Origin of the sequence: Neobacillus sp. NPDC058068 (assembly GCF_042885335.1) — a bacterium.
GTDB lineage: Bacteria > Bacillota > Bacilli > Bacillales > Cytobacillaceae > Neobacillus.
The window spans coordinates 286931-343148 of the sequence record NZ_JBHVSI010000002.1; the positions used below are offsets into that span (position 1 = coordinate 286931).

62 protein-coding genes and 1 riboswitch (2 of these 63 cut by a window edge) are annotated in these 56218 nt (G+C 40.1%); of the genes, 24 read left to right on the plus strand and 38 right to left on the minus strand.

Going from position 1 to position 56218, the window contains the following annotated elements:
* Positions 1-877, minus strand: the 5' portion of a protein-coding gene (gene fabF, locus ACFVSW_RS03685; RefSeq protein WP_387312310.1) for a beta-ketoacyl-ACP synthase II. Its footprint begins 362 nt before the window's first position; only the first 877 of its 1239 coding nucleotides appear in the window; its start codon is at positions 875-877; the stop codon falls past the left edge of the window.
* A gap of 51 nt (positions 878-928) precedes the next feature.
* On the minus strand, positions 929-1861 hold the full coding sequence (locus ACFVSW_RS03690) for a beta-ketoacyl-ACP synthase III (RefSeq protein WP_387312312.1): 933 nt from the start codon (positions 1859-1861) through the stop codon (positions 929-931).
* A gap of 192 nt (positions 1862-2053) precedes the next feature.
* Between ACFVSW_RS03690 and ACFVSW_RS03695 the strand changes: the two genes are divergently transcribed.
* On the plus strand, positions 2054-2350 hold the full coding sequence (locus tag ACFVSW_RS03695; RefSeq protein WP_387312314.1) for a hypothetical protein: 297 nt from the start codon (positions 2054-2056) through the stop codon (positions 2348-2350).
* Positions 2351-2444: 94 nt separating this feature from the next.
* Here ACFVSW_RS03695 and ACFVSW_RS03700 read toward each other — a convergent pair whose 3' ends face one another.
* On the minus strand, positions 2445-3290 hold the full coding sequence (locus tag ACFVSW_RS03700; RefSeq protein ID WP_387312316.1) for a hypothetical protein: 846 nt from the start codon (positions 3288-3290) through the stop codon (positions 2445-2447).
* Positions 3291-3372: 82 nt separating this feature from the next.
* The gene (locus ACFVSW_RS03705; RefSeq protein ID WP_387312318.1) at positions 3373-4095 is read right to left on the minus strand and encodes a hydrolase; all 723 of its coding nucleotides are present in this window, start codon (positions 4093-4095) and stop codon (positions 3373-3375) included.
* A gap of 196 nt (positions 4096-4291) precedes the next feature.
* On the opposite strand from ACFVSW_RS03705, the gene ACFVSW_RS03710 reads away from it, so the two are divergent.
* A complete protein-coding gene (locus ACFVSW_RS03710) occupies positions 4292-4477 on the plus strand; it encodes a DUF2929 family protein (RefSeq protein ID WP_387312320.1) in 186 nt (61 codons plus the stop codon).
* 63 nt (positions 4478-4540) lie between these two features.
* Here ACFVSW_RS03710 and clpB read toward each other — a convergent pair whose 3' ends face one another.
* Both clpB and ACFVSW_RS03720 read right to left on the minus strand, forming a co-directional pair.
* The gene (gene clpB, locus ACFVSW_RS03715) at positions 4541-7135 is read right to left on the minus strand and encodes an ATP-dependent chaperone ClpB (RefSeq protein ID WP_387312322.1); all 2595 of its coding nucleotides are present in this window, start codon (positions 7133-7135) and stop codon (positions 4541-4543) included.
* 125 nt (positions 7136-7260) lie between these two features.
* Positions 7261-7440: a YjzC family protein gene (locus ACFVSW_RS03720; protein ID WP_024028454.1), complete on the minus strand. Its 180-nt coding sequence runs from the start codon at positions 7438-7440 to the stop codon at positions 7261-7263.
* A 282-nt stretch (positions 7441-7722) separates the two neighbouring features.
* Here ACFVSW_RS03720 and ACFVSW_RS03725 point away from each other — a divergent pair, with 282 nt between their 5' ends.
* Positions 7723-8415: a Crp/Fnr family transcriptional regulator gene (locus tag ACFVSW_RS03725; protein WP_387312325.1), complete on the plus strand. Its 693-nt coding sequence runs from the start codon at positions 7723-7725 to the stop codon at positions 8413-8415.
* 38 nt (positions 8416-8453) lie between these two features.
* On the opposite strand, the gene ACFVSW_RS03730 is transcribed toward ACFVSW_RS03725, so the two are convergent.
* Complete coding sequence (locus ACFVSW_RS03730) at positions 8454-9182, minus strand: YwiC-like family protein (protein WP_387312328.1); 729 nt, start codon at positions 9180-9182, stop codon at positions 8454-8456.
* 193 nt (positions 9183-9375) lie between these two features.
* On the opposite strand from ACFVSW_RS03730, the gene ACFVSW_RS03735 reads away from it, so the two are divergent.
* From ACFVSW_RS03735 to ACFVSW_RS03750, 4 genes are read left to right on the plus strand one after another with little or no spacing between them, the layout of a single operon-like run.
* Positions 9376-10950 (plus strand): spore germination protein, encoded by a 1575-nt coding sequence (locus ACFVSW_RS03735; protein WP_387312331.1) that lies wholly within the window; start codon positions 9376-9378, stop codon positions 10948-10950.
* Between the two features lie 2 nt (positions 10951-10952).
* Positions 10953-12158 carry a Ger(x)C family spore germination protein gene (locus ACFVSW_RS03740; protein ID WP_387312334.1) on the plus strand — a complete coding sequence of 402 codons (1206 nt, stop codon included), beginning with the start codon at positions 10953-10955 and terminating at the stop codon, positions 12156-12158.
* Positions 12155-12385: a hypothetical protein gene (locus ACFVSW_RS03745; RefSeq protein WP_387312337.1), complete on the plus strand. Its 231-nt coding sequence runs from the start codon at positions 12155-12157 to the stop codon at positions 12383-12385. The genes ACFVSW_RS03740 and ACFVSW_RS03745 overlap by 4 nt, the downstream gene beginning before the upstream one ends.
* 24 nt (positions 12386-12409) lie before the next feature.
* Entirely contained in the window at positions 12410-13501 is a 1092-nt protein-coding gene (locus ACFVSW_RS03750) for a GerAB/ArcD/ProY family transporter (protein ID WP_387312340.1), read from the plus strand.
* Positions 13502-13632: 131 nt separating this feature from the next.
* Here ACFVSW_RS03750 and mobB read toward each other — a convergent pair whose 3' ends face one another.
* Together mobB and ACFVSW_RS03760 are read right to left on the minus strand one after the other, a co-directional pair.
* Positions 13633-14172: a molybdopterin-guanine dinucleotide biosynthesis protein B gene (mobB, locus tag ACFVSW_RS03755; protein WP_387312343.1), complete on the minus strand. Its 540-nt coding sequence runs from the start codon at positions 14170-14172 to the stop codon at positions 13633-13635.
* A complete protein-coding gene (locus ACFVSW_RS03760; protein WP_387312346.1) occupies positions 14160-15425 on the minus strand; it encodes a molybdopterin molybdotransferase MoeA in 1266 nt (421 codons plus the stop codon). Before ACFVSW_RS03760 ends, mobB begins: the two co-directional genes overlap by 13 nt.
* 247 nt (positions 15426-15672) lie before the next feature.
* On the opposite strand from ACFVSW_RS03760, the gene ric reads away from it, so the two are divergent.
* Positions 15673-16371 carry an iron-sulfur cluster repair di-iron protein gene (gene ric / locus ACFVSW_RS03765; protein ID WP_387312349.1) on the plus strand — a complete coding sequence of 233 codons (699 nt, stop codon included), beginning with the start codon at positions 15673-15675 and terminating at the stop codon, positions 16369-16371.
* A gap of 131 nt (positions 16372-16502) precedes the next feature.
* Here ric and moaA read toward each other — a convergent pair whose 3' ends face one another.
* Positions 16503-17519 carry a GTP 3',8-cyclase MoaA gene (gene moaA / locus ACFVSW_RS03770; RefSeq protein ID WP_387312352.1) on the minus strand — a complete coding sequence of 339 codons (1017 nt, stop codon included), beginning with the start codon at positions 17517-17519 and terminating at the stop codon, positions 16503-16505.
* Positions 17520-17880: 361 nt separating this feature from the next.
* Here moaA and ACFVSW_RS03775 point away from each other — a divergent pair, with 361 nt between their 5' ends.
* Complete coding sequence (locus ACFVSW_RS03775) at positions 17881-18579, plus strand: Crp/Fnr family transcriptional regulator (RefSeq protein WP_387312355.1); 699 nt, start codon at positions 17881-17883, stop codon at positions 18577-18579.
* A 53-nt stretch (positions 18580-18632) separates the two neighbouring features.
* Here ACFVSW_RS03775 and ACFVSW_RS03780 read toward each other — a convergent pair whose 3' ends face one another.
* The 3 genes from ACFVSW_RS03780 to ACFVSW_RS03790 all read right to left on the minus strand — a co-directional run bounded on the left by ACFVSW_RS03780 (position 18633) and on the right by ACFVSW_RS03790 (position 20584).
* A complete protein-coding gene (locus ACFVSW_RS03780) occupies positions 18633-19757 on the minus strand; it encodes a TIGR04053 family radical SAM/SPASM domain-containing protein (RefSeq protein ID WP_387312358.1) in 1125 nt (374 codons plus the stop codon).
* A gap of 163 nt (positions 19758-19920) precedes the next feature.
* Positions 19921-20259 carry a DsrE family protein gene (locus ACFVSW_RS03785; RefSeq protein WP_387312361.1) on the minus strand — a complete coding sequence of 113 codons (339 nt, stop codon included), beginning with the start codon at positions 20257-20259 and terminating at the stop codon, positions 19921-19923.
* Positions 20260-20275: 16 nt separating this feature from the next.
* Positions 20276-20584 carry a metal-sulfur cluster assembly factor gene (locus tag ACFVSW_RS03790; RefSeq protein WP_387312363.1) on the minus strand — a complete coding sequence of 103 codons (309 nt, stop codon included), beginning with the start codon at positions 20582-20584 and terminating at the stop codon, positions 20276-20278.
* Between the two features lie 224 nt (positions 20585-20808).
* On the opposite strand from ACFVSW_RS03790, the gene ACFVSW_RS03795 reads away from it, so the two are divergent.
* The 3 genes from ACFVSW_RS03795 (at position 20809) to ACFVSW_RS03805 (ending at position 22074) form a co-directional block, all read left to right on the plus strand.
* Positions 20809-21624: a Cof-type HAD-IIB family hydrolase gene (locus tag ACFVSW_RS03795; RefSeq protein WP_387312366.1), complete on the plus strand. Its 816-nt coding sequence runs from the start codon at positions 20809-20811 to the stop codon at positions 21622-21624.
* Between the two features lie 110 nt (positions 21625-21734).
* Positions 21735-21887 (plus strand): hypothetical protein, encoded by a 153-nt coding sequence (locus tag ACFVSW_RS03800; protein WP_387312369.1) that lies wholly within the window; start codon positions 21735-21737, stop codon positions 21885-21887.
* A 1-nt stretch (position 21888) separates the two neighbouring features.
* Entirely contained in the window at positions 21889-22074 is a 186-nt protein-coding gene (locus ACFVSW_RS03805) for a DUF3813 domain-containing protein (RefSeq protein ID WP_387312371.1), read from the plus strand.
* A gap of 171 nt (positions 22075-22245) precedes the next feature.
* Here ACFVSW_RS03805 and ACFVSW_RS03810 read toward each other — a convergent pair whose 3' ends face one another.
* Positions 22246-23088, minus strand: coding sequence for a YitT family protein (locus ACFVSW_RS03810; protein ID WP_387312373.1), 843 nt, complete (start codon positions 23086-23088; stop codon positions 22246-22248).
* Between the two features lie 102 nt (positions 23089-23190).
* Here ACFVSW_RS03810 and ACFVSW_RS03815 point away from each other — a divergent pair, with 102 nt between their 5' ends.
* Complete coding sequence (locus ACFVSW_RS03815; RefSeq protein ID WP_387312376.1) at positions 23191-24054, plus strand: DegV family protein; 864 nt, start codon at positions 23191-23193, stop codon at positions 24052-24054.
* Between the two features lie 328 nt (positions 24055-24382).
* Here ACFVSW_RS03815 and ACFVSW_RS03820 read toward each other — a convergent pair whose 3' ends face one another.
* Complete coding sequence (locus ACFVSW_RS03820; protein WP_024028473.1) at positions 24383-24514, minus strand: DUF3941 domain-containing protein; 132 nt, start codon at positions 24512-24514, stop codon at positions 24383-24385.
* A 71-nt stretch (positions 24515-24585) separates the two neighbouring features.
* The gene (locus tag ACFVSW_RS03825) at positions 24586-25449 is read right to left on the minus strand and encodes a CvfB family protein (RefSeq protein WP_387312379.1); all 864 of its coding nucleotides are present in this window, start codon (positions 25447-25449) and stop codon (positions 24586-24588) included.
* 137 nt (positions 25450-25586) lie between these two features.
* Here ACFVSW_RS03825 and ACFVSW_RS03830 point away from each other — a divergent pair, with 137 nt between their 5' ends.
* Positions 25587-26078, plus strand: coding sequence for a YajQ family cyclic di-GMP-binding protein (locus tag ACFVSW_RS03830; RefSeq protein WP_387312381.1), 492 nt, complete (start codon positions 25587-25589; stop codon positions 26076-26078).
* Between the two features lie 96 nt (positions 26079-26174).
* Positions 26175-27047, plus strand: coding sequence for an SDR family oxidoreductase (locus ACFVSW_RS03835; RefSeq protein ID WP_387312383.1), 873 nt, complete (start codon positions 26175-26177; stop codon positions 27045-27047).
* A 38-nt stretch (positions 27048-27085) separates the two neighbouring features.
* Here the strand turns inward: ACFVSW_RS03835 and ACFVSW_RS03840 are convergent, their stop codons facing one another.
* Complete coding sequence (locus tag ACFVSW_RS03840) at positions 27086-28609, minus strand: alpha-amylase family glycosyl hydrolase (RefSeq protein WP_387312385.1); 1524 nt, start codon at positions 28607-28609, stop codon at positions 27086-27088.
* Positions 28610-29110: 501 nt separating this feature from the next.
* On the opposite strand from ACFVSW_RS03840, the gene ACFVSW_RS03845 reads away from it, so the two are divergent.
* Complete coding sequence (locus ACFVSW_RS03845) at positions 29111-29674, plus strand: DUF2777 domain-containing protein (RefSeq protein WP_387312387.1); 564 nt, start codon at positions 29111-29113, stop codon at positions 29672-29674.
* Positions 29675-29724: 50 nt separating this feature from the next.
* Here ACFVSW_RS03845 and ACFVSW_RS03850 read toward each other — a convergent pair whose 3' ends face one another.
* Entirely contained in the window at positions 29725-30753 is a 1029-nt protein-coding gene (locus tag ACFVSW_RS03850) for a ThiF family adenylyltransferase (protein ID WP_387312390.1), read from the minus strand.
* 212 nt (positions 30754-30965) lie between these two features.
* On the opposite strand from ACFVSW_RS03850, the gene ACFVSW_RS03855 reads away from it, so the two are divergent.
* Positions 30966-32795: an aldehyde ferredoxin oxidoreductase family protein gene (locus ACFVSW_RS03855; protein ID WP_387312392.1), complete on the plus strand. Its 1830-nt coding sequence runs from the start codon at positions 30966-30968 to the stop codon at positions 32793-32795.
* Between the two features lie 45 nt (positions 32796-32840).
* Here ACFVSW_RS03855 and ACFVSW_RS03860 read toward each other — a convergent pair whose 3' ends face one another.
* From ACFVSW_RS03860 to ACFVSW_RS03925, 14 genes are all read right to left on the minus strand, one after another.
* Positions 32841-33113, minus strand: coding sequence for a MoaD-like domain-containing protein (locus ACFVSW_RS03860; protein WP_387312395.1), 273 nt, complete (start codon positions 33111-33113; stop codon positions 32841-32843).
* A gap of 1 nt (position 33114) precedes the next feature.
* Complete coding sequence (locus tag ACFVSW_RS03865; protein WP_387312398.1) at positions 33115-33387, minus strand: ubiquitin-like small modifier protein 1; 273 nt, start codon at positions 33385-33387, stop codon at positions 33115-33117.
* Positions 33388-33708: 321 nt separating this feature from the next.
* On the minus strand, positions 33709-34059 hold the full coding sequence (locus ACFVSW_RS03870; protein ID WP_387312401.1) for a YisL family protein: 351 nt from the start codon (positions 34057-34059) through the stop codon (positions 33709-33711).
* Positions 34060-34162: 103 nt separating this feature from the next.
* Complete coding sequence (locus tag ACFVSW_RS03875; RefSeq protein WP_387312404.1) at positions 34163-35089, minus strand: fumarylacetoacetate hydrolase family protein; 927 nt, start codon at positions 35087-35089, stop codon at positions 34163-34165.
* A gap of 116 nt (positions 35090-35205) precedes the next feature.
* Positions 35206-36123 (minus strand): type II secretion system F family protein, encoded by a 918-nt coding sequence (locus ACFVSW_RS03880; RefSeq protein ID WP_387312407.1) that lies wholly within the window; start codon positions 36121-36123, stop codon positions 35206-35208.
* A 6-nt stretch (positions 36124-36129) separates the two neighbouring features.
* Complete coding sequence (locus tag ACFVSW_RS03885; protein WP_387312409.1) at positions 36130-37095, minus strand: type II secretion system F family protein; 966 nt, start codon at positions 37093-37095, stop codon at positions 36130-36132.
* Positions 37092-38522 (minus strand): TadA family conjugal transfer-associated ATPase, encoded by a 1431-nt coding sequence (locus ACFVSW_RS03890; RefSeq protein WP_387312411.1) that lies wholly within the window; start codon positions 38520-38522, stop codon positions 37092-37094. The genes ACFVSW_RS03885 and ACFVSW_RS03890 overlap by 4 nt, the downstream gene beginning before the upstream one ends.
* Before the next feature lie 15 nt (positions 38523-38537).
* Entirely contained in the window at positions 38538-39383 is an 846-nt protein-coding gene (locus ACFVSW_RS03895; protein WP_387312415.1) for a CpaE/TadZ family protein, read from the minus strand.
* A 41-nt stretch (positions 39384-39424) separates the two neighbouring features.
* Positions 39425-40102 carry a Flp pilus assembly protein CpaB gene (gene cpaB, locus ACFVSW_RS03900; protein ID WP_387312417.1) on the minus strand — a complete coding sequence of 226 codons (678 nt, stop codon included), beginning with the start codon at positions 40100-40102 and terminating at the stop codon, positions 39425-39427.
* Positions 40103-40112: 10 nt separating this feature from the next.
* Positions 40113-41030 (minus strand): pilus assembly protein TadG-related protein, encoded by a 918-nt coding sequence (locus ACFVSW_RS03905; RefSeq protein WP_387312419.1) that lies wholly within the window; start codon positions 41028-41030, stop codon positions 40113-40115.
* 12 nt (positions 41031-41042) lie between these two features.
* On the minus strand, positions 41043-41426 hold the full coding sequence (locus ACFVSW_RS03910) for a TadE/TadG family type IV pilus assembly protein (protein WP_387312422.1): 384 nt from the start codon (positions 41424-41426) through the stop codon (positions 41043-41045).
* Positions 41423-41920 carry an A24 family peptidase gene (locus ACFVSW_RS03915; protein ID WP_387312425.1) on the minus strand — a complete coding sequence of 166 codons (498 nt, stop codon included), beginning with the start codon at positions 41918-41920 and terminating at the stop codon, positions 41423-41425. Before ACFVSW_RS03915 ends, ACFVSW_RS03910 begins: the two co-directional genes overlap by 4 nt.
* 89 nt (positions 41921-42009) lie before the next feature.
* The gene (locus ACFVSW_RS03920) at positions 42010-42198 is read right to left on the minus strand and encodes a Flp family type IVb pilin (protein ID WP_387312428.1); all 189 of its coding nucleotides are present in this window, start codon (positions 42196-42198) and stop codon (positions 42010-42012) included.
* 16 nt (positions 42199-42214) lie between these two features.
* Entirely contained in the window at positions 42215-42547 is a 333-nt protein-coding gene (locus tag ACFVSW_RS03925; protein WP_387312714.1) for a DUF192 domain-containing protein, read from the minus strand.
* Between the two features lie 143 nt (positions 42548-42690).
* A riboswitch (cyclic di-GMP riboswitch) is annotated at positions 42691-42777 on the minus strand.
* 283 nt (positions 42778-43060) lie between these two features.
* Between ACFVSW_RS03925 and ACFVSW_RS03930 the strand changes: the two genes are divergently transcribed.
* From ACFVSW_RS03930 to ACFVSW_RS03955, 6 genes are all read left to right on the plus strand, one after another.
* Positions 43061-43282 carry a spore germination protein gene (locus tag ACFVSW_RS03930; RefSeq protein ID WP_387312430.1) on the plus strand — a complete coding sequence of 74 codons (222 nt, stop codon included), beginning with the start codon at positions 43061-43063 and terminating at the stop codon, positions 43280-43282.
* A 17-nt stretch (positions 43283-43299) separates the two neighbouring features.
* Entirely contained in the window at positions 43300-43539 is a 240-nt protein-coding gene (locus tag ACFVSW_RS03935) for a spore germination protein GerPB (protein WP_387312433.1), read from the plus strand.
* A gap of 142 nt (positions 43540-43681) precedes the next feature.
* A complete protein-coding gene (gene gerPC / locus ACFVSW_RS03940; protein WP_387312435.1) occupies positions 43682-44299 on the plus strand; it encodes a spore germination protein GerPC in 618 nt (205 codons plus the stop codon).
* Positions 44296-44502 carry a spore gernimation protein GerPD gene (locus ACFVSW_RS03945; protein ID WP_387312438.1) on the plus strand — a complete coding sequence of 69 codons (207 nt, stop codon included), beginning with the start codon at positions 44296-44298 and terminating at the stop codon, positions 44500-44502. The genes gerPC and ACFVSW_RS03945 overlap by 4 nt, the downstream gene beginning before the upstream one ends.
* Positions 44483-44872, plus strand: a complete 390-nt coding sequence (locus tag ACFVSW_RS03950; protein WP_387312441.1) for a spore germination protein GerPE — start codon at positions 44483-44485, stop codon at positions 44870-44872. The genes ACFVSW_RS03945 and ACFVSW_RS03950 overlap by 20 nt, the downstream gene beginning before the upstream one ends.
* Positions 44873-44932: 60 nt before the next feature.
* The gene (locus ACFVSW_RS03955; RefSeq protein WP_387312442.1) at positions 44933-45151 is read left to right on the plus strand and encodes a spore germination protein; all 219 of its coding nucleotides are present in this window, start codon (positions 44933-44935) and stop codon (positions 45149-45151) included.
* Between the two features lie 63 nt (positions 45152-45214).
* Here the strand turns inward: ACFVSW_RS03955 and addA are convergent, their stop codons facing one another.
* The 5 genes from addA to ACFVSW_RS03980 form a co-directional block, all read right to left on the minus strand.
* Entirely contained in the window at positions 45215-48997 is a 3783-nt protein-coding gene (gene addA, locus ACFVSW_RS03960) for a helicase-exonuclease AddAB subunit AddA (RefSeq protein WP_387312445.1), read from the minus strand.
* Positions 48990-52463: a helicase-exonuclease AddAB subunit AddB gene (gene addB / locus ACFVSW_RS03965; protein WP_387312447.1), complete on the minus strand. Its 3474-nt coding sequence runs from the start codon at positions 52461-52463 to the stop codon at positions 48990-48992. Before addB ends, addA begins: the two co-directional genes overlap by 8 nt.
* A gap of 343 nt (positions 52464-52806) precedes the next feature.
* The gene (lepB, locus tag ACFVSW_RS03970; RefSeq protein ID WP_387312450.1) at positions 52807-53361 is read right to left on the minus strand and encodes a signal peptidase I; all 555 of its coding nucleotides are present in this window, start codon (positions 53359-53361) and stop codon (positions 52807-52809) included.
* Entirely contained in the window at positions 53351-54016 is a 666-nt protein-coding gene (locus tag ACFVSW_RS03975; protein WP_387312453.1) for a TVP38/TMEM64 family protein, read from the minus strand. The genes lepB and ACFVSW_RS03975 overlap by 11 nt, the downstream gene beginning before the upstream one ends.
* Before the next feature lie 40 nt (positions 54017-54056).
* On the minus strand, positions 54057-55001 hold the full coding sequence (locus ACFVSW_RS03980; RefSeq protein ID WP_387312455.1) for an LCP family protein: 945 nt from the start codon (positions 54999-55001) through the stop codon (positions 54057-54059).
* A gap of 269 nt (positions 55002-55270) precedes the next feature.
* Here ACFVSW_RS03980 and ACFVSW_RS03985 point away from each other — a divergent pair, with 269 nt between their 5' ends.
* Positions 55271-55636 carry a YhjD family protein gene (locus ACFVSW_RS03985; protein WP_387312458.1) on the plus strand — a complete coding sequence of 122 codons (366 nt, stop codon included), beginning with the start codon at positions 55271-55273 and terminating at the stop codon, positions 55634-55636.
* Between the two features lie 19 nt (positions 55637-55655).
* On the opposite strand, the gene ACFVSW_RS03990 is transcribed toward ACFVSW_RS03985, so the two are convergent.
* Positions 55656-56218 carry the 3' portion of a competence protein ComK gene (locus ACFVSW_RS03990; RefSeq protein WP_387312461.1) on the minus strand. 13 nt of this gene lie beyond the right edge of the window, so the window shows 563 of its 576 coding nt (coding positions 14-576); the start codon falls outside the window, past its right edge; it ends in the stop codon at positions 55656-55658.

Below are 56218 nucleotides of genomic sequence, written 5' to 3' on the forward strand. Positions count from 1 at the left end.
TTAATCCGCCATCATTAATCGCCATTTTCATCGCCCGCGCACCGCCTTCTCCACCTGGGGCCGGTGCAGTAATATGGTAGGCATCACCTGTTGCCCCATAGCCAACGATTTCCGCATAAATTTTTGCACCACGAGCTAAGGCATGCTCTAATTCTTCCAAAATAACAATCCCGGCACCTTCGCCAATAACAAAGCCATCGCGGTTTTTATCAAATGGTCTGCTAGCTGATTGCGGGTCTGGATTGGTAGAAAGAGCAGTATTGGCACAGAACCCGGCCACAGACATCTTTGTAATAGGTGCTTCAGCACCACCCGATACCATGACATCGGCATCACCGCGTTGAATTACTTTAAAGGCATCGCCAATAGAATTCGTTCCTGTTGCACAGGCTGTAACGGTACAAGAATTGAAGCCTCTTGCCCCAAGAGTAATTGAAACCTGGCCAGTTGCCATATCCGGAATTAACATTGGAACAAAGAATGGGCTGACACGTTTGTACCCTCTTTTTTGAAAAATTTCATATTGTTGTTCAAATGTTTCCATTCCGCCGATTCCGGAACCAATCCAGACACCGACACGATGAGAGTTTTCTTCATTGATCGTTAAATTGGCATCTTGAACTGCCATTATTGCGGATGCTACAGCAAACTGGGTAAATCGGTCCATTTTTCTGGCATCTTTTCTATCCATAAACGTTTCCGGATTAAAGTCTGTTACTTCTGCTGCAACCTTTGCCGGATACTCATCTGCATTGACCCTTGTCAGCGGCCCTACACCTGATTTTCCTTCAAGAATACCTTTCCAAGTTGTATCAGCATCGAGTCCCAGCGGAGTTACCGCACCGATACCTGTCACAACCACTCTACGCTTTTCCATTTTTACATCTCCTTTTCTCTATAACTTTCCCTATATTAATAATATCAGAAATTATTTTCCCCATCTTACCGCAATAGCGCCCCAGGTAAGACCGCCGCCAAAGCCAACCATGACGATAACGTCATCATCTTTTATTTTTCCAGCTTCTAATTCTTCGACAATCGAAATCGGTATGGAAGCCGAAGAGGTATTGCCATATTTCTGCACCGTTTTCGACATTTTCTCGGCAGGCAACTCTAATCTTTGCCTGGATGCTTCCATGATTCGTATATTGGCTTGATGCGGGATGAGGAAATCAACATCCTCTTTTGTTAAACCCGCCTTTTCTAACACATGGACACAGCTCTCGCCCATTTGACGGACTGCAAACTTGAATACTTCCCGGCCATTCATAATGATATACTCGTCTTGGTAAAGGTGTTTAGCTCCTGTTCCATCTGCACCAAGCTCAAAGGATAGAATCCCCCGATCTCCTGAAACAGGTCCGATAATAGCAGCTCCAGCTCCGTCCCCAAATAAAACGGCTGTATTGCGGTCATTCCAATCCGTGATTTTGGAGAGCTTTTCAACACCAACTACAAGTACATTTTTATAAACTTCGGACTCGATAAACTGTTTGGCTGTCACAATTCCATACATAAACCCTGCACAAGCCGCACTGACATCCATTGCCGCCGCTTTCACTGCCCCTAACCTTTCTTGAATTCTGCAGGCAACAGATGGAAATGGGGTATCTGGAGTAACCGTAGCAACCAAAATCAAATCAATCTCTTCTGCGGTAATTCCTGCATCTTCAATTGCCTTTTGAGCTGCAGCAAATGCCATATCCGATGTATCAACATCATCTGCTGCAATTCGTCTTTCCTCAATACCTGTTCTAGTACGAATCCATTCATCCGAGGTATCCATCATTTTTTCTAAATCATGATTGGTGACAATTTTTTCAGGTAAATACCTGCCAATTCCAACAATGCCAGCTCTCACAAGTTCCAGCTCCTTTATATTTGGCTCATCTAGATTTATATCAATTATTAAGACTTGGTACTAATTTTATCAAATGAACCTCATGTTAGGCAACTGTTTCTTCTTTTTTATACTCCGCTAACGTACATTCCTTTTATTCGTTTTATCATATTCTAATACAAAAGACATTTGTGGAAAGGGGAAGCTTTGAAAATGGAAGAGCAGGAAGGGGAAAGTCTAGAAAGAGAAGATGAACTAGAAATTGATGACCTGGAAGAACATAAATCAGAGGATAAAGTGGAATTAGATCCGTTCACCGCTTTAATGTTTGGACGCAGGAGAGGACATCCTCATCATGTACAAAATCAAGAGCAAGTTAACAACCAAACCAATATAAATTATGAGGAACTCATGATGCACATCGATACCCTTTGGGAATCTGTCCAAGAATTAAAGCCATTATTTCAACAGGTGTATCCATTTATTCAACAAATTTGGAAAAAAAAATAAGCTGCACACAAAGGCGGCAGCTTATTTTTGTTTCCTCCAACCTAAGTTTTGGAGATTATTAAAAGTGGTTACGATTAGCAAATTCCAGGTTATTTTACAAACCAGTTGGGAATAGTCGGTTTACATGTTCTATTTGTTTGGTGATTGAATCTTCAATGGAAGTTACGTTTACGGAAACTTCGACAATTTCATTATCCACTTTCAATGGTTCACAAGTGTTGGATTTTACCAAAGCTTCTTCTATATGAAGAAAAGCGGCACACCTGGTCCAATAACTCTTCTTCCCGCTTTTTAGCAGATAACTTTTTGGAAAGTCCCCGTAATTTCTTGTTTCCAGGATTTCAAAAATGGATGCTACAGCATCCTCCACATAAAGAACATCATTAGTCCATTCCCTGTTTGCCATCCTGAGTTCCTGCTTTTGGAATTTTGAAATAATCGCCTGCTGAAACAAAAATGCCTTTGGCTGCCAGGGTCCATAGATGGCTGGTAAATAAAACATTGGGCTATTCTTCACCCGGCTCCCCACTTTATTTAAGAAATCTGTTAATTCTATCTCCCTGTTCGTGCCAAGCATTTGAATTGGCAATAGAAGGATTAATTCAATATTGTTTTGATTACGTTCCAAAAAGTGAAATATCGATTCTATTACCTTTTCTTTTCGTAAAATTGCTTCCTTGTTGAGGACATATAAATCGTATACCGAAAGAATAAAAGCCGTTTTTACATCGGCTTCCTCACGGTAATTTTCCAACTCTGCTAATGTTTGTTCGCTATAGTTTGCATTCCGGCCTATCTCAAGTCTCTTTTCCTCAAGAAAAAAATTATTTTCTATATCATCTATATGAATGCCTACAACCTCTACACCCTTATTAAGCAGTGTTTTGCAAGCATGAAAACTGACAAATTCGTAAACACCAAATATAACAGCCTTGTCCATTGAATCTTCCTCCCCAAATCTAGCCCTTATAGAATCCTATGCGGTTCATGAAGGAAATATTTCTTATTGGAGAGGAAGATATCTACAGGACTGTTTCATTACTTTTAAAGAATTTAATAAAAATTTTGCCGAGCTGTGGTTTTTTTTCAGGAAGAATAAAGGTAGGATGGATTTCTGGAGTACGAATTATTTGTTGATATAGTTTTGATTGTGCATACGATTTTCCGCCAGACAGGACATGAATAATCTTAACTGGAAAGTCAAACTCAAGGCTAACGGTATCCTCCATGCTGGATATTTTGCCTTCTAGCGCTTTTTGGTCCATTTTATATGCTGCTGTAAGTTCCCTCATCAATTTTTTATAAAAAAATTTATGCTCTTTTTCCTGTTCAATATGATGTTTTAAGGAAAGAGTCGGATTAAGAAGGATCACCGACCTAATACACCCCTCCATCTTTTCCATTAATTGTACTGCAACTAGAGCCCCCATTCCTTCAGCCAATATATGAATTTGATTATTAAGGATTTCACTTCTAATGACATACTGGTATAACCTTTGCGCAAGCTCGACAGCACTTTCGCTCCCCCAGTTTCGCCCATAAAGATTTGAGGAAAAAATGGTGTACCCTTTTTCTTTTAGTTGGTCGAGAAAGGCTAGTTTGCCTTCATTTTGTGTCCAAAAGCATTTACTCTCATCGACAAAATGCCTTTCATCTCCAATGATTAAAACCCCAAATCCTGCGGGCTTTTCTGGGTAATGAATAATATTCCATTGGGTATCCATCTGAAAATTGCGATTTTCCATAGATAAATCTCCTTTTACATAGTTCCTCAGAATATTGTATGCCATTTCATAAAAGTTGAAAGGTAGTTTGCCTATTATTTATGTATATTTGAAAAGGTCCTGCCGTTTTTTTTGAATTGTCGATAAACCGTTTATTATTTCGAAAATATATGATAATATGAGTGAAGATGTAAAATAGGTTTTGAGGTGAAAAATAGTGCGATTCTTTTGGACATTTTTCTGGACTTTTCTTTTAGTACAAATGCTTTCCTACGTAGTTAGTTCGATGACTCCGGGTGCGAAATTTGATTTTCTCCCTGGTGCTTATGTGTCTGTAGCGGTAACCATTTTGATTTTCATTGCTGCTGCTGTGATTCCAAATAAGCCAGTTGAAAATCATTAATCGGTGAACAAAAAAGGTCTTCCATACTTATGGATGACCTTTTTTCTTTGGGATGATCTTGCTTTAATACACTACTAATGCCACTTCTCCATCTTCGATTGTGATTTCTACCTTTGACTGGTCCGTTACTCTCCCAGCAATAATTTCACGAGCTAGTTTGGTTTCAATATTTCTTTGAATATACCGTTTCAAAGGTCTTGCACCATAGATTGGGTTAAAGCCATTTACAGCAATAAATTCTTTTGCATCCTCACGTATGGAAATATCAATTCGCTGAATCCTCAACCTATTTTCAAGCTCCTTCATCAGCTTTACAACAATATTTTTAATTTCGCTTAAAGACAGCGGCTTAAATAGGATGGTCTCATCAATTCGATTTAAGAATTCGGGACGGAAATGGACCCTAAGCTGACTCATCACCTTATCTCTTGTCGCTTCAGATATTTCAATCTCATTTTCGCCTCGTTCTAATAAAAAATGCGATCCAATATTGGATGTCATAATAATAACAGTATTCTTAAAGTCGACAACCCGGCCTTGTGAATCCGTTATTCGCCCATCATCAAGTGCTTGCAGAAGAATATTAAACACTTCCGGATGAGCCTTTTCGATTTCGTCCATTAATATAACCGAATAAGGTCTTCTTCTTACCGCTTCAGTCAGCTGTCCGCCTTCTTCATAGCCGACATAGCCAGGTGGTGCACCAATTAATCGTGAAACAGCATGCTTCTCCATATATTCGGACATATCAATACGAATAATCTGTTCTTCGCTGTCAAATAGCGATTCTGCCAATGCTTTCGCTAACTCCGTTTTCCCAACGCCTGTCGGTCCTAGAAATAAAAATGAACCAATCGGCCGGTTAGGATCCTTAATTCCCGCCCGTGCACGGAGGACGGCATCAGTTACCAAGCGGACGGCTTCGTTTTGACCGATAACTCGCTCATGTAGAATGGAATCTAATTTTAACAGCTTTTCTCTTTCCCCTTCGACAAGCTTAGAGAGAGGAATTCCTGTCCATCTCGATACAATATTTGAGATTTCTTCCCCGGTAACCTCCTCGCGAAGTAACCGTTCCCCCATTTTTGCATCTGCTTCCAATTCCTTAAGTTCCTTTTCCGCTAATGGAATTTGCCCATGGCGAAGTTCCGCTGCCCGGTTTAAATCATATTTGTCCTCGGCCTGAATCAGCTCTCTGCGGAGTTTTTCAAGCTTCTCCCGTTTCTCCTGAAGTTTCTGAATGCTTTGTTTCTCATTCAGCCATTTTGCCTTCATTAAATCCAGCTGCTCTTTTAAATCAGCTAGTTCCTTTAACAGAACCTCAAGCCTCAGTTTACTTCCTTCATCGCTTTCTTTTCTTAACGCAGCTTCTTCAATTTCAAGCTGCATCACCCTGCGAGTCACTTCATCCAATTCAGTCGGCATGGAATCAATTTCGGTACGAATCAGAGCACAGGCTTCGTCAACAAGATCAATAGCTTTATCAGGTAAAAATCGATCAGTAATATAACGGTTTGAAAGTGTTGCTGCGGCAACCAAGGCATGATCATGAATTTTTACCCCATGATATACCTCATACCGTTCCTTTAGGCCGCGCAAAATGGAAATGGTGTCTTCAACATTCGGTTCTTGGACAAGTACCTGCTGAAACCTCCGCTCAAGTGCCGGGTCTTTTTCAATATATTTTCGATGCTCATCAAGTGTTGTTGCCCCGATACAATGAAGCTCCCCGCGGGCTAGCATTGGTTTTAACATATTGCCGGCATCCATGGCTCCTTCGGTCTTACCAGCCCCAACAATCGTATGAATTTCATCGATGAACAGCAATATTTGCCCTTCACTTTTTTTGATTTCATTTAGGACTGCTTTCAGTCTTTCTTCAAACTCTCCCCTAAATTTCGCGCCGGCAATAAGCGAGCTCATATCAAGTGAAAAAATCGTTTTATCCTTCAAACCTTCAGGAACATCCTTTCTGACAATCCGCTCAGCAAGACCTTCTACAATCGCTGTTTTCCCTACTCCAGGTTCACCAATTAGGACAGGGTTGTTCTTTGTCTTCCGCGATAAAATCCGAATAACATTGCGGATTTCTGTGTCCCTTCCAATGACCGGATCCATTTTTCCGGCCTTTACCTCGGCAACGAGGTCCCTGCCGTATTTTTTTAGAGCATCATATCCAGCTTCCGGATTTTGTGATGTCACTCGTTGATTCCCCCTTATTTCCTTTATCGCTTTTAATATTTCTTCCGCTGTTTTCCCAAAGAACTTAACAATCTTCCTCATCTCAGTATCGTTTGCAAACGAAGCAGCCAAGAGGAAATGCTCAACAGAGATAAACTCATCGGAAAACTTTGACGCAAATTCCTCAGCACTTACCAGCAATTTTTGCAGCTTAGCCGTGATATAAAGTTTCCCTTGCTGGGCTCCGCCTCCTGTAACTTGAGGTTTTTTAGTCAATGAAACCTGAAGGCTGTTTTTTATTTTTTCGGCAGGCAATCCAACCCTTTCAAGAATGGCAGCAATAAGGCTGTCCTCTTGCTCCATTAACGCCAAAAGTAAGTGAGGTTCATCAACCTCCTGATGACTATTTTTCACTGCTAATGACTGTGCGTCCATTAATCCTTTCTGTAATCGTTCAGTCATTCGATTTAAGTCCATTGTCTCCCACTCCTCATTTGACCATTTCTGACCTATTATATTTATTATAAAACAATCCAATATTGAAGTAAAATTTTGTAACAGAAAAAGCCACCCGCTTGGATGACTTTATCCGTTCATATATTTTAAGGCTTTCTTTGGTATGTCCAAACCCGGTTATGATTCGAGGTCTCAGGAAATGCATCTCCTGCTTTAAGCTTTATCTGTTTGGGATGGAGTACATTGCTTCCAGTTTCACCCTCTTCAATGTAAATTCCGTTATTCGGTGCTTTTTTCCCAGATTTAAACTGGCGGTTTTGGCCCATTTTTTTCCCTCCTTTTCATCTACTCTTTATTATCTCCTTTTCTAGTGTTGTCATTATAGGAATTTCTTTCAAATTTCAACAAACATCGACGTTATTTCCTGAGAAATATTTAAAATGTCGTTTTACTTTTGACGATTATATGAACTTATTCCACATTAATTGCTAAATATTCCTGGTTAACAATATAATAATAGTAATATCCTGTAAAATAAAATCATGACTGTCATTATTTTAAAAATCAAATTTGCGATTTATTTCGCACCTTTAAAGGTGGTTATGAGCATGCAGTCAGTTAAAGAATTACCCGTAACATTTTCCCATCTATTTGATACGGTGCACCATGTAAGAAAAATTAAAAAAGGCACGTTTCTTTTTCAGGAAGGTTCTATTGCCGATGAATTGTATATAGTCCAAAGCGGGATACTTCAAATCAGTAAAATTATTCCTGACGGAAGAGAGCTCACATTAAGAATGTGCTCTAGCGGTGAATTTGTCGGTGAATTAAATTTATTCTCCCCTGCTTCCAGATATTTATTAAGCGCACGGGTTGTTGAAAGTGGTGAAGTGGCCGTCATTATGAAGGACGTTCTGGAAGAAAAACTTTCGCAAGACCTTCAGCTTTCCTTTGAATTCATAAAATGGATGAGTTTGCAATACCGTAAAACACAAACCAAATTTCGTGACTTAGTTCTTCACGGCAAAAAAGGCGCTTTGTATTCAACGCTGATTCGGATCACCAATAGCTATGGTATTAAAACGAATAAAGGGATTTTGATTGGATTACCATTAACCAATCAAGAATTGGCTAATTTCTGCGGCACCTCCCGTGAGGTAGTCAATCGCTTACTAAGCGACTTAAGAAAAACAGGCGTTATTTCGATAGATAAGGGCACGATTACTATTCATGATCTAGGGTATTTAAAAAGGGAAATTGATTGCGAGGATTGTCCAACAGAAATATGTAAAGTTGATTAGCAGAAGAATAAAAAATCGGTCGAGTGACGACCGATTTTTTATTTTTGTAAAATTATTTGGATAGCAATGATGATGAAGAACAGACATGAGTTTATGATTTCGTATATGCCAATTTGCTTTGGAGATAGCTTCTTTCCGTAAAAAAGTATCGCCCTTAGTAGACTCGGAATATAGGCGAGTGCTACAATCCAAAAACCACCTATGATCAAGACAAGCACGAGCAGGAAATGATATGCCCATGAAACCCATTTGAACTTCGTATTCTTCTTTTCCCTGATCATTGATTTTACATAAAAGGTACAGCCAATAAAAAATAGCACAGATGTAATGAAGGTGAAAATAATCGCCGTCACGGTCACTTCGCCCTGGGATAAATAACTGCTTGCCAGTCCCGCAATCGAAAAAGCGAAGATAGCACTAATATCATTCATAAAGGCACGGTCTTGATTTTTTGAAGTATAGTAAGCATTTATCATAAAAAACGGCATCATTAAAAGTCCAAAATAAACAATACTTGGTCTTACAACTAATGGAATGGCTAAAAGCAATAATGCCGGTACCATATAAATAAGTGTCCACTTTGTATAAAACGAGATTTTTTTCTTTTTAAATAAGAGGAGCATCGGGTAGGTTGCTAAGTACAAAAAGAGCCAGCCGATAAAAAACGGGATATGCTGCCATAAAAAGCCCCCATTGATGACCCCAAGCCAAAAAGGGATGATCAGCATTGCCCACGCACCATGTTGTTTTGGTAAAAATAACTTCATCTTCGTCACTCCTTATTCCTAACTGCCTCTAATATAAGGCAGCGAAGCAGAAAAAAAAGTGAAACATATCACATAATGACACCTACAATTGTGAAGAAATTTCATCACTTTCTAGTAGACATCTAGAAAATTCTCATAATCCCCCTTTTATTTGGAAAGAATAACCTTGATTATTGAAAAGGGGATCCAAGTGATGAATTTTTTTAAGCATAAAAAAAATAGCGGATACCGTTTTCCAAGCCAGCAAATAACGGAAACACTATCTAAATTACCAAACATACCAATCAATCTGGATTTGAATGAAAATATTCGAATCTTAAAATCAGCCTATACCGATTGCTCCGATGTCATATTTCGTGATTTTACCATCGGTGCTCGGACAAACGCTGCTCTCATTTATATCGATGGTCTTTCAAATACTCAGGAAATTGATCAACATGTACTCATGCCGCTCATACAGTTGGAAAGCTTTGATTCAGAAACATCGATTGAAAATGTAAGTAAGAAATTAGCTGTTTCTGATGTAAAGGAAATCTACACCATTACAGATGTCTTTAAACAAATTTCAATTGGAAACCCAGTGATTCTGATTAACAAAAAAATAAACGGAATTTCTTTAGGTTTACCAAAGTGGGATAAACGAGGAATCGAGGATCCGGTGGCCGAATCCGTTGTTCGTGGTCCTAGGGAAGGGTTTGTTGAAACATTAAGAGTAAATACTTCCCTTTTACGAAGAAAAATTCGCCATCCCGCCTTAAAAATGAAACAACTGACAATCGGTAAGTTCACAGAAACGCAAGTACTCATTGCTTATATTGAAGGGATTGCAAGTACCACATTAATCAAAGAGGTAACAAATCGGTTAGAACGAATTGAAATCGATGGTATTTTGGAAAGCGGATATATTGAAGAAATGATTGAGGATGACCCTTTTTCACCTTTCCCGCAAGTATTATCAACAGAACGGCCGGATGTTGCGGCCTCTAGCCTTTTAGAAGGACGGGTTGTCATATTGATTGACGGAACTCCCTCCACTCTTATTGCCCCATGTACGTTCGCAAGTTTGTTACAAGCACCAGAAGATTACTACAATCGATTTTTAATAAGTACATTCATCCGTTGGCTGCGTTATTTATTCTTATTTATCGCATTGCTTGCTCCATCAGCTTATGTTGCAATTCTTACGTATCACCAAGAAATGGTCCCAGCATCTCTCCTCTTAAACATTGCACAAAGCCGTGAACAAGTCCCATTCCCGGCATTGATTGAAGCATTCATGATGGAAATCACATTCGAGGCATTGCGCGAAGCGGGTGTAAGACTGCCGAAACAAGTAGGTGCTGCAGTTAGTATCGTTGGCGCACTTGTCATCGGACAAGCCGCCGCCGCGGCTGGTCTTGTTTCATCAGCGATGGTAATGGTGGTGGCGATTACAGGTGTAGCCTCGTTTTTACTACCAAGATATGCTGCAGGAATATCGATTCGGATGCTGCGCTTTCCGATCATGATATTATCCGGAATATTAGGTTTATTAGGTGTTGTGCTTGGGATTATCGCGATTGTCGTACATCTTTGCACCATACGTTCTTTCGGTGTTCCGTATTTAAATTCAATTGCCCCACTTAAGATTCGCAATTTAAAAGATGTACTCATTCGCGCCCCGTGGTGGGCGATGAATACACGACCCGAATCTTCGTCTACCGAATTAGGAGACCTATATCGGCAACCCCATGGTCAGAAACCCGATCCAAGTAAAGGTGGTGATTAAGGATGGACTGTATCAGATGGTGGAAATATAAATCTTTTTCGCTGTTCCTCCTTCTTTCCCCTACTATGTTTTTGCTTGCCGGATGCTGGGATCGAACTGAGGTGAATGATTTAGCAATCATTTTGGCAACTGGTGTTGATATAAGTAAAAAAGATGAAATTGAACTGTCCGTCCAAGTATTTATCCCGAAACCAGCAGAAGGCGGACAACAAGGAGGGATGTCAAGCGGAAGTACTAGTAGTCAAACCTTAGTCAGATCAGCCGAAGGAGTAACCATTGGTGATGCGATGTCTAGACTCCAAGAGAAGCTTACACGGCGTATTTTCTGGGGGCAAAACGAGGTGCTAGTTATCGGTGAGAAATTAGCAAAAAAAGGAGTAGGAGATCAAATTGATTTTTGGATGCGGTATACGGAGCCTCGCGAACGTGCTGATGTTTTTGTTTCTAAGATTTCAGCAAAGGAAGTTTTGGAGTCGATGCCGGAGTTGGAGCGGGACTCAGCTAAACAGCTTCGCAAATTAGTCGATTCACAAATAGGAGTAAAAGTAACTGTAAAAGATTTGTCGGAAATGTTATCAGGGGAAGCCGGTGCAGCCGTTATTCCTTGGGTTGCAAATTTGTCACCGTCCAATTTGGGAGTTAACAAGGGGAAGAACATTCCATTCATTAAAGGGGCAGCCGTATTGAAAGGGGATAAGATGGTCGGGCGGTTGAGCGATAAAGAAACTCGAGGGATTCTTTGGCCGAGAAATGAAATGAAATCAGGTATTATTACCATTCGTACAAATGAAGATTCGGGATATGTATCTTTAAATTTGCTAAGAAGCAATAATCAGTTGATTCCTAAGATTACGAATGGGAAATGGAGCATTAGAGTGAAGACGGATACGGATCTAGAAGTTCTTCAAAATACATCAAATCTTAATTTAATACGTCCCAAATTGTTAAAAGAAGTAGAACGAAAGGTTGTTCAAGAAATTGAAGGACGAGAGAAATTAGCTTTAGCGAATGCTCAAAAAAAATTAAATGCTGACATTTTTGGCTTTGCAGAAGCGTTTCAACGGAAATACCCAAAAATATGGAAAAAACAAAGCCGTGAATGGAACGATATATTTCGAAAAGTAGATATTACCTTCGAAACGAAGGTAAATATTATCAGAACAGGATTAGAGAATGAACATGCAAAAACAGGTGGTGAAGATAAATGAAGGTGGGAGTTATATTGGGGATAACAGCTTTATTGGTGCTTATTCATTTATGGGAATGGCCTAAACTGAAGAAATATGAACGGAAAATAAAAGTAGTTTTTTTTACTTTACTCACAATTGGATGGCTGCTTGCTATTTTACTCGTTTTATTCCCCAATATGCCTGGACCAAGTCAATTAATTGACTTTATCTTCAAACCATTCGGCAAATATTGGGAAATAGGTTAGTACTTTAAAAAGGAATGAAGCATAATGATTGAAAAAGGAAAAATTTCTCCCTTCCAAATGGCACTAATTATGTATGCGGTCGTTGCAGCCACGGCCATTCTTTATATTCCATTTATTACCGCACAACATGCAAAGCGTGATTTATGGCTTTCTCCCATTTGGGCTTCTTTAAGCGGTTTTTTGATTGTCTTTATTATTTCTAAACTTTCTAAACTTTACCCGAAGAAAACCCTTGTCGAATATAGTGAACTCATTCTTGGCCGTACCTTCGGGAAAATTATCGGGTTCATCTACTTGTTCTTCCTTTTATATGATACGGCAGTAGCTTTTAGGGAATATGGTGAATTCGTCGAAAGTGCCTTTTTGCATAAAACTCCGTTAGTTGTTGTTACAGGAAGTATTGCATTAACTTGTGTTTTTGCTGTCCATGGGGGCATAGAAGTATTAGGGAGGTGTGCTATTATTTTCTTGCCTATTGTCTTGGTTTTTTACGTAATGATTTATTTATTCTTAATTCCCGAGCTGAACGTAAAAAATATTTTCCCGATCATGGAATATGGCTGGTTGCCTTCTGTTAAAGGTTCACTTGCACCACATGCTTGGTTAAGTCAATTTTCCTTAATGTCTTTCCTGCTTCCTTTCTTATCGAACGAAACAAAGGGAATGAGATGGGGTATATTTTCTGTATTTGTGAGTGTTATGACAATGGTATATATCAATCTTGGGAATATATTTTTATTTGGAAAAATTATTACAAGTACTCAATTTCCAGTGTTTCAAGCAGCGAGATATATTAGCATTGGATCAATTTTTGAACATGTCGAGTCAATTATCCTAGCCGTTTGGGTTCTTGGTGGTTTTGTACAACTTTCAGCGTTTTTTTATATGCTCGTCCTTGGCACTTCACAATGGCTGAAGCTGCCTAGTTATAGGCCGATTATCTTACCATTTGGTTTTTTAATACTTCTATTCTCTGTTTGGTCAGCATCCTCGTTTCAAGAAATGATTCGTAGTATGGGGACAACCACACCATTTTATTTTATTTCCATTCAGCTGCTCATTCCTATGCTACTTTTGTGTATTGCAGTCATCAGAAAAAAACTTAGAAAAGTATAATAAAGAAAACTCGCCGATTGGCGAGCCGTTAGGCGAAGACAGAGGCGAAGACAGAGGCGTAGTTGCACTTATGCCTGATAGGAAAGTTATACTTTCCTATCGGCTAAAAAAGAAGGCCAAAGCCTTCTTTTTTACGGGTTAGAAAGAAAAAGCTTTTTGATTGTTCGAGCAGTCCAAATAATGGCTGTTTGATCATGAATAGGAAAGCAAGGGATTTTTGTTTGCTCATTAAGAGGTTCTCTCAGCGTTTCTTCCCAATACATTATTACCCTAATATTGTCCACCTTGGCTAACAGCGAAAGGTCTTTATGATCCCTTATCAGCAATAATTTCGGATAATTTTCAAACTTATAACCTTCAATCAAATGCACATCAGGTTGAAAATATTCCATGAGTCTAATTTGATCTTCTAGGCTGCTATCGATATTTTCTGCATGCAGAATCAGTCGTCCATCCCCCTCTACGACAGAGGCGGATGCTCCTGCTGAAAGATGTCTCGTTGAATCCTTTTGCTCTATTACTTCTGGTTTGCCGCCGTGACCGTGATGCTTGATTGTAACAGTTGTTAAGCCCAGGTCTCTTAACGCATGAATAAGCTTTATCATTACAGTTGTCTTGCCGCTATTTTGATAACCAACCACCTGAAAAACTACTGGCTTTACCAAGGCCACTCACTGCCGTTTTGGTCCTCAAGTAGTAGCACTGCTACCTCGCTGCCGGCAGTAAATCCCCTCGTACCTCCCGGGAGAATCGTCAAGGAATTAGCACCTGAAAGGCTCATAATGATATTTGATTTATCCAGTCCGCTTGGGGCAACTTTTAACCTGCCATCCTCGATAAATACAGAGCTGCGAACAAATCTCGTAAATGGATTTGCCTTAAGAAAGTCGACCTCAAGAACCGCTTTTTCTCTTCGTAAGTGCGGCTTTTCCGAAAATAACATCCTGCGAATAATCGGACGGGCAAATAATTCAAAACCGACATAGCATGCGGAAGGATTGCCTGAAAGTCCGAATAAGATTTTTCCATTATTATTAGCGACAGTTGTCACACTTCCGGGGCGCATCGCCACTTTATTAAAGAACACCTCTGCACCTAGTTTTTCGTAAATCGCAGGAAGGTAATCAAAGTCACCTACTGACACACCACCAGTGGTAATTAACACATCTACCTCATTTAAGGCGTTTTTGACTGCTTCAAAGCATGTATCGAATTCATCTGGCAGCTTACCGAAGTAATGAACGATACCCCCCGCCCTCTCGATTTGAGCAGCAATCATATGAGAATTACTGTTGCGGATTTTTCCCGGAACTAACTCTTCCTCCACTTCCAACAGCTCTGTACCGGTCGCAAACAATCCAACAAGCGGCTTTTTAGCTACAGGTACACGTTTATAGCCGAACGTAGCGAGCATTGCTTGAATGCCCGGATTGATCAAGGTTCCTTTTTTCACTAAGATTTCTCCTTGTTTGGCATCTTCACCAGTAAAGGAAACATTATCACCCTTTTTAAAGCTGCGCTTAATCGACATAAATGGCTTTCCATCTTTTTGATAGTCTTGAGCGACTTCAAACATGACAACTGCGTCTGTACCTTCAGGCATCATCGCACCGGTCATAATTCGCACTGTTTGATTTTGACCAACCACTTTAGTTGAAATTGCTCCCGCACCAATATGATCAACCACTTCAAATTCAACAGGATTGGACTGAGAGGCTTCACTAGTGTCAACTGATCTAACCGCAAAACCATCATATGGTGCCCTGTCAAAGTGCGGTACATCGCTGGTTGCAATTAAATCTTCGGAAAGAAAACGGCCAAAGCTTTCATTTATCGAGACAAGTTCGGTTACACCAGGTAATTGGTGTTCCATAATCCTTTTGACTGCTTCCCCAATTTGTATCGGTTTTCTTCTTTCTAACAAACTAATCAGCTCCTGCCTAAAACGGGTAACTTCCCCATATATGTACTAAATTTAAATGACTAATCTTCATTATAAGCCTACATAAAACTTGCTGACATATCAAATGTCACAAAAATAAAACAATCTTTCCCAAAAAAATAAAAAATCATAGCAAATGTGTGATGTAGGTCACCTAATTAAGATTCATTTTCAATTATGCTTAAGTCAGAAATAAACTACCTTTTAAAAATTCAAGGAGGATTTAATCATGACTTTCCCTATTACTTCGAATTCATTAGTTAAAGATATTGTAAACGAATTACCTAAAACAAGTGACGTATTCAAAAAGAACCGCATCGACTTTTGCTGCGGCGGCAATATCCCATTATCAGAAGCGGTTGCTCAAAACGGCCTTAATATGGACACTTTGATTGCCGAATTAAATGTCGTTTTTGAAAAATACGACAACGCAGAGAAAGATGTAGATGTCTGGACTAATTCTGACTCCAATACGATTATCGATCATGTGATTACAAATTACCATCGGGTATCTGAAGAAGAATTAGCTGCGCTTAGCCCATACGTAACAAAAGTTTCACGGGTACATGGCAACAATCATCCAGAGCTAATTAAAGTATATGAACTCTTCTATGAATTCAAAAAGGAATTAATCGAGCATATGGCAAAAGAAGAAGCAATAGTCTTCCCATTAATTAGGCAGCTTGCAGACGGAACAGTTGAAAACCGTGCAGAAGCAATCGCGATGATTGTTGAACTTGAGAAAGAGCATGATCATGCTGGTGAAATTTTACGCCAAATCCTTGCCGTAACATCTGATTATGAACTTCCACTTGACGCTTGCGGAACCTATCGATTAGTCTATGCCCGTTTAGAAGCACTAGAAGGATTAACCTTCATGCATGTGCATCTTGAAAACAATATTTTATTCCCAAGATATCTTTCTTAATAATTAACAGCCCGCTAATATTTAAGCGGGCTGTTATTTTAGCCGATAGGAAAGTATAACTTTCCTATCAGGCATAAGTGCAACTACGCCTCTGTCTTCGCCCTACGGGCTCGACAGTCGGCGAGTTTTCTTTATCCACCAATATAGGACATTTCAATTTTCTTACGGTTTTTATTTGTCTCAGCTGTTCTTTCGTCGGAATATCGGTCATCACGGCCATTCCAAATGGCTGTAATGCGCGCAACGATTTCTTCGTCAGTGGCTCCATTTCTCATGAAATTACGAATATCGTGACCATTTCCATTAAATAAACAAGTAAAAATTTGTCCATTTGCGGAAAGCCGGGAACGGGTACAGCTTGTGCAGAACGATTCTGAGACGGAAGTAATAAACCCTACATTCACGTCCGCATCCTTATAGCGGTAAAGCTTTGCCACCTCGCCATAGTAAGCCGGATCAACTGGCTCCAGTTCAAATTGTTCTTTTAATAAATGATAAATCTGCTTTTTCGTAATCACATCATCCATTTTCCAGCCGTTTGTCGAGCCGACATCCATGAATTCAATATAACGAAGCTCGAGGCCATGATTTTTACAGTATTCTGCCATCGGAATAATTTCTGAATCATTTAGACCCTTTTTTACCACCATATTGATTTTGACCCCAAGGCCTGCCTGTTTCGCCGCATCAATACCCTCAAGTACGGGCCCAGTTCCAACACCGCGCCCGTTAATTTTCCCAAATAACTCATCATTTAAGGTATCGAGGCTTACATTTACCCTTTTTAGACCTGCCTCTTTTAAATCCTTTGCCAATTTGGGGAGCAGTACACCATTTGTTGTTAAGCCGATGTCACTTAAACCTTCAATGGCAGACAGCTTTTTAACAAGAATTGGCATATCTTTTCGTAAAAGAGGTTCGCCTCCGGTTAAGCGGATTTTTTCCACACCTATGCTGACAAAGATTTTGGCCAGCCGTTCAATTTCTTCATACGTCAGTAACGCGCTTCGCGGCAGGAATTCAAAATCCGGCCCAAATTGTTCAGCTGGCATACAGTACTGGCAGCGAAAATTACAGCGGTCAATCACTGAGATTCTTAAGTCACGTAATGGTCTATTTAATTTATCTTTAATAATGGTTTTTTCCATTTATATCAACTCCATTATTTTAAGAAGCTATTTTTTATTAGTGTACCAATGTATTAGAAAAATGGCAGTTACTTTATTCACTATCATAATACCTTTTAATCTTATGTTAATCTTAACAGATGTACACAAATGATTAAATGCTTGTTTGTGGATACATCTTTTTTTACCCTAATTTGATTCGACTTACACTCCAAATCATATAATCACAATTAAATTTAAAAAATCCGCATAAGTTTTCACTATATTGTCATTGTTTACTTCTTTTTAATGGCCAGTCTTGAGCTAAACTAATACTAAAGAATCTAATAAAAATTGATCAAAAAATAGATTGGCTTATAAATAGAATTTAGAGGTGATTCATATGACGATGACAATGAAACCAACCCATTCGATTGAAATAAAAGAATTGCTTAAATTTGCTGATCGGAAATTTAGAAGTGAACGAGGAAGCTTCCTATTTCAAGAGGGCATGCTGGCGGAAGAGCTTTACATTATCGTTTCCGGCAAAATTCAAATCAGCAAAATCACTTCAGACGGCCGTGAGCTTTCCTTAAGAATTTGCGGGGAAAACGATATTTGCGGCGAATTAACCCTTTTTACTGACAACCCAAGGTATTTATTAAGTGCCAAGGTTCTCGAAGAAGGAGAAATTGTCGCGATTAAAAAAGAAGTGATTGAAAGTGAAATATTTCAAAATAGTAAGCTAGCGTTTGAATTTATGAAATGGATGAGCGACCATTTCCGAAAAACACAGACGAAATTTCGCGATCTAGTCTTAAATGGAAAACGCGGTGCCCTATTCTCAACACTTATTCGGATGTCTAATAGTTATGGAATCCCAAAAAACAACGAAATTTTAATCGACTTACCGTTAACCAATCAAGAACTCGCAAACTTCTGCGGCACCTCTCGGGAAAGTACAAACCGCATTCTTAGTGATTTAAAGCGTGATAAAATTATTTCTGTAAAAAAAGGAAAAATATCGATATTAGATTTACAATACTTAAAGGACGAAATTGGCTGTGAAAATTGTTCAGCGGTTTACTGTAATATAGAATAAAATTAGTATTGTTTACGAGGCTGTCTCAATAATATTGAGGCAGCCTCCTGTTTTTATTGCGCTTGTTTCTCTCTTAATGATTTTGGAATATAGACACAGAATGGTTCGCTTTCAAGGTAGTCACCGGTCATCGCATATGCACGCGATCTTGAACCGCCGCATACATAGCGGAATTCACATACGCCGCATTTGCCTTTATAAAGATCTGGATTTCTTAACGATTGGAATATTGGTGACTCACGGTATATTTCAGCTAAAGGAGTTTCACGGACATTACCAGCCTTTACAGGTAATAACCCGCTTGGGTAGACATCCCCAATATGTGAAATAAATACAAAACCGTTTCCGTCATTAACGCCCTTCGGCGCTCGTCCAAGTCCGTCGATTGATCCTGTTAGCCCTTTTTCCGTAAAGGCACTTAAATAATCAATTTCATCTGCGGTTTCCTTCGCTTCGCGCATTTTTTGCTGAATTACAACACGGCGATAATGCATTGCTTCTGTTGTTTTAATATCAAAGGATACACGCTTGCTTAGATCATAAAGCCATCTGAAAACTTTTTCGTGTTCAACTGGAGAAATCATATCAGAGACCTGGCCTCTTCCTGTTGGAACTAGGAAAAAGACACTCCACAAGACACAGTTCAAATCTTCAACCATCTTTGCCATTTCTTCTAAATATTCAATATTGTATCTGGAAATAACCGTATTAATCTGAATCGGTAATCCCACTTCATGCAAATATTTAATTTTTTCCATGGTGAGATCGAATGAACCAGCCGTGCCGCGGAAATGGTCATGAACCTCTGCTGTTGGACCGTCAATACTAAATGCCCAACGGGAAAGCCCCACTTCCTTCGCCTTTTCAATTGCTTCTTTGGTAACATTCGGTGTCGCACTTGGTGTCATCGATACACGGACGCCTTTTTCAACTGCATATTTTGCAATTTCAAAAACATCTTCCCGCATAAGCGGATCTCCGCCCGTAAATACAAGGATTGGGTTGTTCATGTCATATATTTGATCAATTAAATGTTTACCTTCTTCAAACGACAACTCACGAGGATCCCTTTTATACTGGGCATCAGCTCGGCAATGCAAGCACTTTAACTGACATGCGCGTGTAAGCTCCCAAATTACGATAAAAGGATCTTTATTAAAATCTCGACTAAAAGCCATATGAAACGCCTCCCGAAAACAGCTATTTCAAACTCAAACAGCCTTAATACCTTGTATTATAAAGGTGTTTATAGTTGAAAAAAGTGAACTTTCTCACATCCTGCACGCTTTATATGTCCGTTTTGTGAATGCAAAAAAAAACAGCGGAGAATCTCTGCTGTTTTTAAGAAATGGTTAATACTTCATATTTAGCAGCAAGGTCAATAAAATCAGCCATTCCGCTGATTTTGCCAACTGTTAATTTTTCACTTACTCCATAATGGTCAGCGCATGTTTTACAGGCAAAAATTTCTGTGCCCCTGTCTTCTAATTCTTTCAAATGAACGGATACAAACGAATCCTCGGTCATCGTCAGCACGCCGCTGTTCATACAAAAAACTGCGGCAGGAAGCTCATCCTTTTGCTTCACAATCGTAAAAAATGTTTCAAGAATAGTTTCACCAAGTACTTGGTCTCCCCGTCCGAGCTGATTCGAGCTTACTAAAATGATTTTATTTTTCATATTGGTTCACTGCCCCTTAACGAATGCCTAAGGCAATTTTCGCATAACGTGACATCATCTCTTTGTTCCATGGCGGATTCCAAACAATATTTACTTCTGTGTCTTTAACCTCAGGGATATCTGCCAGAGCTCTCTTTACTTGATCGACAATCGTTCCCGCAAGCGGGCAGCCCATTGAGGTTAATGTCATCGAAACCGTTACTAGCCCTTCATCATCCATTTCAACATCATAGACTAAACCTAAATTAACAATATCTACGCCAAGCTCAGGGTCAATAACTAACTCCATTGCGCCCATAATATTTTCTTTTAATTCTTCATTCATTTCCATTCACTCCTATATATTGATATTATCTAGTATAAATAAAATTAGTATATCTGTTTTCTAAAGCTTTTGATGTGAATTTTTTTACAGGTTAGCTATAAAATTGTTAACATGGTAAGTATAGAGAAAATAATTCCCCATAATATTAGTGTATCATGGAGACAAACATTTTCCTAAAGCGACGCATTGATTGATAAAAATTGATAGTAAGAAGGGGACCCCATATGACAGAGAGACATTTAATCGCATTAGACCTTGACGGGACGTTATTAAAAGATGATAAAACAATTTCCGCCAAAACAAAGGAAATCATAAATAAAGCAAGAGAAGATGGACACATCGTTATGATTGCCACGGGAAGGCCTTATCGTTCCAGCGAAATGTATTATCGCGAGCTGGATTTGGACACGCCGATTGTCAATTTTAACGGGGCATTTATGCACCATCCGCGAAACCCTAATTGGGGCTATTTTCACGAGCCTCTTGATGTAAAGGTAGCAAAAGATATCGTTGAAGCCTGCAGAAGCTTTCAGTTTCATAATATTATTGCCGAAGTGATTGATGATGTCTATTTCCATTATCACGATGAAAAGCTTTTAGATATTTTTAGCTATGGCAACCCCAAAATTACTACAGGGGATTTGGCTAATTTTTTGCAGGATGCTCCAACAAGCATGCTGATCCATACCGAGGAAGATCAGTTAAAAACGATTCGTGACCATTTATCTGCGGTGCATGCCGAAGTAATTGACCATCGCAGCTGGGCAGCTCCATGGCATGTAATTGAAATCATTAAGGTCGGTTTAAACAAGGCAGTGGGTCTAAAAAAGGCTTCTGAATATTTTGGCATTCCAGCTGAAAGAATTGTCGCATTTGGTGATGAAGATAATGATCTGGAAATGCTTGAATATGCCGGTCGCGGGATTGCTATGGGAAATGCGATTGATCAGGTGAAAAGTATTGCCAATGAAGTCACGTTAACGAATGAAGAGGATGGCGTTGGACAATATTTGGCGGAATTGTTAAATATTAAATTATAAAGCGGAAGTGTACGTCTCTCTAAATGAATCCAGCCATTTTGGAGCATACTATTATGTGAGACAGCGCTGCTGTTTCAATACGAGCTTCTTAGCATATTGGAGGGATTCGAATGGGTAAATCAAACAAATCAAAACGCTTTGTCCAGCAAGGAAAGGATACCGTTACCAAGCATGCCGAACGTATTCCTTATCACATGACCTACGCTGAAGCAGAAGCTCAGAAAATGGCCAATGTGCATGAATCCTCGCTGGGAGGAATTTAACATGGGAAACCAATTGTTCCAGGAAGCACGGAGATTTGTTGAGATGGCGAAATCCGCTAACCCTGCTGACCTTGATTCTGCTGCCGCTAAGGCAAAGAATGCACTTCGTTCTGCCTATGCCAATTCGACCGTGGCAGAGCAAGCCCAGCTCCAACAAATGCAGCAAGAGCTTGAACAGATTCAATAGCAGGAAAAGCGGAAGCACCATAAACAAGGCGCTTCCGCTTTTCTGTTTTGTCTAGCTGCAGCGCCTAGCCCCTCGAGGTCATAAGCCAATCCGGCAAGAAGGTTAAAAAACAACCTTCTCACCGGCTCGTCTTATGCTTGTCGGGGCTGACCAAGGCGCTTCCGCTTTCTGTTATTCTCTTCGAAAAAAGCCATACACTGCGGCTGTTTGGACGATATTAGTAAATGCATGGGGGTCTACATCCTTAATGATTTTCTCCAAATCATATAGTTCATAGCGGGTAATGACAATCATCAACATATCTTTTGGTTCATTGGAGAACGCTCCTCTCGCAGGAAGCATTGTAATCCCTCTAACAAGTGATGCATGAATCGCCTGTTTTAGTTCCTCCGCATTTTTGGTAATAATCATCGCTGTTAGTTTTGCGTGCCTAGTATGGATGGCATCAATTACTCTTGTCGAGGCATATAAAACAACAAGTGTGTAAAGAGCTTTCTCCCATCCATATAGATACCCAGCAGTCATTACTATAATCGCGTTTAAGACAAACATATAAGGCCCTACCGGTTTATCCTTCATCCTTGATAAAACCATAGCGATGATATCGACACCGCCTGTGGATGCTCCCCATTTCAAGGTAATTCCAACCCCAATAGCTTGAATGACACCACCAAATACAGCATTAAGTAAAATATCTTGTGAAAATTTGTAGACTGGGATTATTGTGAGAAATAAAGATGAAAGCACAACACTTATAAAACTATAAAATGTAAAAGATTTACCTACCTTCTTCCAACCGAGAATGGCTACAGGTATATTTAGCACAAGTAATAAAAAGCCCATCGATACATGGATTGGTGAATAATCACTAAGCACCTTCGAAAGTAATTGAGCGATTCCTGTAAAACCGCTGGAATAGACATTCGCTGGGATAAGAAAAAAATTCATGGCTAGTGCATTTAATATTGCACCAAGAATTACAATAAATATTTTTTTCGTTTGAAGCCAAATCAAAGGTATGTCCCCCTTTTAAATCACAAAATAGGTAATTGTATTTTTAAGTCTAAACCGATAAACTGAAACTAACTATATAAGTTTTGAAAGCAGGTGAGCTTCATGCCGGTAAAAATACTCGCTGACAGCGCATGCGATTTACCAAAAAGTTTTTATGAAGAAAATAATGTTACTTTAATCCCGTTGAAGGTCCATATTAATGATGAAGAATTTGAAGATGTAAAAACGATTGACCCCAAAACCGTCTATAATGCAATCCGAAATGGAATTGTCCCGAAAACTTCTCAAGCTTCTCCACTTGCGTTTGAAGAAGTCTTTACCGAAATGGCGGAAAAAAATGAAGACGGTATATACATAGCATTCTCTTCAGAATTATCCGGCACTTATTCAACCGCTGTTATGATTCTTGACCAAGTGAAGGAAAAATATCCAAACTTTCATTTAACGATTGTTGATACAAAATGTGCATCACTTGGATTTGGTCTTGTAGTCATGGAAGCAGCAAGGCTCGCCGCAAAAAATGCAGCGAAAGAAGAAATATTAAAAGAAGTGCGATTTAGAAGCCAGCATATGGAGCATCTTTTTACGGTAGAGGATTTAGACTATTTGGCAAAGGGCGGCCGGGTCTCGAAAGCGTCAGCCTTTTTGGGCGGATTATTGAATATCAAGCCTATATTAAACGTGGAAGATGGCAAACTTGTTCCTATCGAAAAAATCCGCGGAAAGAAGAAGGTGTTTCGTCGGATTATTGAGCTTATGAACGAGCGCGGTAAAGATTTGAAGGAACAAATAATTGGCATTAGCCATGCCGATAATGAAGCAGGGGCCTTAGAAATGAAAGCGCTGATTGAAGAAGCATTTCATCCGAAAGAAGTCTATATTTCTTCGATTGGCTCCACGATAGGATCCCATACAGGCGCAGGAACAATCTCGATATTCTTTTTAAACCAATTGCCAAACCAATAATAAATGAGTGAGGTACATCGAGGGCACTAAAAATATTTGAATTTTTCAATAGTGCTGAAAAGCAGTAAAAAAAGACGACTCTAAAATTCCAAAAGTGAATTTTGAGGCGTCTTTTTGTTCATGAGGGTATCTATCTGATTAAAAGAACCCTGTTGATTGGAGCGGAAGGCGGCGAAGACTCCTGCGGGAGTACGGGGCAGGGGAGACCCCGCAGGCGCTTCAGCGCCGAGGAGGCTCCCCGGCACGCCCGCGGAAAGCGAAGCCGCCTGGAGCGGAAATCAACAGCCAGTTTAGACACACAACCCTAAATTAAAGGGACTCTCATTTTTTATTTATGGTCTGTCTGTTTTGAGTATTGATTTTTTCCTGCCTGACGATTTTTCTCGCGCATCATATTCTTTTCGTGCCTTAGGGCATTATTATCTTTTGCTTTTTTGTCATTATCGGAAGTATGCGGCATAACCTTACCCCTTTCAGATTGCTTACGCTTATTAGTGTAAGCAATCTAAAAAAGAGTATGTATTTAACTGCTTAATCTTTCTTAACATATGTCCAGCTGCCTTCTTGATACACCTTGCCATCTTTCATCAATTTCCCGAGGGCACGCTTAAATGCCCCCTTACTTAAGCCAAAACGTTCTTGAATTTCTTCTGGCATACTCTTATCGCTGAATGGCATGGCACCATCTCTACTCAGTAAATATTCGTAAATGCGTTCTGCATCTTGATCTTGGGATTCCTCTTTCCTGGCAAGCAAGGAAACGTTAATCGAGCCGTCTTCCTTTATATCGATAATCCGACCTTCGACCTTTTGTCCTAAGCGGGGCTCTTGCTGCCGCTGCGATTCATGGATGAACCCTTTAAATCCTTCTATCGTATAAATCCAACTTCCTACCTTTGCTGTTCGGTATATATGTCCCTGAACATTTTTGTTGAAATTTTCTCTTGTTGCTTGTACGGAAATGGATTCTATAATTGGGTCGCTAGCAAGCTTTGCATATAGCAGATAATTGCGGCTCAGCTTTAATGTGATATAGACTAAATCTCCCGCCTTGGGCCAGACTGATTTATGTGTTGGCAAATCGTCTATCCCTAACAAAATATCCTTTGGAAGCCCAATATTTAAGAAAACCCCAATTTTCGGATTTGAATCTGTTACCTTAACCCAGGCATAATGGCCAACAGCAATTTCCGGGATGGTAGTTGAAGCAGAAGTTCGTCCTTCCGAATCAACATAAAGAAAAACCTCTACTTCATCCCCTTCTTCCAATTCTTGATTGGCTTGATTTATATGCAGCAAAACATCTTCATTTCCGTCCGTTAAAAAATAGCCGAAAGCCGCTTTACGGGCAACCGTTAATGTTGTTGTTTGGCCAACAAGTTCATTTATAGACATTTTTTATTCCCCTTTCTTTTCATGGAGATTTCCCTGAATCTTGTTATAACCGCTATATTTTACTATAATGTAGCCATAAAGGGAAACTTTTGCAGAAGTTGAATCTTGCTTATAATTTTATAAATGGAGGTATTGCCATGTCTAAAGACAGCTCATTTGATATTGTATCCAAAGTGGACTTTTCTGAGGTCACAAATGCAATTACACAAACAATGAAAGAAATTGGCACGCGCTACGATTTTAAAGGCAGCAAAAGTGAAGTCTCACTGGATAAAGAAGAGCTTGTCCTCATTTCAGATGATGAATACAAAATGGACCAGCTGAAGGATGTATTATTTAGTAAAATGATTAAACGAGGTATCCCAGTTAGAAACCTAGATTACGGAAAAATCGAAAAAGCATCTGGCGGCACTGTCCGCCAAAGAGCCAAGCTTGTCCAAGGTATCGACAAAGAAAATGCCAAAAAGATTAATACGATTATCAAAAACAGTGGTGTAAAGGTGAAAAGTCAGGTACAGGACGATCAAGTACGGGTTAGCGGTAAAAACCGAGATGATTTGCAAAAAATAATTTCCTTGGTGCGTGAAGCCGACTTAACAGTTGATGTGCAGTTTATAAATTATCGTTAAACGACGGCGGAAGGAGTTTTCCTTCACGCCTTTTTTCATATTTTAGCTCATTTATCAAACACTAACAATTGAATAAACATGTGGAGGTTTTCGTAAATGAGCAATAATCAAAATAGACAAAAGCCGACCTTTCCACCCCAGCATCAGAACGGGCAGCCTGGGCTAGAAAGTGAAATGAATCCCCGGCCGACCTCTGTTGATGCCAATTATCAGGCTAGTGGAAAATTAGCGGGCAAAACAGCCATTATCACAGGCGCCGACAGTGGTATTGGAAAATCTGCAGCTATTTATTTTGCCAAAGAAGGCGCAGATATCGTGATAGTATACTTAGAAGAACATCAGGACGCGGAAGAGACAAAGCAACTTATTGAAGCGGAGGGGCGAAAATGTCTTCTCTATGCTGGTGATATTGGAAATGAGGAATTTTGTAAGGAGGTTGTTAATCATACAATTGCTGAATTTGGCAAGCTCGACGTTCTTGTAAACAATGCTGCTGAACAGCATCCACAGCCAAGCCTGCTGAATATTACATCTGCCCAGCTCGAAAAAACATTCAGGACAAATATTTTTTCCTATTTTTATATGACAAAAATGGCCCTTCCTTTTTTAAAGGCAGGTGCATCGATTATAAACACCGCCTCAATCACAGCGTACGAAGGAAATGAACAATTATTGGATTACTCTGCATCAAAAGGAGCGATTGTCTCCTTTACCCGCTCGCTTTCAAAATCATTGGCACCACAAGGAATCCGAGTCAATGGTGTTGCTCCCGGACCGATATGGACGCCGCTGATCCCATCGACATTTACTGCTGACAAAGTAGCGACATTTGGTTCAACTACTCCGATGGGAAGAGCCGGACAACCATACGAGCTCGCACCAATCTATGTTTTCCTGGCATCAGATGACTCCTCCTATGTCAGCGGCCAAATGATTCACGTCAACGGCGGGAAAATTGTTAATGGATAAGAAAAACGCAACGGCGGGAATCATCCCGCCGTTGCGTTTTATTCTATTATTTTATTTTTTCTTCTTTTGATGATAAAGAATAAGAAGATAAAGACAAGTATATAAACAAGAATTAACGATGCAATGTGTGTGATATTAATTCCACTTTTTTCTGTTTGGACATATATTTCAGAATTGTCACGATCGATTATGAAAATATATTGATTATCATGGCTGCGGACAATGTCCCCGGCAAGTAAGCCGCGGAGCTCTTTGCCGCCCGCTAGCTGCTCAGCTGTTAAGATTACCTTCTGCGATTTGCTCGTATTATTTATTGCAATAACCGATGTTTCACCTTGATAAACACGTTTATAAACAACCATGCCTTGCTTGTCATAAAGGATTTCCATCGTCCCTCTTGTCAAGGATGGAAGCTGATTTCTTAACTCGCCAATCTTGGTTATATAATCAATCAGTTCTTTCTCCGTCCTGAAATTCATTTGCTGGCGATTATCGGGAATTTCTCCCCCGCTTAGGGCAATATCAGTCCCGTAATAAACCATCGGAATTCCTGGGGTGGTATAAAGATAAGTCAACGCTGTTTTCCAGCGTGAGCCTGGGAATTGCCTCTTTTCCACAATATCATTAGTAAATCTTACAGAATATTCATCATCCATAAAATTCGGCCGTAAAAAGGATGGCTGACTGTCAACAGCATTTGGATAAAGGTTACTGAAGGATTGATCTGTTGTTTCCAGCGTTTTTCTTAATTCGGCATTATATGAGTAATCAAACAGGCTGTCTATTCCTGCTGTTTCGTATTTCTTCAAGCCAGAGGAAGTATTTTTTGACATTACACCCAGCAGGAAAAAGTCTTTCTTCTCTTTCTTCACTTCCTTTGAAAAATCATCCCAAAAGCTAAGCGGTACATTGTTTACCTCTGGCAGACTATACCCATCGACATCCGTTTTCTTAATCCACCATTTCGCTGCATCAATTAAGTATTTCTTAACCTCGGGGTTGTCCTGATTAAGGTCCGGCAAACCATCGACCCAGCCATTTTCCAGCTCCTGTTGATTATTCCAATCGCCAATCTCCCGTTTTTCATGAAACCAGTCCTGCTTGCCGGCATCACTTACCCATGGATGACTGACTGCTACGTTATTGGTGACAAAATCGATAATTACCTTCATCTTTCGTTTATGCGCTTCTTTTACAAGCTCTTGGAAAGTCTTAATAGTACCAAAATGCTCGTCCGTCTTGTAAAAATCCTCTACCCAATAACCATGGTAGCCATTCTTGGCATTGGCAAAGATAGGAGTCAAACGAATCGCTGTAAATCCCATATCATGTATGTAATCTAATCTTTCAATAATTCCTTGAAAGTCACCGCCGTTAAAGCTAAGCGGATCTTTTGCATTAACATCCAGATCATTTTTTATATCCCCATTGTTGAAACGGTCTATCATGATTGAATAAACCGATTCATCCTGCCACAGCCTGCCTTCTTTTTTTACAGCAGCATCTGCAGGAGTTGATGAGAGTAGTAATAACGCCGCCAAAAAGAGTGTCAACTTTTTCATATCTTTTCCTCCTCATAAAAAGGGAAGAGGATTACCCCTTCCCTACAACTATTTTAATTGAATCAGGTTTTTATTCCAAATTAATTTACCTTGAAACGGCAATATATCCGCAATTTTTTAAAATTATTTCCTTCTTAAGGAATTCTCACATTTTTATGCCCATTCTTTATAGGCTAACAGGACTTCTGTATCAGAATGACCTTTACAGGAATATCCTTTAGTAAGGGGAATTTTGCGGACATTTTCTGTTTGTTTTTATCATTCCCCATTGCCGGAAATCAAAAAATGATAACCAGCTTTTTCTTACTTTTATTACATGCTCTAGTGTATTCAGCCCATTATTTTTGGTTAATTGTCCATAAATTGAAAATTCGTAATCAATTTGGGTAAGTGTTATCAAGATTAGGGAGTTTTATCCTTATTCTTTTAAAATAATCAGGTTATAAAATTTCAGGAAGATGTCTAAAAAGGATATGTAAGCATCTGGCACGGAGGTTAACAATGAATCGACAACAACGAATATATCTACTCGAAATTCAAAAGCGAGCCTATACCGAAGGAACTGTTGAACAAATAAACGATCAATGGATATTTTTTGATGAGGAGTCCGAAGAGGCTGCCATGCTAGAAGATTGTCTGCAGCAGGAGATTGAAATCTTTCGGATGAATCGCTGGAAAAAGGGAATATTGTTTGAATCAGGAAAAATCCGTATTGGGAATGAGGCAATCATGCTCCGCGACCATGATTTAGTGCGGATTAGGAAACATTTAATCTATTCACTCGAAAGATTGTTAGAAGGGATACATGATGATGCCTTTTTCCAGTTCATCACCACTTTAAACTCATTAAACATCTCCATTTTCGATTGCATCTATTGTTATAACCATTTATCGTTTTTATCAGATGAACAGCGAAAAGATGGTGTGAACTTTATGGTGTTTGATAACCAGGAGCAAATTTGTAACGTTCAGCATCATTTTTGCTACTTTGAAAAGATTAATGACCGGTTTGAATTCACGCTAAATACCGGAAAGCGATTAATAATTGAAAAAATGATTTCATAAGGAAGAGGCATGGAAAAAATCCATGCCCTTCTTTTTTTAGCGGCATAAGGTTAGTTCCCTATATATTTTGCATAGAGCATTTTTGCTTTAACGATATCATTTGTTCCATGAATGAGGACGCGGGCATCCTTAAATACGACAATTGAAATATCTGCTTCAGGATAAAAACGCAATAAAAATTCATTTCCCGCCACTTTTCCGCTAACCTTCAGATACTCTGCCAATTTTTTTAAATCGAGCTCGCCTCTATTCCTTGGATTGATTTGAACTGTATTACGGCCGCATAGGGTCGTAAATGCCACCTGATGCTCAGAAGACCTGTCTAGAAAATCAAATTGTCCTTGGACACATGCAGGACAATTTGGATTCCTCCCGTTAGAAATATCCATTTGCATCGCAGTAACATCCCAGATGTCGATTTGTTCCAGGTTAGGAGTGGTATCCGCCTCGACCAATAATTTAATTGTTTCCATTGCTTGATAGGAGCCGATAATATCTGTTAACGGCGATAGGACGCCGACCGTATCACATGTTTCACCCGTTCCGGCCGGCACATGTGGAAACAGACAGCGATAGCATGGAGTAATCCCTGGTTTTATCACTGCAAACATTCCTCTAGAACTTACCGCAGCACCATGTACCCACGGGGTTCCGGATTTAACAGCGACATCATTAATTAAGAACCGGGTCAAAAAATTATCCGTGCCATCGACAATGACTTCAAATCCGCTTAATAATTCTTCTGCATTATCGAGGTTTAAGTCAGCAATCACTGCCTCAACAGTTATCGAAGAATTAATTTTATTTAATCTTTTTTGGGCAGCAATAGCCTTAGGCAGATTTAATCTGGCATCTTCCTCATCAAAAAGCGTTTGCCGCTGCAGATTGGATAATTCCACCAAATCACGATCAATCAACCTAAGTTGGCCAACACCGGAGCGGACAAGATGGTTTGCAATCACAGTGCCAAGTGCTCCTGCTCCAACAATAGCTACTCTGCTTGTCAGCAATTTTCGCTGTCCCTCTTCCCCGATCGCCCGAAAAAGAATTTGTCTTGAATAACGCTCTAAATCATCCATCGATTATTCCTCTTTTCAAAATCTTTGTTTACTCCCGATATCAAAAACAGCAATATACTATTATCTTATCAAATTATCATTCTTTACATATATTTAAATTTTAATAATATTCTAAAAAGTGTATAATAAATATTGGGTTTATAGATAATTTTTGGCGCAATTTCTTAGCTAGTTGATAAGAGATTAATTTAATTGAAAGCGAGGGAAAAACATTGAATCTAGGAGGGTTTAAAAACAAAGAAGTGTTAGTTGATTTAACGGAAGGGACTATTTTCTACAGGTCCATCAACGAAGAGGATGCCAAAAAGTATATTGGCGGCCGGGGACTTGGGGTCAAATATGTATTAGATAACGGTCCTGAAGTCGAACCGTTATCGGCAGAAAACGCTCTATGCATCATGACAGGTCCTGTCACCGGTTCACGTTCGTCTATGAGCGGACGCCTTTGTGTGGTAACAAAATCTCCGCTAACCGGTACTGTTACCGATTCCCATATCGGCGGCTGGACAGCTGCACGTCTGAAATGGGCCGGCGTCGATAATATTATTTTTACTGGAAAAAGCGATAAGCCTGTTTACCTTTATATTGAAGATGGTAAAGCAGAAATCCGTGATGCTTCTGACTATTGGGGAACTAGTACAAGAGCATTTATCAAGGCAATGAAAGACCAATACGGTGAGTCTGACCTAAGTGTGATGACTATTGGTCAAGCTGGTGAAAATGCCGTTCGTTTCGCCTCCTTTATTAATGAACATGACCGTGCAGCAGGCCGCGGCGGTACAGCTGCTGTTGCCGGCTATAAAAAATTGAAGGCAATTGTGATCAAGGCTGCGCAAAAAGGCAATATGCCAGTGCCAAAATTGGATGGTGAATATAAGGAAGCCAACAAAAAGGCGGTTAAAGCGATTCTTGACGGCGGCTTAACCGCACCAAATAAAGGCGGATTATCCGTTTATGGTACAAACGTGTTAACAAACTTAATTAATGAAGTCGGGGCTCTGCCAACAAAAAACTCACAGCTTACTCACTGGGATGAGGCAGAAAAGCACAGCGGTGAATATGTTAACACCCATTTACGGGTGGCCAACAACACATGCCATGCCTGCCCGGTTGGCTGCAAGATTGAAGTTGAAGTAAAAGATGGTAAATATAAGACACGCGTCGAAAGTATTGAGTTTGAGTCTGCCTGGTCGCTTGGTTCCAACTGTTTGTTAAGCGATGCGGAAGCGATTTCTTATATGATTGACCGCTGTAATGAATATGGTCTTGATACGATTGAGCTAGGGCACGCCTTCTCTGTAACGATGGAGGCCTATGAAAAAGGGATCATTTCCGAAGAGCTAGTCTGGGGTGACGCCGACTCCATGATTGAATTAACAAGAAAAATTGCTTTCCGCGAAGGCTTTGGCGGCGTTCTTGCTGAAGGTCCAGCACGTGCCACAGCACTTTGGGGTGCTCCTGAATTATCCATGTCCGTTAAGGGTCAATCTATTCCAGCTTACGATCCTCGCGGAATCCAAGGTATTGGCCTTGGTTATGCAACAAGTAACCGCGGTGCCTGCCACCTGCGCGGTTATACCGTAGCCAGTGAAATTGCCGGAATACCTGAACCAACTGACCGCCTGCAGCCAGAAGGGAAAGGGGAATTATTAAAAGTATTTCAAGATATGCTTGCCTTCTCTGATTCTATGAATATTTGTAAGTTCTCCTCCTTCTCTGAAAACGCTGAGCATTATGCCGAGCAATATAGTTCAATGACAGGAGTCCAATTGACGGCAGATGACGTGATGAATGCCGGAGAAAGAATTTATAATCTTGAGCGTTATTATAATAATCTTGCCGGCTTTAATAAGCGTGACGATGACTTCCTGCCAAAACGTTTCACTGAAGAACCTGCTTCTGGAAACAGTGCAGGGTCTGTCAGCCGAATGGATATCATGCTTGAAGAATACTATCAAGTCCGCGGCTGGAAAGACGGACTGGTACCGGATGAAAAGCTTCGTGAGTTAGGAATTATCGATCCCGAGAATCAACTGGCATAAAAGCTGAAAAGGCTCCTGCGAAAGTAAAATGTGCAGGAGCCTTTTTTAACCGCCTATCCTAGTCGTTTTGTAACGAAAATGTTTAATGAGTTCTGCAAGAGCCGCCTCATTCTCTGCTTCAAAACGAATTTGAACGGCATTTATTTTAAAGCTTGGTGTAAAGATAATTTCTTCTTCAGATAAGATTTGCGCACTCCAGCCTTTTGCAGCAAAGACGTAAGGGAAGGTATCAGTAACCTGTACTGCTCCGAGTTCTTCAAAATACATCCCGAGGTGCTCCCGGTTTATTCCACGAAACTCTAAATCTCTTATTATCATATCAGCCGCCTGCAACTGGAGGGAAAAGTGCAAACTGGTCCTTTTCTATAACTCTAGTTTGGAGATTGTCAAGATGGATGATATTCCTTCCATTAACGTACACATGAACAAATGGAAGCAGCTCTTTTTCTGCTGTAAAAATTTCATCTTTTAAAGCAGGGAACATAACTACCATTTTATTAAGCACATCGATAACCCGGTCCCCATCAGGCTGCACCTCTACCGTTACCCCGCCGCAAATTTGCCGGAGATTAGCAAACACCTTTACGAGCATCTAGATCCTCTCCTCTCTTCTAATACTAATATTAAGGCTGTGTTAAAGCACATTGTTGATTTAGAGCACAATGTTGATTGGAGTGGAAGGCGCAAGACTCCTGCGGGAGCAGCGGGACAGGTGAGACCCCGCAGGCGCTTTAGCGCCGAGGAGGCTCACCGCCCGCCCCGCGAACCGCTTGCGCCTGGAACGGAAATCAACATTCACTTTTAACACAGCCATTATTAAAACCAAAGGCGAAAGTTGTCACCTTGTTTATCGTCTATTGCTAAATAAAAAGGCTGACGAGATTTAATTCCCAGCAGCCTTAGTTTTTTCTCATTAAATATCATAAATATGTAAAACATGAAAACCTAAATAAAGAACAAGCACCCATGCAACAACAAACTGGATCCAAAAAGCAGACGTCCTTCTGTTTTTTGCGACACGACCAAGAATCATTTCAAATAAACAGACTACCCACAGTCCTGCAGCTGCTTTTAATATATGTTCAGTGTCCAAACCGGTCTTAACAAGCATCCCAATCCCAGTTCCAATAATTAGTAGATATAGTACTCTTAAAATCATTTGGACAATTTTAAATCCTTTTGCCTTTCCGCCTTTATGCAAGAAAAGCGCTACAAAAAATAATATTAGAGCTAAAGCCCAAGCTGTTACATGACCGTGAATCATTTAATTGCCTCCTTATGTATACTTTTTCGACTTTATCATACCATAGGCAATTTTAAAATACGAAGAAATGAACCCAGATATGTGATAAACGTAGGATGTTTTTTTATAATTCGCAGGCTTCGTTATCTCCAACCTTGTTTATTAAAGTACCGATTCCTTCAATTGAAATTTCTATCTGATCATCAGACTGTAAAAATTTAGGTGGGGTGAATCCTTTTCCGACACCAGCAGGAGTGCCCGTTGCTATAATATCACCCGGTTCAAGCGTCATACCTGCTGATAATACGGATATGACCTCCTCGACAGGAAAAATAAAATTCTTAGTATTAGAGTTTTGCCTTACCTCTCCGTTCACTTTTGTTTGAATATCCAAATGATTGGGATTGTCTATCATGCTTTTATGGACAATCCACGGTCCCATTGGGCATGTCGTATCCAAGCTTTTTCCGATGAAAAATTGCTTGTGCCTTGATTGTAAATCACGCGCTGTTACATCATTAATAATGGTATACCCGAAAACATAATCAAGTGCCTCTTCTTTCTTTATCGCCCGGCCCTGTTTTCCAATGATAACTGCTAGTTCTCCTTCATAATCCAGCTGGCTCGTTACATTATGATGTGAAAGGATCGTTCCATTAGGAGCAATAACTGTGGTAGGGGCTTTGGTAAACACCATAACATCCTTAGGGATATCTTCGGCGCTCCCCATTTCAATCGCATGCTCCGCATAATTTTTCCCCACACAAAAGATATTCTTTTCCGGTCTTGGGATTGGCGCAAGGATGGTAAGGTCCTCAATCGGTATGTAAAATGAATCAACATTTATTTGATGTTGCACCCAATCGAGCAATTGATCTACTTTATTGATAAAATTCTCTCCGGAAGCAATACACTTAATCATCGATGAAGGAAAGCTTTTTTCCCCTGATCTTACCTCTTCTACTTGATTTAATGGTAGAACTCTTCCTTTTTCATCATCTACGAATCCAACAAAAGTTACTCCGTCTTTTTTAGCCGTTACAAATTTCATAATCATCATCCCTTTTTTTAACTATAATAAAAGAATAAATGATAGTGATTTATCTAACAACAAGTTTTTATAAAATTCAAAAAATCCCCTTACGCTTACGTAAAGGGATTTGATTTTCATCCATTTTTAAAGGTATCAATAAACTGAATGACTGCCGGTCCCAGCAATACAATAAATAAACTTGGAAAAATGAACAAAACTAACGGGAACAGCATTTTGATTGGTGCTTTCATTGCCTCTTCTTCTGCCCGCTGCTTTCTCTGTTCTCTAACTTCATTTGATTGGACTCTCAACACCCGCACCATGCCAATTCCCAGTTTTTCTGCCTGGAGGACACTACTGATGAAGGATTTGACCATATCGACATCCACCCTGTCCCGAATGCCGGATAATGCCTCTCTTCTCGTTTTACCAAGGCGGATTTCCTCCATACAACGTTGAAATTCAGCTACTAGAACACCTTCTTTTTTGGAAACTACCTTTGACACCGCCGCATCAAAGCCAAGCCCCGCTTCAAGACTAACAGTTAACAAATCTAAAACATCAGGAAATTCCCTTAAGGCAATGCGGCATCTAGCCTTTGTTTTCTGTTTTAAATAGAGATGGGGCGCAAAAAACCCGACAAGAACTCCTATCATTACAAAGATGATGATGACTCCATTACCGGCATGCAGGATTGCACCATAACCGGCGAAGATTATCGGAATGAGGCAAATGGAAACAGCTTGGACTAACCGAAAATCAACTGGTGTCATCCCAAATGGATTTCCCGCCTTCTGTAGCTTTAAGTCAATTATTACTTCCTTCTCCCCCGGGATCCTCTTCCTAAAGCTCTTTTTAAAATCTAGTAAAACCGGAGTAATCATTCTTTTGAAAAATGATTCCTGTTTCTCTTCAACAATTTCTTCCTTGCCCGCTTGTGTATCCAATAAAAAGAAGTCTACGCGCTCTTTCATACGATCATTTTTTGTGGGTTTAATTAATAGAATCCCATATACTCCAAGTGTGACGGTTATAAATAAACATAGATACACCACCCGCTACACCTCGATTGCAGTAATTTTTTTGATCAAAATAAACCCGATAATTCCTGAAATGAGACCTGCAGCCACCATTGCAAGGCCAATTGGATGTTGAAATAGCGTTCCAATATATTCCGGCTGAATCATGTAAAGGACTAAACCAAGGATGACCGGAAGCAAGGCAATGACATATCCAGATAACCGCCCCTGCGCAGTTAAGGTCGTAATTTGCCTCTGTATTTTGGTCCGGTCGCGGATGGTTTCCACAATCTTATCAAGAACAGTCGCAAGATTACCGCCCACTTGACGTTGAATTAAGATTGCTTGGATCATTAAATCCAAATCTTCACTTGGCATACGCTCCTTTAAATCGTTCAACGCATCTTCAATACTTTTTCCATACTGCATTTCTTTCAATACGAACTCCATTTCCTCCTTAATCGGTGAAGCCGCTTCCTCAGTGACCGATTTTAACGCCTGTGGAAAACTGAAGCCGGCTCTAAGTGAGCCAACAATGGTGGTTATCATATCAGCAAGGCCTTCATTAAACCTTGCTACCCGATTGCGCTGTTTTTTTCGCAAATACCATTTTGGGAAGAAGAACCCTAGTGTCCCGCCAATTAAGATGAACAACCAATTTTCCGTGACTAAATAGAATAAACCACCCGCAAATGCCGTTAAAATCCATTGAAAGAGGATGAATTCTTCCGGCTTTAGCGGGAGGCCCGCACGAGCTATTTTCGTTTCAAGTTTCGTGTTTTTTTCCTTTGTTAACACCTGTTTCTGGATTCTTTGTTTTAATATTTTTATGAAAGTTTTGCGTTTGTCTCTAACTTCATCTTGAGTTTCTTTTTTAACCTCGATTGCTAAATAATGCTGGACTCGATTTTCAAAATTTTTTTTCGCAGGAAATATTTTTCCTAAAATCGAATAGCATAAAAATGAGACAAATAATAAAAAAGAGAACAAGAGTGCAAACATCATCGTACCCACTCCTCTTTTTCAAAAAATACTGATGGCGGTATATGAATACCCGAAGACTCAAGCCGCTCATAAAATTTCGGACGGACACCAGTTGGGACAAGCCTGCCAATGATTTTCCCTTCCACAAGCCCATCTTGTTTAAAGGTAAAAATATCTTGCAGGACGATAATATCACCTTCCATCCCTTGCACTTCAGTAATATTGATAATTTTCCTTGACCCGTCTTTCAGACGGGATTGTTGAATAATGATATCAATCGCACCAGAAATTTGTTCACGAATTGCTTTAATAGGCAAATCTACTCCAGCTAACAATACCATTGTTTCCAGGCGGGAAATCATATCCCTTGGACTGTTGGCATGACCTGTCGCAAGCGATCCATCATGCCCTGTATTCATCGCTTGGAGCATATCAAGTGCTTCCCCGCCGCGCACCTCTCCAATAACAATCCGATCCGGTCTCATCCTTAAGGAATTCCTGACTAGATCACGAATCGAGATGGCTCCTTTACCTTCAATATTGGGTGGTCTCGACTCTAAGGTAACAACATGGTCCTGTCCAAGCTGAATTTCCGCAGCATCCTCTATCGTAACAATCCTTTCATCATCCGGAATAAAATTAGATAAAACATTCAGTGTAGTTGTTTTACCAGAGCCCGTTCCGCCGCTTACAAACATATTTAAGCGTGCTTTCACGCAGGCGTCTAGAAATATTGCCATTTCTTCCGTCACCGTTCCGAAGTTAATTAAGTCTTCAATTTGGTAGGGATCCTTGGAAAATTTTCGAATAGTGATTGTTGGTCCGTTTAATGCGAGCGGAGGAATAATGGCATTGACCCTTGACCCATCTGGCAGCCTGGCATCAACCATTGGCGAGCTTTCGTCAATTCGCCTTCCGAGCGGTGCAACAATTTTTTCAATTACATTCATGACATGCTCGTTGTCACGGAATGAAACTTCTGATAGCACTAATTTTCCTTTCCGTTCACAATAAACTTGGTTCGGTCCGTTTACCATCACTTCGGAAACTTCTTCATCTAATAGGAGCGGATTTATTGGACCAAAGCCTGTTAAATCATTGATCAATTCATCGACTACTTTTTTTCTGTCGATTTGCCCGCGAAATTCCTCATCTTCTTTTATGATTTCTATCGCCATTCCATCAAGCTTGCCGACGATTTGCTCAATCTCTTGCTCTTTTAGCTCCTGAATAATTTTTTTTTGCATAACATTTTTTAATTCCTGATGTTTATCTGCCTTATCAGTCTTTAGTGTTTCCTTCTTTTTTTCTTGTGCAGTCTGTTCACGAAATACTTTGCGAATGTCGGGTGTAGGCGGGGATGCCAGATATTCATCATAAGAAGCTTCTTTTTGGGACTCCCCGCCCGAAAGTATCTTTTTTTCTTGAAGTCTATTTAAGAGACTCATTCATCCAACCCACCTTTATGAACGTTTCTTGGAAAAAAGCTTTGATAATGGTGAATGACCTTTTTTCGCTTTCTTGGAACTCGGACTATTACCGCCGGAAATTATTTCGGCCATTTTAAAGACACCCTTGGCCACCTCTGATTTTGCATGCTTCATTACAAATGGAACACCTAAATTAATCGACTGCGAACAAATTTGAAAATCATTTGGGATATAAATAGGATTGGGTTCTGCTAATATTTTTGCTGCATCCATGGCCTTAATCACACTGTCCATATTTGCTCGATTAACTATAACCTTAACCCTTGACCTTAGCCCTAGCAGGTCGAGAGTTTCAAGGTAGAGCTTCGTATTTTTTAAGGCAGCCATCTCCAAATTCGTTACTACAAGGACTTGGTCGGCTCTTTCAAGAATTCTTAGTGATTGCTCATGTAAACCAACAGGCGTGTCAACAACCACGTAATCATGTTGGGAGATCATTACATCTAAAATTTTATTAACTGCTTCATTCGTAATTAAGTCGGCAAATTCCGGGCGTTCAGGTGCTGAAAGGACTCTTACGCCGCTTTCATGTACAGCTAAATAATTATTGAGACTAGGGCCATCGAGTGACTTTAGAACTTCCAACACTTCTTTAATAGTTAAGGAGAATTTCAAATCCATGGCAAGGTTAACGTCACCGAATTGAAAATCACCATCCAAAACACTAACAGTAAAGTTTTTTTTCATTAACGCTACTGCTAAATTAACGGTTAAGGTAGTACGACCAATCCCGCCTTTTGGGCTGCAAACAGCTATTATTTTTCCACCGCGGGGGTTACTATTCATTTGTTCGGTTTGCATTTCAACTGGGCTTGTCATGAATCGTCACCTTCCAAAAACTTTACTGTTTTTTGAGCTTTTTATTCTCTTATTAATGGCCGTTTATTCAGAATAAAATGAATTTTCCCCTCTTCTTTTGCATTAACAAGCTTCATGGCATCTTCCGGCTTTAATTCTAATGTTATCGAACTGTATTCTGTATATGGCTCTTTTGTATCTTCAGGCGTCAGCATTTTTCTGCCTACCGCTAGGACCCGTGCCTGCTTCAGCAAAATTGTCGATTGGGATACAGGATTATTCGCTGGATCCATCGTTATTTTCGAAAAAATAACATCTACTTCGTCTTCTGGTTCAATCAGGTTTGTAACCGATTGATTAATATCAACTCCGATTGAAATTGCCCGGTAGCCTTCCTTTACCTTTCTGGAAACATAGACTCCTTCTTCCTTCTCAGTGCCAAGCCGATGCGAAAGCACCGGCTCGCCTTTTTCAATCATCGAGTTGGCAAGCTTTCCTTCTGCTTCCGGAATTGTTTTGACTCCTTCCGGCAGGACACTATTTTCTGGCATTTGCACAATTTCAAGCTTAGATGATGAAATCTTTTCATTCTTTTCGATTCTTTCTTTCGCTATTACTACACCTACCGTTTGAATAGCAGCTGTCTTTTCTGTCTTCATTTGCTTTGTATATTGGAAAAACAAAAAGGTTGTAATGATCCCCATAATAAGTGATAGCATTAAGACCATTTTTGATTTCATATTGCCTCACCTACTCCGTTAGTCGTATGCTGTATGCTCCCTTGTCCTTTGCCCCCTCAACAAATGAGCCTTCCCCTGCTCTTTTGATAAAGACTCCCGTAATAGAGGTATCATTTGTACTCATGGGCGTTGTGATATAAAAATAGGCAAAACCTGTGACCTGTATTTGTTTCATTTGACCACCGGTATAGTTATAAGGTTTATAAACAAGAATAAGAATAATCCTCGAGCAATTGCGGAGACTATAATCACCCGGAGGCTGGGAGCAGCCATTGACCCGCTGATTAATCACATCTCTCGTTTTTCCGGCGATATTACCTGTTTCTGTATTTATTATAGAATTGATGCTAATTTCAGATTGATAGCCATCACGTAAGTTTTGTTCATATGTCTTTGCCCCTGGGCCGCCAAGTGCTAAGATTCCAAAATTCCCTGACTGCGAATCTGATGAGTCAACCTTTAATTTATATTCTTTATAGTATTCTAGTGGAATACTTTCATCAATTCCTAACGGCGCCGCCCCGATTGACTTCCCAATCGCATTCAATCCGGCAGCAGCACGAGCCTTTACACTCACTTTTTCTATGCCGAACAGGCGGGCAAATGTAAGATTCACTGGTTTCGTTAACGTTAGCGCCAGTTTTTCTCCCATCTTAATATCTAGCTTCGACAAAGCGGTTGTGTCCTTATGGGCATTTAAGATTGTTTGAACCGTACCGGTCACCTTTTGCTCAGTGGATGTAAGTTCCTGCGCTCCTGAAAGAACGGCAGCATTGGCTTCTTTTTGCAATTGGCTTTTTTTCATGTAGAGTAAACTGCCATCTAAGGCTAAGCCCGCTATGAACAAGATAACCATTAAGGAGATTGCACCAAAGAAAAGGGTATTTCCTTGCTCTTCCTTTCCGATTTTTTTTATTACCTGAAGCACTATATTCACCCCTTATTCAACGCGAATCGTTGAATCCGTTTCAATCAAAAATTTTGAAGGGAAAAGCTTTGAAACAAACGGTGTATAAAATTGAAAAGGATAGCGCAGCGTTACTTTGACATAATCCCCCGATTTCCTGATTGTATCTTTTGGCGCTATATCCACCTGCAATTTGGTCGTGTCGCCTAAATGAACATAGTTATGGGCGAAGGAAGAGATGGCTGTGTCCTTTTTACCTAAACCGCCAAGGCGAACGGTTTCCTGCGCAGCCATATGCAAATGGGCATAGGAGTACGTTAATCTGCCAAAATCTAGAATTCCAACTAAAATTAATAAAAATATCGGAAGTAATAGCGCTGTTTCAACGAGCGACTGACCCCGTTCATCCCTTTTCATAATGGGAGGACCCCAGGAAATAGAAATTGAAAAAACGCACCTGCTGCGATTGCCACACCGTAGGGAAATGTTGTTTTATCTTCAAAAAGGGAAAGCCGCATTCCATGTCTGAGACCTTGAAAAAAGTACAGGATTCGTGTAATGAAGCCTTTTCGAAATAGGAGGACAAAAATAGCGATAATCCCGCCTGCTAGTGCCATATAAATGGAGGCCATTAACACAAATCCAATCCCTTTTATACCGCCAATAACCGCAAGAAGCTTTACATCACCTGCCCCCATGCCGCCAAGAAGATAGGGGATTAATAAAATCCCTAAACCAACCGCTGTTCCTAGCAATGCCCCTGATAGCCCATGTAATCCTCCTGTTACAACGTGGAGAATGATGGCCGCAAATAAAAACGGAAATAATACAGCATTGTAGATTTTTCGTTCCCTAAGATCGGTAATGACACATACGATTAACAGAACGATTAATAAACTAGAACTCCACAAAATGCCCTCTCCTTTCAAGAAAAGAGCCTCACGTTTGGTTTGAACGCAAGGCTGTATAATACTTTATTTCCAACTTATTTCTATATGGATCAGCTGCCAGCTTCAGTGCCAGCTCCTGAAATAGCAGTGACTGCTCTATTAAACAAAGCTGTGATTTCTGTGCGCATTGTTATAAGGACCGCTACAACCCCAACTGCAATTAGTCCTAACACTAACCCATACTCAGTCATCCCTTGTCCTTGTTCTTCAGTTAATAAAGCTTTCATTTTTTTCATCATTTGTCAAAACCCCTTTTCATTTAGTAGTTAAATAATTTCCGATTTTTGTTCCTGTTTCGCGTATCGTTCCTGCTGGCAGTTCCAATACGGACTGTGCTTTTCTATGAAACTTCCCGACTTTTGCAGGCTTTACCGTTTCGTCTAATCCTACAATTTCAAACTCTTTGCTTAAGTAAATAACATCGATGGAATAGTTCATGAAGTAGGTATGAATGGATTGGCAGGGTTGGATTAACAAGCCGTGTCCTGCTGGCAAGCTTTTCGAAAACATCAGCCCTTTTAATCGTTTAAAAAAGGTGTCCGCTGCTGTAACCTGGCTGGCCAGTTCCGCTCCGTTTGTCAGATTCACGACTTTCAATGATTTTCACCTCCGTGTAATAGAAATAACCCCGCCTTTACCGAAAGGGGGGTTAATAAACATAGAACATCCATGAGCACATAGGCATACAGCTATGCAGACAAAAGAATATCTAATATGAAACACCCTGATCTTTCGGTAACTGGCTGGCGTAGTGCCTTCGCACCTTAGCCCCTGTAGCTTTGCGTCACTGATTTTCATCAGCTTTGCCTTTATCGAGATTCAGTGTTTGTTTTTCCGACTGATCTCTTACTCACATAATAGTACGTTTTAACCCTATCGAATATCCTACTAATTTATCATTCTGTGTCGAAATTACTAGGTAATTAGACTTATTTTTAGTTTATTGTCCTAATTAATTACGAAAATAGTGTGAATATAACTATTTTTCATGGAAATATTGGCAATATTTCTGGGGATTTTCAACTAAAATAGGCGAATGAATCACATTACATTCGCCCATACATAGGATGTAAAGAGAAATAATCATAAAGGGTGTTGCTCATGCCAGCGATAGTTGGAGTTGCACAGGTCATTACACTTGGAAATAGTTCTGTTTTCCACATTGGCGATGTCTATAAAATAATGCCATTTGCTACGGCTAAAACATTCTCAGGGGCTGGTTCCTTTAACACTGGTGATCAAGTAGATGTTAGTAACAGAGTAAGTTCAACGAATACATCAGATCCGGATGTCATTGATCAAAACAATTTCCTTAATATGTAATAAATGGGTGGTCTAACATGAATTTTTATATCCAGCAGTCCATTCAAATAAATTCTATAAAAATTGGCGGTATAACCAATTCCTCTGTCCTGCAAATCGGGAGTGCTGGAATGATCAAGCCTCATGCCCATCTATATAATACGGGGGGCTTCACAAAACCGGCACCTCCCGGAATAAAACCAGGGGGGCAAATCACGGGTGAAATACAGGGGCAATTATTAGCACCATCAGTACCATTACAGGCACCAGTCAGATAAGACCAAAAACGTAAGCACCACTCAGATAATCGGAAAACCTTGTCCGGCTTATGAACTTGTGGAAAATCAGCAAATCCAAATGTGTTGCTGCATATAGTTAGAACACAAGCAGAAAAGGCGATTCGCAGACGAGGTGATTTACGTGTATCAGGATGTTTACCAATACCTTCAATGGCTGCAGATGTATATTCAAGCACAAGAAAAGAGGATTGCGGTTTTAGAACAAACAATTCAAAAGTTACAGGGTGATTTGAAACAGATAAGTGAAAAGCCAACCATTCATGTAGATACAATTGAATATAAATTTGATCAATTGAAGGTCGAGACCCTTGAAGGTACGTTAAATATTGGCTTAAATCCTAACGACTTATCCGGTATTGAGGACTTTGCCGTACAAAATCAATCAATAAAAACCCCATTCCCTCCTAAAGAACAAATGCGATTATCAATGGAAATTGAAGAGAGCATTCATGAATATTTAGAAACAGACTTACCACAAATCGTTGCTGAAACGCAGAGGAACTTGGCCATTCCGCCAAACGAATCCTATCTATCCTTTATAAAGGAAGATATTATCAAACAACTTCCTAATAGGATTGACTATCATCTAAAAGCGAATAGTGCCAATGCAGCATCGGCTAATCAGACCAGCCCCATCGAGAAAAGAGTTATTGAAGCAATTAAGCTGGAAATTCAACATGGTGTACGGGCCTTTTTAAATAATTTACCTGAGAATGTGAAAGGAATGAAGATGGAATGAATTTTGAAGTTTATAACCGTGTCCTCCATGTCGATCATATAGATATCTTGGCGGTTGCGAGCTCCTCCGTATTTATGATTGGAGATACGGAAACAATTCAACTGACAGCCGCATTTGATACACCGCCAGAGTCTTTAATAATTGGACCTTTTGTCCCATTAGAACGGGATGTGACCCCTGGTTATGCTGACCCGAACCTCTAGTGTCGACAGCCTGCAAGTAAAGGAGGTAGCATTTTGCTCCGTTATTCAATTAGGAGATTCCTGCATCATTAATGGCTTCTCTAGAGCACTTGCAGTGCAAAGGGAAGCAGAAATATTCTTCGGAGACGAAGGAAACTTTCCTTCCTATCCAATCTTTAAAAGGCAGCTGCCATTGCCGCCCATCACTGAAAAAATTTCTATCGTACGACATAATCTAAATCCGATTATAAAAGTTAATAATATTAAGGTCACTGCCGTTTCTTCCTCAGCGATATTACATGTCGGCAACAGCAAACATATTTCAATGGAAGCAAGAGTTAAGCATATCCGTCAACTTCTGCTAGAAGGGCATGAACAGGATATAGGATAAACGCATATGTTACTGTAAATTAATTTCCCAGGCAGTTCAAAATTGTAAAGGATGTTTATGATGCCAGCGATAATCGGTCCAGTTCAAATTGTTAATGTAGGCGGAGGAATTATTCAATTCGGGGATACCGTTTATATCTCACCAAAGAGCAGCACGAAAACTTTTGCCGGCTCTGGTGGATTTAACACCGGTGGACTAATCGTCACAAATTCCGGTTTGAGCGGTACCAATGTACTTGATACAAACGTAATTGACCAGCCTATAGCCGGTAACAATTAAAAAATGACATAAACCTCACCGGTCTATGTCATTTTTTTATGGAACAGGGGCGGAGGGCCGCAATTATTCCACTTTTAATATATGGGCCCCATCAAAGAAAAATAAATATTTTTCAGTGACTTTTCGTTTCCAAATTTGTTCGATTGCCTTTGTATATAAATTGATTTGGAGCCTGTATCTGTCTTCAAGAATTGGTTTAGCTTGCTCAAAACCACCTTTGAATCGGTCCGTTATTCCATCTGATTTATAATCGATCAATACTAAACCATTTTCATCCACAAGAATGCAGTCAATAATCCCTTGGACAAAAACGGATTCTTCTTCCCCATTCCAGGCTGGATAAACTTCATGGGCAGGTAATGAAAGTGTAAATGGAATCTCCCGATGGATGGCTTTGGCTTGAAAATATCTTTGCCCTAAATGGGAGTTGAAAAATTGAACAATCAATTTGCTGTCAATGACTTCAGCCTGCTCAGGGGTTAACAATTCATTTTGGACCATCCACATTAACTGTTCGTTAATCGTTTCTTCACTAACTCTCTTTGTCAAATCGACATGCTGCATCACCATATGCATGGCCGTTCCCCGCTCTGCAGGGCTTAAAGATTTCTCCTGCATGAACTTAGGCCGTTTGCTGATTGACTTTTTAAAGCTGCGAACTAGCTCAGTCCCACTTTGCTCGTCAACCATTTCCCTTTGGCGCTTCATTTCGGAAACCGATTGTTTGGAGCGGTGGGACGCAGCACTTGAAAAAGAATATTCCCATGTCAGCTGTTCCTTTATTTCAGTGGCGAAAACAGATGCTGCCTGGACCGTTTGTCCTTTTTGGACCCGCTCCAAGAATTGGCCGTCTTCCTCTTCCAACCCCATTTCTTGTATTTGGATTTCTTCTGCATTCATTAAAGAAATTTTCCAGGAGGAAGGATGTCTAGTGATTTCTTTCGGGACAAACATATTAGTCTCTCCTGCCAACCTTAAATCTGTGCAATCGTGATGGCGGATAAGCGCTGGGCCAACCCAGTCGATATAGCTCATTGCCGACGCTCGCTCATAATCCTTTAACAACCATTCCGTATTGGATGAAACGTCATTCCACTGGTCGATTTTTTTCATGGCATCCTTTAATGTCGCTGTCATGTACAGCTTTTCTTTAGCCCTTGTCATGGCCACATATAAAACGCGCATTTCCTCGGCAAGCATTTCCATTTTTTTCTTTCGCTTAAAGGCAAGCTGTGGCAGCGATGGATAGGAAATCCGCTTTTCTGCATTTACATACTTGGCCGCAAATCCGTATTCTTTATCGAGCATATATGGTTTACGAATATCAGCCATATTAAAGTTCCTCGCCATTCCCGCAATAAACACAATGGGAAATTCCAGTCCTTTACTACTGTGAATGGTCATAATCCGGACCACATCCTCCTGTTCGCCAAGAGCCCTTGCGGCCCCGAGATCATCTCCTCTTTCAGTCATCCGTTCAATAAAGCGTAAAAAGCGAAAAAGCCCCCGGAATGAGGTTTGTTCATATTGCCGCGCCCTATCATATAAGGCTCTTAAATTAGCCTGACGCTGCTTTCCACCTGGCAGGCCACCTGCAAAATCATAGAACTGTGTATCCCGGTAAAGCTGCCAAATAAGCTCAGACAGCGCCCCTTGACGTGCAATGCCCCGCCACTCTTTTAGTAAGTCATAAAACTGGCGGACCTTTTCATAAAACACCTCTGTGTTTTCGGCCGACTTGTTCCTGCAAAAGGAAGAAACTGCCTCCCAAAATGAACCTCGCTTTTGATGAATGCGAATTTTTGCCAGTTCCTCCTCGTTCAAACCAACGATAGGGGAACGGAGTACAGACGCTAACGGAATGTCCTGGTAGGGATTATCAATAACGCGGAGAAGCGCCATCATTACCGCTACTTCCGTAGCTTCAAAATAACCAGTTGATAGGTTGGCATAAATCGGAATTCCTTGCTGCTTGAACTCTTCCATGATTTGCGGCGCCCACGTCATCGAACGAAGCAGAATCACTACATCCCGATACATCATCGCCCTGCTGGACTTCGTTTTTGTATTATAAACCGGTGCTCCCTTCGCAACCAGCTCTTTAATTTTCGCCGCCATTACTCTTGCTTCCAATTGGGACTGCTCAAGATCAGCTGCATCAAACTCGGCAGGCAGCTCCGCTTCTGACTCTGTTTCACTGTCTGGTAGTGTTTCCTTTGTTTCAGCCTTTTGATCAATCAGCATGAGCTCTATCGGAAACAACTCATTCTCAGGATATGGGGCGCCATTTCGTAATTCGGCCGCCTCATCGTAATTAATTTCGCCGACCTTGACACCCATGATTTGTTTGAATAAATAATTGGTGCCATCAAGAACTTCTTTGCGGCTTCTGAAATTACGCGCTAAATCGATTCGGAGTCCTGATGCCTCACCGTCCACTCTAAAGCGGCTATACTTTCCTAAAAAAAGATTGGGCTCAGCTAATCGGAAACGATAGATCGATTGCTTAACATCTCCGACCATGAACAGGTTGCCATTCTGCTCTTCTTCTTTCGTTACCAGCCGTAAAATCGTTTCCTGCACCATATTTACGTCCTGATACTCATCACAATAAACTTCATTAAAATGACTTTTATAGGCAAGAGCAGCTGCAGATGGAAGAAATTCTCCTTCAGCTGAAATTTCTTCTGTCAATATGTCCAAACAGTAATGCTCCAAATCCGAATAATCAACAAGCCCTTTTTCTCTTTTTACCTTTTCAAAACGGACGGAAAATTCTTTCACAAGATGAACAAGTGTTTCGACCAATGGGCGCATTTCTGCCAAATCCCGTAAAAAGCTTTCTGGTTTTCGGGAAAAGAGTTCGTCCTTAATGTCTTGGATTTTTTTCTTTGCTTTATCGCGGAGCTTTTGAGCTTTCTCAGATAAATCTTTGTCATACTGGTCCTTCTTCAGCGGTTTCGCCCTTGAAAAAGACCAGGTTTGCATTGCTTGATACAGCGTCGCCCAGGAGTCCCGCTGTGCCATTAATAATGTATCAATGACGCATAAATCATCCGAAAAATTTTCCGCTCTTGGTGCCGGTCCGTTTGGAAGCTTCGTTACCTCCAAACCTCTGTTAATCATTTCCTTAGCTGCTTCAAGCTGCAATTTAACATCAAATAGAAGCGACTGAATAAAGGGAAGGTCCTCTACATTTGTCATTTCCCCCACATCATACATCGATACAACTTCATGTAAATACTTGTCTGGCAGCGGACTTGAACGAGCAAAATCGTAGATTGAGCGAACGATATCCTGTAAGGCAGCGTCACTTCGATCACTGGTAAACGAATCTACTAAGTTGAAAAATGACTCATTATCTTTTTTTCCATATTCTTCTTCAAACAACTCATCGATTACTTCATCCCTAATTAACTGCGCCTCTGTTTCATCGGCGATGCGGAATCCGGGATCAACGTCGATTAAGTAATAATATTTACGAATGACCTCCATACAAAAGGAGTGAAGCGTCGAAATCGATGCTTTATTCAATAAACCAAGCTGTTTTCTTAAATGCCGGGATCCTGGATCTTGATCAATAGCCTTTTCTAAAGCTTCACCAATTCGGTGGCGCATTTCTGCTGCTGAAGCGTTCGTAAATGTCACGATTAACAGTTCATCAACATCAACTGGGGATTCAACAGAAAGAATTTTTTGGATAATCCGTTCCACAAGGACAGCGGTTTTTCCCGAACCTGCAGCAGCAGCGACAAGGATATCTTTATCCCTTGCCATAATCGCTTTCCATTGGTCGTCTGTCCAATTGGCACCTTCCGGCATGGGTGGAATGATGAAATTACTCATTTTCGCTTACCTCGCTTCTAATTCGCTCCAAAACAGCTTCCTTCGATTGCGGAGTGAGAATCCTGTATTGATTATTTTCAAGCGATTCATCAAATTGGCATACCGATTTATAGGCACAAAACTTACATGGAGTTTTATCCTTCAGCTTATAAGGTGTGATGCCAACTTGACCTTCGATAATCGCATTGCCTGTTTTTTGATATAAATTACGGACATGATGTCTTAGATCAGCAAACTCATCCATGCTTGCGACTTTTGACTTCTTCGATAAATTCCCATCTTTCTTTATTCCGGCTGCAATAATTTGCGAATCTCCGGATTCAAGTGATTGATCCATGAGCTGAATGACATTTTGATCGCTTAGCATCAGCCCATTCATTTTAAACTTTTTCATCATTTCGTTTTCAATTTCATCATTTGTCAGCATTTTGGAAGCGTTGATAAATGGATTATGGACGTGAAAATAAAGGACTCCTGCCGGGCTTGCTTTCATTTCCACTAATTCATTGGAGTGGGTGACCACAATATCAAGATAGGTTAACATTTGCAATGCAAGCCCATAATACACTTCACTTAAATTGACATCCTTTTCACTTGATTTATAATCGATGACCCGCAAATAAACACTGTCGTCTTCAGCTTTCGCCTGGTCGACTCTGTCTATCCTCCCGGCCAATTCCATTCTCTTGCCATTCTTCAATGTGAAGGATAACGGCGGCAGCTTTCCATTTGGTCCAAAGCCAAGTTCCAAACCAATTGGCGAGAATCCACTTACCTTTGCATGCTCACTCAAGACGACGGAAGCTCGGGTAATGATTTGCTCTAATTTGCGTTTAATATAATGATGGCGTTCTGAGCTCAGTAATATTTCGTGCTGCAGTTTGGGTGCTAAAGTCTTAACCGCTTCTTTAGAAAGGTCTTCACATTGTTTCTTTGTTAATCCTGCCCAGGACATCTTTTGTTCGTTTACAATATCAGCAATCTGCTTTAAGGCTGCATGAAATAACTCGCCAATATCAGGTGCCTCTAAGCGGAAAATTTGCCGTTCACGAAGCTTCAGGCCATGCTGAGCAAAATGAGAAAAGGCGCAGGAGTTATATAATTCCATTCTAGAAACACTTGCCTGGATGGTCTCCCCATATAAGTCATTCGCTATTTCTTCCGAAAGAGGGATGGTCCTGTTGGAATAAAACAGGCTGGAAAATACCTTTTGAGCCTTGTTTTTCCAGGTACCCTCAAGATAATAGTTATACACATCCCACCACAAATCAGAAATTGGATAGTTCCGCTTTTTCAATTGGAGCTGGGCATTGAGGTAGGACAAAGCGGTCGTAAAATTCGATATAAAGCTTAGCTGACCTTTTTCAGGCAGTTCAGCAGGATCTGTTACATAGAAAAGTTCGCTTGCGTCTGGAAACATGTCTTTTAACCGTTTAATGTACGAAGAAGGAATTAATGCCTTTCCTTCATCATTAGCGAGTGGATAACTGACATAAAGCGTATCAGATGGTGCCGTAAAGGCTTTGTAAGCCAGGAAATTTTCATCAAGCAGACGGGTACGGCTGCTTGGAGCGACATTAATCCCGGCAGCTAAAAGCATTTCTCTATCTTCATCTGCCAATATTCCTTCATCAGAAATTTTCGCAGGCAATACACCTTCATTGACCCCAGCGACGAAAACAATTTTCATTTCATTTAGCCTTGATTTTTCTAAATCGCCAATCAAGACCTGGTCAAGTGCTGGTGGAATGAGGGAAAAATGCATTGATTCAAATCCTGCCTCTAGAATAGCGGCAAATGATTTTAACGTAATTTGCTCGTCACCAAGTATTTCGACATATTGGTCAAGCAAATCAATGACAGCATTCCACACTTGTTCGTGCTCACGCATCCGAACAAGATTGCCCTTTTCTTCGGCAGCTGCTTTCCAGTTTTCAAGCTTTTCCGGAATATCTAATTCTTCTAAATATAAATAAACAGCTTCGCACAGCTTTTGACCACAGTCTGCTTTTTTCAACCGTCTCGACAGCCGCAAAATCGGTGCTGTAACCATTAGCTTTAATTCATTTAATTCTTGTTCTATCCCTTTTTCTGCATCTGTTTGGACATTTGCCTCTAATTCTAGTCCTCGAACGCGCCGATAAATCCAACGGTCCTTTTTCGTCCATTTACTTCCGTTGATTCCGTAAGCAAGACAATAGTTTTCCAGCCTGTCCATCTTCTCACGCATTTTATTGGGATTTTCCTGCAAAGGATATAGCAGGTCTGTTTTGATAGCTCGAAAAACAGGTTCATAGCGCCAGTAAGAATTAATTACTTCAAGACTTGAGCGAATCAATTCAATAAGAGGATGATTCAGCATCGTTCGTTTTTGATCGATAAAATAGGGAATCTGATAATCAGCGAAAACCGGCTCAACGATTTCATGATAATCGCCGCCATTTCTAATTAACAAGGCGATATCTCTGTAGCGGTACCCCTTTGTCCGGACTATTTGACGAATTTCGCGGGCAATTCCTTCAATCTCAGCTCTTCGATTGACTGCCTGACTAATATGAATAGCTGTCTCCCCATGAAAGGCAGCTACTGGCCGCACATCAAATCTTTCCTCTAAATAAAGTAAAGAAGGCTGATTCCATTTTTTTTGCTCTCGTAAGATTACTGGTTGATCGATTTCGATACCCGCAGATTTTGCCAATTCATAAATGGTGTAACACGTTTCGCTTGCAGCCCGGAACAAATCAAGTTCGTCCGGTGCCGTCTCGAAGGCCAGACGGTCTGTCGTCATGGCGATGGACACACTTTTACAATGTTTCATTAATTCCACCATCACTCGATATTCCTGCGGTGAAAAATGATAAAAACCATCAATATAGATTTCTGCCTCTTTTAAGTATGCGGAGGCTGTAATTTTCTCGGCTAAGAGTCGAAAATAATCTTCTGAATCAATGTATTTGCCAAAAATCTCATCTTCAAACTGTTGATAGATTATTTCTAAATCAGATAATTTATCTTGTAACGCTTTGGAATTTACTGCCTCCTGTGTCAGCTCCTCGGGTGTAATACAATACCGTTTAAATTCGGTGATCATTTGTTCTATTTGCTGGACGAAGCCATTTTTATCGGCAGCCCGTTGAAAAAGCTTTAACTGCTCTTTCTTTTCGTCAATTATTTTACGAATTAACATACTCATCCCGACACTGCTTAAATGTAAGCGGCTAATCCCGCCTGTCTCCTGCAAAATTCTCCATGCTAAACGGGAAAAACTAAATACCTGTGCTCGAATCATCCCGCCAACGCTTGAGTCTGTTGCTAATCGGTATTCTGATAGAAACGTCATTTGTTCCGGCACGAGATAAATAAGCGGTGTTCCTTCTGGGTCTTTGATTAGCCTTTTTTTTATTTCATCAAGAAACATCGCTGTTTTACCGCTTCCTGACCGTCCAATTACCATTCTTAATGACATTAACTAACCCCGCTTTCCTCATTCCTATGTATCTCTTATTCTACCATAAAATGAGCACAGGCGTTTGGATAACACAGGAACAGAATCAAACCAAATATGGAAAAACTTTTTAATAAAAGGCTGTGTTAAAAGGGAATGTTGATTTCCGTTCCAGGCGCTTCGCTTTCCGCGGGGCGGGCGGTGAGCCTCCTCGGCGCTAAAGCGCCTGCGGGGTCTCACCTGTCCCGCTGCTCCCGCAGGAGTCTCGCGCCTTCCACTCCAATCAACATTGTGTTCAAAATCAACAATGTTCTTTAACAAAGCCCAATAAAAAAAACACGATTTTTTGTAATCGTGCTCCAATTTAAAAATGAATATTCATTTCATTTAGCGGCCAGTAACGCAAGTCCACTTTTCCAACAACCTGAGCAGTAGCAATGAATCCGAATTGGCGGCTGTCCCAGCTGCCTAATCGATTATCGCCAAGCACAAATAATTTCCCATCTGGCACCATATTTTCTCCGGTAAGTTCCTTCAAGCTGAAATCACCTGTTATCTTAACTCCTTGTGCTTTTTGTTTATAAACATTTAAGAATGGCTCTTCATACTTATGCCCATTAATGTATAACTCATCGTTTCGATATTCAATTTTATCCCCTGGAAGACCAATTATCCGTTTGACAAAATCTTCTTTCGCATTTGCGTGAAACACAATGACATCAAAGCGATTCAACTCGCCTACTTGGTAACCAAGCTTATTGACCACCAGCTTATTTCCATCCTGCAAGGTCGGCATCATTGATTCGCCTTCTACTACATAGTTGGAAAAGAAAAAGGTACGAATAAACGCAAAAATAATAATTCCAATCGCAAATGCCTTAACCCATTCCATGCCTTCCTTTTTCCATTCAATTTTCATTGAAGCGCCTCCGTTTCTCCTTTTCTTTGTTTCTATCTATTTCTTCATTATGGTCATTTTCTATAGTCTTATTCATTCTTCCTTCAATTCTTTTGCCAACAAACCAAAGAATGAGAATAACAATTAATACCAGAACGGTCCGGTAGGGCTGAGTAATCAGTGAACGAATATCATAACCAATAAAGCTCATCGTAAAAATCATCACCATTTTCCCGATGCACACGGCCAGCATATATTGGGCCGTTCTTATTTTCGAAAGACCGACAACAATGTTTACGACTGCTGACGGTGTAAATGGAAAACAAAGCAGTAAAAAGAGGGGGCCAAATCCATGGCGTTCTACCCAGTCCGTCAGCCTTCGGACCTTCGGGTGCTTGGATAAAAAAATCAATACCCTTCCTTGTCCATATTTTCTAATGAGCATAAAAACCAAGAATGCGCCCAAACACGCTCCCAGCCATGAATATAAAAATCCGAGCCAAAGTCCAAAGGCATTTGCATTGGCCGTTACAAATATAAACAACGGGAGAAACGGCAAAAATGCTTCAATGACGATAAGCAAGATGCCCGGTATCGGACCTAAGGCTCGATATTCCTGTATGAGACTCATAATATTTTCAAGTGTAAACCAATCTTTTAATGCTTCAAAGTCCATCCGAATCTCCTTACATTTTCTTTAGTTGGTTTGAACGATGTTACTCGGTAATAAATTGATGCAGTGCCTCTTTGTTTTTTTCGACATCAATATCCAAAACGGCTCCTTCCCCTTGTATTCGCGGCTCCGTAAAGCTATTTTCGACCGGAATCCTAAGTGTAGCCATTGTGCCTCTATTACTAGAAAGGAAGTCCTTACCCATAAATAATGCATCTGCAGTATCGATATTTGTATTTACGTATGGGCTGAGGACACCAATTAATTTGGGGAGTTTGGCAATCGTTTTAAATCCGCTTAATTGCTCTCTAATCGCTTTAACTGCTTTTTGCTGACGTTCTACCCTTCCAAAATCGCTCATGGCATCATACCGGAAGCGTACATAGCCAAGCATTTGCGTGCCATTCAATCTTTGCAGACCGGGCTCTAACGTCATATAAATATTTTTCTCCATCTTTTTCTCTACATTTATTTCGACGCCATCCGGGAAAGCCTCGTCAATCAGCTGGACAAAGCCATCAAAATCGACAATTGCATAATATTGCAGATCGATATCAAAATTCTGTTTAATTGTCTTCCTTATTAATTCCGGCCCGCCGCGGGCAAAGGCCGAATTGATTTTATGCTTGCCATATCCAGGAATTTCGACGTAACTATCTCTCATTATAGAAGTCAGCTTAAATGTCCCTTTGTCTTCGTTATAATGAGCAATCATGATTGTATCTGCTCGGGCCTTTTCTTTTCCCCGTGCGTCACTGCCTAGCAAGAGGATATTCGTATCCCCATACTGATCTTTCTTCCCTTCAAATGTGTAGACCTCATTTGCTTGTTTATTATCATTATTTATTTTTTTTAATGATTGGTTAACTCCTTGTTTAAACTGAAAATAGGCATAGCCAGCAACTGCACCGATTAGTAATAGGCATACAAGCAAAATGGACGTCCATCTTCTCTTTTTCTTATTATGTTGATATCTATCTGCCCTCATTGTTTACCACCCATTCGCTCTTGATTTGAACTTCGCCTATAAACGACTTTTTTTATTTTTAAAGGTTTCTTCATTTAATTCATTTTCCCCTATCAGATATCCTTCTATTAATAAAAACTTTCTCATATATCGGTCATTTTTTGCAACAAAGAAAGCTCGTCAATTATCGACGAGCTACTAAAGGAAAAGTTCTATTGCTTTTAACGTTTCTTTTTTGTAAAATTAAATAAGAACATTAGTTCGATATTATAGAAAGGTGCGGTAGCAAAATGACCAGAATTCCTGAGGAAGATCGTGACATCATGGAGAAGGCTATTTATTTACCGATGGTACTAATCGTCTTAAACCGAGATTTGTCTGTGGTGGAAAATGCGCCATTTAAATTAAAGAAGCCTTATTTGGATTTAATCGAAGAAGCGATGAAGGACGTGCAGAAGGAACTTTCTGAGGTAAAACAGTATCTGAAAAAGAATAAACTTCAAGTCATTGAAACTAAACGGGACGATGCCTTTACGATGTTTATGTTTATTTATAAAGGTTATGAAGAAAACCATAATTACTTTAATCCAAGAATTCGCAACAAGGTTCAAGAATTAATGGAAGCGTATTTATTAAAAAAACACCTATCCCGTTAGCGTAAGAAATAAGAAGCACTTATTTTGGATTTTTCACATGAAACTCACTATCGTATTGACGAGTGGTTTCTAATGCCTGGGGCAGTTTAGTTCTGCTCAATATATAATTTAGCCTTTTCTCATTATTTTCTATTCTCTGCATAAGCCGTGTTTTTAATAACGAAGTTTTTAACATTTGCGCTTCAATTGTTGAGCAAGGCACTGGGAAGTGGTGGGTTTGTTTATTATAGAAAAGGATTAATGCCTCTTGTGGCCCGATACGCTGATAATCCTTCACATGTTCAGATGCAATCCAAATACATTCCTTGCTATACGGTGATAGCGTAGGAAAAAAGAGGAGCTGGTTAGTTGATTCAATTACAATCGGAAGCTTTCGTTTATTGCCAATGATATTTCGGGAACCCTTTCTCCTGCTTTCGTAATCGACTCCAAAATAATTGCAGCTTTTTTTGATAATCTCCAATGGGCTTAATGGACACAAAAACACATCCTCCACTTCGTAAATTTTGGAATAAACTTTACTTCCATATTTCACCGGGACAATAAACATGGTACGTGAATTAACCTCATAATCTTCTATTA

What these genes read in the sequence shown, in the direction of transcription:
- ACFVSW_RS03695 (WP_387312314.1), top strand. Translation starts at nt 2,054, where the DNA reads ATGGAAGAGCAGGAAGGGGAAAGTCTAGAAAGAGAAGATGAACTAGAA.
- ACFVSW_RS03700 (WP_387312316.1), bottom strand. Translation starts at nt 3,290, where the DNA reads ATGGACAAGGCTGTTATATTTGGTGTTTACGAATTTGTCAGTTTTCAT.
- ACFVSW_RS03705 (WP_387312318.1), bottom strand. Translation starts at nt 4,095, where the DNA reads ATGGAAAATCGCAATTTTCAGATGGATACCCAATGGAATATTATTCAT.
- clpB (WP_387312322.1), bottom strand. Translation starts at nt 7,135, where the DNA reads ATGGACTTAAATCGAATGACTGAACGATTACAGAAAGGATTAATGGAC.
- ACFVSW_RS03720 (WP_024028454.1), bottom strand. Translation starts at nt 7,440, where the DNA reads ATGGGCCAAAACCGCCAGTTTAAATCTGGGAAAAAAGCACCGAATAAC.
- ACFVSW_RS03725 (WP_387312325.1), top strand. Translation starts at nt 7,723, where the DNA reads ATGCAGTCAGTTAAAGAATTACCCGTAACATTTTCCCATCTATTTGAT.
- ACFVSW_RS03730 (WP_387312328.1), bottom strand. Translation starts at nt 9,182, where the DNA reads ATGAAGTTATTTTTACCAAAACAACATGGTGCGTGGGCAATGCTGATC.
- ACFVSW_RS03735 (WP_387312331.1), top strand. Translation starts at nt 9,376, where the DNA reads ATGAATTTTTTTAAGCATAAAAAAAATAGCGGATACCGTTTTCCAAGC.
- ACFVSW_RS03740 (WP_387312334.1), top strand. Translation starts at nt 10,953, where the DNA reads ATGGACTGTATCAGATGGTGGAAATATAAATCTTTTTCGCTGTTCCTC.
- ACFVSW_RS03745 (WP_387312337.1), top strand. Translation starts at nt 12,155, where the DNA reads ATGAAGGTGGGAGTTATATTGGGGATAACAGCTTTATTGGTGCTTATT.
- ACFVSW_RS03750 (WP_387312340.1), top strand. Translation starts at nt 12,410, where the DNA reads ATGATTGAAAAAGGAAAAATTTCTCCCTTCCAAATGGCACTAATTATG.
- ric (WP_387312349.1), top strand. Translation starts at nt 15,673, where the DNA reads ATGACTTTCCCTATTACTTCGAATTCATTAGTTAAAGATATTGTAAAC.
- moaA (WP_387312352.1), bottom strand. Translation starts at nt 17,519, where the DNA reads ATGGAAAAAACCATTATTAAAGATAAATTAAATAGACCATTACGTGAC.
- ACFVSW_RS03775 (WP_387312355.1), top strand. Translation starts at nt 17,881, where the DNA reads ATGACGATGACAATGAAACCAACCCATTCGATTGAAATAAAAGAATTG.
- ACFVSW_RS03780 (WP_387312358.1), bottom strand. Translation starts at nt 19,757, where the DNA reads ATGGCTTTTAGTCGAGATTTTAATAAAGATCCTTTTATCGTAATTTGG.
- ACFVSW_RS03785 (WP_387312361.1), bottom strand. Translation starts at nt 20,259, where the DNA reads ATGAAAAATAAAATCATTTTAGTAAGCTCGAATCAGCTCGGACGGGGA.
- ACFVSW_RS03790 (WP_387312363.1), bottom strand. Translation starts at nt 20,584, where the DNA reads ATGAATGAAGAATTAAAAGAAAATATTATGGGCGCAATGGAGTTAGTT.
- ACFVSW_RS03795 (WP_387312366.1), top strand. Translation starts at nt 20,809, where the DNA reads ATGACAGAGAGACATTTAATCGCATTAGACCTTGACGGGACGTTATTA.
- ACFVSW_RS03800 (WP_387312369.1), top strand. Translation starts at nt 21,735, where the DNA reads ATGGGTAAATCAAACAAATCAAAACGCTTTGTCCAGCAAGGAAAGGAT.
- ACFVSW_RS03805 (WP_387312371.1), top strand. Translation starts at nt 21,889, where the DNA reads ATGGGAAACCAATTGTTCCAGGAAGCACGGAGATTTGTTGAGATGGCG.
- ACFVSW_RS03815 (WP_387312376.1), top strand. Translation starts at nt 23,191, where the DNA reads ATGCCGGTAAAAATACTCGCTGACAGCGCATGCGATTTACCAAAAAGT.
- ACFVSW_RS03820 (WP_024028473.1), bottom strand. Translation starts at nt 24,514, where the DNA reads ATGCCGCATACTTCCGATAATGACAAAAAAGCAAAAGATAATAATGCC.
- ACFVSW_RS03825 (WP_387312379.1), bottom strand. Translation starts at nt 25,449, where the DNA reads ATGTCTATAAATGAACTTGTTGGCCAAACAACAACATTAACGGTTGCC.
- ACFVSW_RS03830 (WP_387312381.1), top strand. Translation starts at nt 25,587, where the DNA reads ATGTCTAAAGACAGCTCATTTGATATTGTATCCAAAGTGGACTTTTCT.
- ACFVSW_RS03835 (WP_387312383.1), top strand. Translation starts at nt 26,175, where the DNA reads ATGAGCAATAATCAAAATAGACAAAAGCCGACCTTTCCACCCCAGCAT.
- ACFVSW_RS03840 (WP_387312385.1), bottom strand. Translation starts at nt 28,609, where the DNA reads ATGAAAAAGTTGACACTCTTTTTGGCGGCGTTATTACTACTCTCATCA.
- ACFVSW_RS03845 (WP_387312387.1), top strand. Translation starts at nt 29,111, where the DNA reads ATGAATCGACAACAACGAATATATCTACTCGAAATTCAAAAGCGAGCC.
- ACFVSW_RS03850 (WP_387312390.1), bottom strand. Translation starts at nt 30,753, where the DNA reads ATGGATGATTTAGAGCGTTATTCAAGACAAATTCTTTTTCGGGCGATC.
- ACFVSW_RS03860 (WP_387312395.1), bottom strand. Translation starts at nt 33,113, where the DNA reads ATGATAATAAGAGATTTAGAGTTTCGTGGAATAAACCGGGAGCACCTC.
- ACFVSW_RS03865 (WP_387312398.1), bottom strand. Translation starts at nt 33,387, where the DNA reads ATGCTCGTAAAGGTGTTTGCTAATCTCCGGCAAATTTGCGGCGGGGTA.
- ACFVSW_RS03870 (WP_387312401.1), bottom strand. Translation starts at nt 34,059, where the DNA reads ATGATTCACGGTCATGTAACAGCTTGGGCTTTAGCTCTAATATTATTT.
- ACFVSW_RS03875 (WP_387312404.1), bottom strand. Translation starts at nt 35,089, where the DNA reads ATGAAATTTGTAACGGCTAAAAAAGACGGAGTAACTTTTGTTGGATTC.
- ACFVSW_RS03885 (WP_387312409.1), bottom strand. Translation starts at nt 37,095, where the DNA reads ATGATGTTTGCACTCTTGTTCTCTTTTTTATTATTTGTCTCATTTTTA.
- ACFVSW_RS03890 (WP_387312411.1), bottom strand. Translation starts at nt 38,522, where the DNA reads ATGAGTCTCTTAAATAGACTTCAAGAAAAAAAGATACTTTCGGGCGGG.
- ACFVSW_RS03895 (WP_387312415.1), bottom strand. Translation starts at nt 39,383, where the DNA reads ATGACAAGCCCAGTTGAAATGCAAACCGAACAAATGAATAGTAACCCC.
- cpaB (WP_387312417.1), bottom strand. Translation starts at nt 40,102, where the DNA reads ATGAAATCAAAAATGGTCTTAATGCTATCACTTATTATGGGGATCATT.
- ACFVSW_RS03910 (WP_387312422.1), bottom strand. Translation starts at nt 41,426, where the DNA reads ATGAAAAGGGATGAACGGGGTCAGTCGCTCGTTGAAACAGCGCTATTA.
- ACFVSW_RS03920 (WP_387312428.1), bottom strand. Translation starts at nt 42,198, where the DNA reads ATGATGAAAAAAATGAAAGCTTTATTAACTGAAGAACAAGGACAAGGG.
- ACFVSW_RS03930 (WP_387312430.1), top strand. Translation starts at nt 43,061, where the DNA reads ATGCCAGCGATAGTTGGAGTTGCACAGGTCATTACACTTGGAAATAGT.
- ACFVSW_RS03935 (WP_387312433.1), top strand. Translation starts at nt 43,300, where the DNA reads ATGAATTTTTATATCCAGCAGTCCATTCAAATAAATTCTATAAAAATT.
- ACFVSW_RS03945 (WP_387312438.1), top strand. Translation starts at nt 44,296, where the DNA reads ATGAATTTTGAAGTTTATAACCGTGTCCTCCATGTCGATCATATAGAT.
- ACFVSW_RS03950 (WP_387312441.1), top strand. Translation starts at nt 44,483, where the DNA reads ATGCTGACCCGAACCTCTAGTGTCGACAGCCTGCAAGTAAAGGAGGTA.
- ACFVSW_RS03955 (WP_387312442.1), top strand. Translation starts at nt 44,933, where the DNA reads ATGCCAGCGATAATCGGTCCAGTTCAAATTGTTAATGTAGGCGGAGGA.
- addA (WP_387312445.1), bottom strand. Translation starts at nt 48,997, where the DNA reads ATGAGTAATTTCATCATTCCACCCATGCCGGAAGGTGCCAATTGGACA.
- addB (WP_387312447.1), bottom strand. Translation starts at nt 52,463, where the DNA reads ATGTCATTAAGAATGGTAATTGGACGGTCAGGAAGCGGTAAAACAGCG.
- lepB (WP_387312450.1), bottom strand. Translation starts at nt 53,361, where the DNA reads ATGAAAATTGAATGGAAAAAGGAAGGCATGGAATGGGTTAAGGCATTT.
- ACFVSW_RS03975 (WP_387312453.1), bottom strand. Translation starts at nt 54,016, where the DNA reads ATGGACTTTGAAGCATTAAAAGATTGGTTTACACTTGAAAATATTATG.
- ACFVSW_RS03980 (WP_387312455.1), bottom strand. Translation starts at nt 55,001, where the DNA reads ATGAGGGCAGATAGATATCAACATAATAAGAAAAAGAGAAGATGGACG.
- ACFVSW_RS03985 (WP_387312458.1), top strand. Translation starts at nt 55,271, where the DNA reads ATGACCAGAATTCCTGAGGAAGATCGTGACATCATGGAGAAGGCTATT.